The following is a 57,671-nucleotide window of genomic DNA, read 5'->3' as shown; positions in this document are numbered from 1 at the left end:
ATATGTGAGACTATGTATGGTAAAGTCGGTTTTTATCTGGATAGCGAAGATAGATGCTATGTATATGTAGGCGATTTTGAAGACAGCATAAGGAGCGGATTTGGCTGCATTATCGCAAGTGATGTAAGTGATTTTATCCACGGAACGATAGAATGTTATGCAGCATATGGTCAATGGAAGGATGATATGCCCAATGGACAGATGGAAGTTATCAGAGATAGCGCTACAGATGATCATACATATATCAAAGGCACAGTCAAAAATGGCGTATGGACAGGTGATGTCGAATTCATAGGAATTGGATATAGCGGAGAGAATACCTTTGACCTTTGGTGTGAGTTCGAGGACGGAATTGCGGTGATACAGGAAGAAGTCAAGAATCAGGAAGGAAGATTTTATCGTATAAGTAAGGATGGCGATGATACAGGTACGTATATTGTTCAACCGATTGATGCCAGCGATATGACATATGGAATATATGCATACGCAGACATTATGTGATAATAAGTGGTTTTTGGTTAGGGGAGATTATTATTGATTGAATGATTAATAATAAACAAAAAGGATAAAAAAAGTCTATCTTTTTTGTGCATAATGTGATACATTATGTAGTAGTTAAGGCTATGTGATTTATGACTAGCCATAAAAGAGGGGATGCTTCCACTTAAGAGAAGCAGAGGGTGAGAAAAAAGTGAAAAGTTATATAGAATTGATTACTGCCAGTTCAGGATCAGTTATTGTTGATAATGGATTTGTACTTGCTGCATATTCAGATGGGAACGGAGCTGTACAGATCGGTATAGAAAGTGTGGGAGTAAAGAGTCGTAGTGGTGTCAGAAAGAAAAGAAATCTTGAGGCCATTCTCGATGCGCTTTCATACATGATGGAACATCCCGGGGAGGATAATAATCAGTCTTCTGTTGCAGATAACCTTCGTATTGTTCTTCATCATGCAGATGGTGGAGTTACAACAACAGGTAATGCAGTCTTATATAACGCTCGCCAGAATAATTATTATTTTGTAGGACTTGGATGCGATTCTCCTTATATAGAGCTTTTTTATCGTTTTGTAGAGGAGCATTGTGCCAGAATGCTTGATGAAGTACCTGGAAGGGCAGGAGCTTCGTTTCTTCCTGATAAACCACTTCCCAGCGGATTTGATGAAGCATATGATGAGAGATTTTTCAAAGCGGTTCCGCATCATAAACCTCGTAAGGATCTCAGACTTAGAAGCGCATTCGATTATGTGAGCTCAGGTATTTTTGTATTTGCTTATACCAAGGAAGAGGAGAGATATATTCATCGTTTTGCTCAGATCACAGGCATTTCAGATGCAAAGATCAAAGAAGGAATGTATGAATTCTATCCTTATGTTACTATTCAGGATAGAGCAATGGTTCCTGTAAGAAAAACAAATTGGGACAATATAATATCCTGCAGAGCATTACTCTGCAGGATGGGAGATTCAAAACTATTTGATTAAAATAAATAGAGGAAACTGGGCTAGCAGGATTCGAACCTGCGAAGTGACGGAGTCAGAGTCCGTTGCCTTACCGCTTGGCGATAGCCCATTGAATATATAATGAAAATCGAGATATAACAATTATATCAGATTGACATTAGCAGATGATGAATATGTTTTCTTTTTAGATTCTGCATTAAATGTATAACGCTTGGATTTAGGGATCATCCGATAACCGTTCTCGGTATCTTTGAGCTCATATTCTTGATGGTAAATCTTATTAAGAACATCAATTGAATGTATCTGTTTGTTGCTCTTTGAAATACTCATTGCTAAATACCTTATTACCCTGTGAAAAAACCCGTGTATCAATCCACTTATGCTATTATACATAAAGGGTTGGAAAAGTCAAGCATAAAAAATTAAAAAATACAAAATCGAAAATATACTGAATAATATCCCATGTATTATCTTAAGAAAATCCCTTTTTCAGTCGATGTAATCTATACAAAAGTTGTTACTGATATTAAATATTCGGAAGGGATGATTCGCATGGAAGTGATTTTTGCCGGTATTTTTCTGGTTATTGTCGGAATCTTTGTATGTTGTCTTAACTATAGTATAGAGAACAAAATAGTAGAGAAAGAAACTGAGAAAAATAAGAAGATCGTCAGTTTCAGAGCTCATAGGTTCAAACTGCGCTTCATGAAAAAAAAGAGCAAAGTCAGAAAATCAAGGAAAGCAAGTCAATACAATAGGAGAGCTAATTCCTATTAATTTATAGATTAAGTATATATGGCAAAAACTTGTATTCGGTCTGAATTCGTGGTATCGTAAAATGGGTTCAGACCGAATTTTGTTGTCTGATTTAATACCAAAATATATCTTTTTAGTTACAATAAATTATAATTACATCTTCGCTTTTGTGCGCAATAACCAAAAAAACAGAGTTTCATAACTGTAAGTTATGACATTTTACATTGATTGTAAAGCTTTATTGGTATATTATTATTAAGGACTCGTGCGAATTTTGTGGATAATTACAAGAGGTTTTCAGATATGGATACAACAGTATATGCTAGTAGGACAGCGGTTAAGAAGAGAACTCGTACTTCTTCCAAGGCTGTTCATAAGATAAATAAGCTTACAATAGTCAAGTGGATCGTAGCAGTAGCTCTTATAGTAGGTTTTACTGTACTTACTGAAGTTGTTGCAAAGCCGGATATATTTATGTTCTTTGCGCTTGGCGCAGGACTCATAATTCTGTTTCACAAAGGCTTTTCCATTAAAAAGTATGGAAGAAATTTTATAAGCGGATGGCAGTTCTGGGTATGGACAGCTGTTTCTGTGGCTCTTTTGATTGGAGCTGATCAGCTCAAGAAATACATGCTCTGGACCATGTTTGTAGGACAGAACTCAGGCATTATACAGATCTGGCAGAAGGAGAACTATATAGGAGTAGTCTTTTATGCTATTACTATGATCATTATACTGCCGCTTGCTGAGAACCTTTTTATATGTAAGGGACTTTTATCAGGCAAGAATAAGATTGCGCTATTTGTTCTGGCTATAGCAGGTCTTTTTGTAAGAGGTTTGTTTTATGCTCATGGATTCTACGGAATCCTTTCGTATGCAGTAGTTGCTATTCCGATAGTACTTGTATATCTTAAAACCAAAAATATGTATATAACATTAACAGCTCAGATTATAGTATCTGCATATCTTTTTATTCCTGATATAGCATATGATGTTGCCAGATTAATGCTCAGATAAGAGGGCTATGTCTTATTGAGGGGGAAGCGTGAAGAAAAAAAATCTGATTCTTATTATAGCTGCTACGACTGTGGCAGCTATTTATTTAGGGGCAGCTACATTTTTCTCATTTCATTTCTGTCCCGGATCCAAACTTAATGGTCAGGATATTTCCTGGATGACTATCAGCCAGGTTAGAGATCTTGTCGATTCAAAGGCATCGAGCTATGTTCTTGATATTGTTGGAAGAAGTGGTCTTGATGAGAAGATTACAGCAAGTGATATCTCCTGGAAGCCTGATTTTAATGAAAGTCTTAATGACAATCTGGGATTTGTGAATGGTCTTAAATGGCCGGTTTATGTCCTTTCCCACCGATCATTTACCAATGAAGATATGGCTTCTTTTGATGAAGAGCTGCTTAAATCCAAAATAAACAGTATGTCTTTTTTCAAAGAAGAGAACATGATATCACCGGTAGATGCTCAGCTTGTATTCGATGAAAATCTGGCTGAATATACTATAGTTCCGGAAGATTATGGCAGCAAGGCAGATAGAGATGCCTTTTATGAGGCTGTTGTAGAAGCGCTGTCTACTATGCAGATGACATTGTCGCTTGACAAGGCCGGAGTCTATGAAGAACCCAAGATCTTGTCTGACAATAAAGCTCTTACAGACGAATGTCAGAGTCTTAATAAGTATGCTTCAGCCAAGATCACATATACATTTGGTGATGATGTGATCACAGTTGATGGCAATTATATCAAAGACTGGATCAGCTATGATGGTACAACAACAACGCTTGATACAGATAAGGTCAATGAGTTTGTTAATACGCTGGGAAGGACATATGATACCTTCGGGCGTGACAGGACATTTACAACATCTCTCGGCCAGACTATTACTGTATCCGGCGGTGATTACGGCTGGTGGATGGATAGGGATACGACTTTGAGCGAACTTGTGACTGCAATCGAGTCTACAAGTATATGCGATATGACACCGGTTTATTTCGGAACGGCAGCTCAGTACGGCCCTCAGGATTATGGTACTAGTTATGTTGAAGTGGATCTTGATCATCAGCATGTTTATGTATATGAGAATGGATCCCTGGTAATAGATACTGACTGCGTATCCGGTAAGGCTACCAATGACAGAGTGACGCCAACAGGTACTTTTGGAATCACTTATAAAGAAAGAGATGCAACTCTTACAGGACAGAACTATTCATCTGATGTAAAATATTGGATGCCTTTTTATGGTAATGTTGGACTCCATGATGCAAGTTGGAGATCATCTTTTGGCTCTGATATTTATGTTACTAACGGATCACATGGATGTATTAATCTTCCACCTGATGCTGCTGCAGTCATATTCGAGCATGTAGAAAAGGGTGAAGCGGTTATAGTCTATGGCGGCATACAACCAAGTCAGGCCAAAGACTATTTGAAAAATAAGGATAAATCAGAAGAAGGAAATACTGATAATACTGACGATGGAGATTCTGCGGCAGGTGATGGAAATTCGCAGCCTCCGGTCGCTCCTGAAAACACAGGCACACCGGATGCTACAGATGCATCTTCAAATGTTCCGACACCGGATACTTCCACAGATGAATCTTTGGCGGTACCGGAGTCAACTGACCCGAGCGAGCAGATATCCGGAAGTGGTGAATAAGGTATTTGATATTAAGAAAGCGTCGACTCATGTATTAGTGAGCCGACGCTTTCCTTGTGCCGAGTACTATAAAACAGAATAACTGTAATTTTAGGGAGGAGGGACGGACTGATGGGGATCAATCCGTCCGGTATGAAAAAAGTTTTGTTGGGGAGTCAGAAACAATTGACTGTTTCTGATGATTATTATATTACAACGAATTTGTGTCCTAAATTTGGATAGTTTCTAAAGGCTTTATAAAGTAAAAATAAAAGTAAAAGTATTAATACAAATCTTCCTACTAGTGGGAAATTCGAGTCGCTTTGCTTTATTACCGGATTATTAAGGCATTAGATACTTATAATACTTCAATTAATGGGTGGGAAACATTCTGATATATGGTAGAATAAAACTACATGTAAGTAAGTTTTGTTTTGGAGGATTATAAAAATGGCAACTCAGGAATATGAATGCCCTGCGTGTGGAGGAGTTATGGAGTTTGATGCTCCTTCGCAGAAGCTTAAATGCTTATACTGTGATACTACAATATCTGTAGATGAGTATCATAAGATGGTTTCTAAAGGTAAAGCAGAGAAAGCAGCTGATTCAGAAGAGAAGTCTGACAGATTGTCTGATGAAGAGGCTGAAAACTATGGATTTGGCAAAGACAAAAATGTATATATCTGTAAGTCTTGTGGCGGCGAGATCATAGCAGACAAGACTCAGGGTGCTACCCAGTGTCCGTTTTGTGGCAATAATGTAACTTTTAAAGAGGTCTTTACTAATGGTCGAAGACCTGACTATGTAATCCCGTTTCAGCTTACCAAGGAACAGGCCAAGCAGAAATATAAGGATTATATCAAGGGTAGAAAACTTCTTCCCAAAGCTTTTTCCACAGAAAATCATATAGATGAGATCAAAGGGGTATACATTCCATACTGGCTTTTTGATGCCAATATGCATGTGTCTCTTAACTGCGAAGCAACCAAGGTAAGAACCTGGAGTGACAGGGATTATAGATATACAGAGACAAGCTTTTATGACGTATATCGTGAAGGCGATGTGCCTTTTAGTAAAGTCCCCGTAGATGGATCCAGCAAGATGCCTGATGATCTGACAGAATCAATAGAGCCCTATGATGACAAAGGACTTAAAAAATATGACGATGCGTATTTTGCAGGATATGTTGCCAATCAGTATGATGTTGATGAAGAAAAGTCAAGACCTCGTGCTAAGCAGCGTATGACAAATAGTGCTGTTAATGAGATCAAAAACAGTGTTCAGGGTTATAGCTCTGTAATGGTACGTAACCAAAATGTAGCTACTACATCAGAAGCCTGTAAATATGCTCTTTATCCCGTATGGCTTTTGTCTACGACCTGGAATGGACAAAATTTCTTATTTGCGATGAACGGACAGACCGGTAAATTTGTCGGAAACCTGCCTGTTGATAAGGGCGCAGCTTTTAAATATTTTGCGCTTAGTTCAGTTTTGTTTACTGTGCTTTTTGCAGTACTGGAACTGATATTCCGTATTTGAGACTGGGGGATGGACGATGAAAGGCTTATTTAAAAATAAAAGAATAATTACGCTTTGCGCAGGAATGGCAGCTGCTATTTTTATGTCGGCTCCTTTGTGCAATGAAGTATATGCCCAAAATGCGCAGGTTAGATCCGGCGAATATGGCTTTGTATATGATGATGGTGACCTTCTTACTGACGAAGAGGAAAAAGATCTTCAGGATAAGCTTGAAGAAGTTGGAAGTGCACATGATGTTCAGATTGCTGTAGTTACTACAGATTCATATTCTCAGTATACTATTGAAGAGTATGCGGATGATATGATGGATAGTGGTGAACTTGGCATGGCTAAAGGCAATAATGATGCAGGTATCCTTCTTGCAGTATGCATGGATACAAGAGAGTTTTATGCAAGTACCAGAGGAGAAGCTATTCAGATTTTTACAGATAATAATCTGTATTCTCTTGAAGATAAGTATACTTCTTATCTTTCAAGCGGTGATTATGCCAGAGCATTTGATAAGTTTGCAGATGGAGTTGACAGCTACTGCACAGCATATGAAAACAGAGATAAGATACCTGCTTGGAAATGGTTTGTATGCTTCCTTCTTGGACTCTTGTTTGGAGGTATCACAGTTGGCGTCATGGCAAGTGGCATGAAAAATATCAAACAAAATAACAGCGCTGCAGAGTATGAGCAGAAAAATAATGTCCGAATCACAGGAAGACATGATAGATTTATAAGAAAGAGTGTTAACAGAACTCGCAAGGAGACTGAGAATAGATCCGGAGGCGGTTCTACAACACATCGTTCGTCTTCCGGCAACACACACGGCGGTCATGGCGGACATTTCTAAATGTGTAGCATAAATAATTAAAAAGATAAAATTATTTTATATCATTGTTTTTTATATATAAAATCTTTAAAATTTTGAATCAGAAAGCTTTTTACGGCTTTCTGATTTTTTTAATATAATAAAATCCGGCAATTGGGAGCGTGGGAGGATTTGGCATGAAACAGACATCTTTGGACGAAGTCAGAAAGATTGCAGCATCAGGGGATTATAAACTAATACCTGTCAAAAGAGAGATCTTTTCTGATATAAGAACACCGCTTGAAACACTTAGAGCGCTTCAGAATGTAAGTAATCACTGTTTTCTTCTTGAAAGTTGTGAAGATAACAGACAGTGGGGCAGATATAGTTTTCTAGGCTATGCTCCTGATATGACTATTACAGTTAAGGATCATAAACTTACTGTAGTGACTTCAAATGGAACTAACACAAGCAAATGCGATAATCCCGGAGAGTATATCAAAAAAATAGTCGAAGACAATAAAGCTCCGAGTATTCCGGAGTTTCCGACTTTTACCGGAGGTCTTGTAGGCTATTTTAGTTATGAATATATGCAATACGGGGAACCTTCTCTTCATTTTAAATCCCAAAACGAAAATGATTTTGACGATATGGATCTGATGCTTTTTAGAAAGATCATCTGTTATGATAACTTAAAGCAGAAGATCCTTCTAATAGCTAATGTGGGAACTGATGATATAGAAGCATCATATAAGGAAGCTGTATCCGGAATAGATGAAATGGAGCATCTTATAAAAGGGGGACTCCAGAAACCTGTGATGAAGGGAATATTAAAGACAGAACTCAAACCAAAGTTTAGTAAAGAAGAGTTCTGTGAGAAGATAGAAAAGGTAAAGTATCACATCACAGAGGGCGATATATTCCAGCTCGTTCTATCTAATCCCATGGAAGCAGAATTTGAAGGATCACTTCTCAATACTTACAGAGTCCTTAGAACTACAAATCCAAGTCCATATATGTTCTATTTTTATGGTGATATGGAGATCGCCGGTGCATCACCTGAGACACTTGTAAAAGTTACAGACAGGACCATAAGAACATTTCCTCTTGCAGGTACCAGGCCAAGAGGCGCCACATACGAAGAGGATCAGGCTTTGGAAAAAGAGCTTCTGGCCGATGAAAAAGAAAAAGCTGAGCATAATATGCTGGTTGATCTGGGACGAAACGATCTTGGAAGATTGTGCAAGTTTGGATCTGTAGAAGTAGAAAAATACATGGAAGTAGAAAGATACTCACATGTAATGCATATCGGATCTGAAGTAAAAGGAATACTTAGTGATGAACGATCACAAGTTGAAGCGATAGATTCTGTTCTTCCTGCCGGAACACTATCCGGAGCTCCTAAAATAAGAGCCTGTGAGATCATAGATGAACTTGAAGACAGCCGCAGAGGAATATATGGTGGAGCTATCGGATATGTAGACTTTACAGGCAATCTTGATACCTGCATAGCTATACGACTTGCATACAAAAAAGGTGGCAAAGTATTTGTCAGAAGCGGAGCTGGTATTGTTGCTGATTCTATAGCAGAGAACGAATATCAGGAATGCATCAACAAGGCCAAAGCCGTAGTTCTTGCGATTAAGGAAGCGGAGGAAGAATAAATGATACTACTCATCGACAATTATGACAGTTTTACTTATAACCTGTATCAGTATTTTGGAACTCTCGATCCTGATATCAAAGCAGTAAGAAATGATAAAATTACTATAGAAGAGATTAGAAAGCTATGTCCCAAAGCAATAATCCTCTCTCCAGGTCCCGGAAAGCCCAAAGATGCAGGAATCTGTGAAGAGGTTGTAGGCCAGCTTGGGGATAAGATCCCGATACTTGGAGTATGCCTTGGACACCAGGCTATATGTGAATATTATGGCGGAACTGTAGATCATGCCAAAAAGCTTATGCATGGCAAACAGTCTGATACACAAATAGATACAACATCTCCCCTTTTTAATGAAATGCCTGCTATAATAAAAGTAGCAAGATATCATTCTCTTTCCCTTAAAGAGGATACACTTCCGGATTGCCTTAAAGTAGTTGCAAGGGCGGATGATGGTGAGATTATGGCAGTGCAGCACAAACAGTACAATGTGTTTGGAGTTCAGTTTCACCCGGAATCCATAATGACTCCTCTAGGAATGGATATACTTAAGAATTTTCTTAAGCTCACATGATCTCTTGACTTAGTGCAGGACATGAGGTTAAGTTTGGAAATGTTCCATTTTCAAACCCAAATTGGTGTCGCGAGCTTCACCAATTTGAACCATAAGTCACTTGCTTTGCTCGCGACATGAGGTTATTTATGAGTGCTGAAAACAAAGGAAAAAGAAAAACATTCAGGATCAATCCATGGCTTGCTAAGATTCTAATTGTGATACTGGTGGTTGTTATCGGGTACGAAGGCTATGATATTTACAAAGAAGTCCATGAAAGAGAAGTGGCTGTCAAGGAGTATGACGATATTGCAAGTAGCGCAGTTTCGACCAATCCCGAAAAGGACCCTGAAACAGGAGAGGAAAGTGTTGCAATAGATGAAGAAACCGGAATACCGGAGCTTGTTATTGATTATGACCTTCTATCCTCCCAGAATAGTGATTTTATAGGATGGCTTTACTGGGACTTTGATGTTGAAGATGATAAGTTCGACTTTACTTTGAACTATCCTATAGTCAAAGAGCATTATGCTAATCAGTATCTGCATGTTACGTTTACAGGTGAGAAGAACTCTTCTGGATGCATATTCCTTGACGAATTTTCTAACGAGAATTTTATGGGATACAGTGATTTCCTTTTTGGTCATAATATGCGTAACGGATCTATGTTTGGATCTTTGGACAGCCTTTATAAAATGCCAAATAGAGAAGAACTTAGTGAAGAACCTATGTATTTTTACATCTATACCAAAGATGCAGTTTTTAAATATGTGGTATATGAATTTGAAAGTACCACCAACGGCGATGATACTGTTTATGCGGTCATAGAAGATGATGCCGGATATGACTCATATGTATCAAGACTTAAGAACCTGAACAATTACAATTGCCCTATAGATATATCCTTTGAGGATAGACCAGAGATACTGAATCTATCAACTTGCTCCGGTCCGCATGGATCTTCAAAAAGATTCGTTATACACGCAGTTAAAGTAGGGACAATGGAAAATACATAAAAATAAAAAACAAGAATCTTGGAAACAAGGTTCTTGTTTTTTGTTTTATTACCGATAAATAAAAAAGAGCAGAAGTAAAATAACAATCATAAAAATACACTGATACTTGAAAAATAATCACAAATATGATAGTATAAACATGAGTAATGAGACCATGGAGGAAATCATTATGAGGAAATTTAAGAGTATTAAGAAAACGGTATCGGTTATTATCACTGCGCTGTTCGTGCTAGGAGCTGCAGCGTGTGGTTCAAGAAATGCAGAGATCGGAGATGCTGCATATCGTGCTGCGGGCGAGGGAGCCGGAGAGTTTTATATTGATAACAATGCTATAATCCTTTCTGGTGAGTTTAAATCTACTGAAGAAATCAATGCAGCTCTTTCTGATGCGCTGGCACTTGTAAATGCGCAAAGAGCCGCTGCAGGACTATCTGCACTTGTATGGAGTGAGGGACTTGCTGACGCAGCTGCTGTTCGTGCTCATGAGATTACAACTTTGTTCTCACATACTCGTCCTGATGGATCGAATTGGTGGACTGTAAACAGTACGCTTCAATATGGAGAGAACCTTGCAAAGCTATATCAGAGCTCGTCTTCTGTAGTAGATGCATGGATGAATTCTCCAACACACAGAGCTAATATCATGGATGGTTCCTTTGTTACAGTAGGAATGGCAATATACCAGACGGATAATGGATCCTGGTATTGGGCTCAGGAGTTCGGATACTAAAGATTAAATATATGAATATCAAAAATCTTCCTATCTGTTTTTGGGTAGGAAGATTTTTTTGTGGGCATATAAGATGAAAATGTCATTAAGGAATATCTTTTATTTGTTGGCAATTTGTTTGATGTACAAAATATCCAAAAATAAGATGACTATATCCGGATGATTAGTGCTTATTTTAAAAACATCGTGTACAATTTAATGCTTTTTTTATAATTTCGTGGAAATAACCAAAATGATATTGACTTTCAAAATCTCTAACTGTATTATAATGTTAGCTGCGGGTAACTATTTTGTTATGCGCAAAAATAAATGTTTTCCGGGTTATACATCCCGGAAATACTGAATCGAAGCTTGTTAGGATAATACTGATTCAGGAAATATAGAAAGTAAAGGAGTTTGAATGATGCCACTTACATTATTAGCACCCGGCAATGTAGCAACTGTCCGCAAAGTTGGCGGATTGGAGGATACAAGAAGATTCCTTGAAAACCTCGGTTTTACTGAAGGCGCAGAGGTAACAGCAGTGAGTACTATGGATGGCAATATGATCGTTAAGATCAGAGATGCCAGAGTAGCAATAAATATGGATATGGCCAAAAAAATAATGGTCTAAAGGAGAGGAGACTAATGAAAACATTAAGAGACGTTCAGGTTGGAGAGACAGTAACTGTTAAGAAGCTTGACGGAGCTGATTCTGCACTGAAAAGAAGAGTAATGGACATGGGGATCACAAAGGGTAGTTCTGTATACATCAGAAAGGTTGCTCCTTTAGGGGATCCTGTAGAGATCACAGTTCGTGGTTATGAGCTTTCTCTTAGAAAAGAAGATGCTCAGATAGTTGAAGTAGAATAATTATTTTTTTTTACTTGTTAAATGAAAATGATTATCAGAACAGATATCATTAAACCTGGTTGATTTTTAATTAAAATAACATATAACGTTAGAGGAGAAGATCATGGCACTTAAAATTGCACTGGCAGGTAATCCGAACTGCGGTAAAACAACTCTGTTTAATGCACTTACCGGTTCCAATCAGTATGTAGGTAACTGGCCGGGTGTTACAGTTGAGAAAAAAGAGGGTAAATTAAAGGGACAGAAGGATGTAGTAGTAACTGACCTTCCCGGTATCTATTCTCTTTCACCATATACACTCGAAGAAGTAGTATCTCGTAAGTATCTTCTGGAAGAAACTCCTGATGCTATTATAAATATGGTGGATGCGACCAATATTGAACGTAATCTGTATCTTACAACTCAGGTTGTAGAACTTGGAATCCCTGTTGTTATTGCTCTTAACATGATGGATGTTGTACGTAAGAACGGAGATAAGATTGATTCCAAGAAGCTTTCATCAGAACTTGGAGTAGAAGTAGTTGAGATATCTGCTCTTAAATCTGAAGGCCTTGATAAGCTTATATCCAAAGCTGTTGCAGCTGCTAAGTCAGGTAAGGCTACTACACCTGTTAGATTTGATGATAATACAGAAAAAGCAATTGCTGCAGCAGATACTATTCTTCCTCAGAATGCTTGCAAGTCTGAGCAGCGCAGATGGTTTGATATAAAACTTCTTGAGAAAGATTCAAAGGTTCTTGAAAAGCTCACAATTACTGATCAGAGTATGAAAGAGCTTGATAAAGTAAGAGCAGAGCTTGAAACTGCAAATGATGATGATACAGAAAGCGTTATCACAAATGCAAGATATGAAGTGATCACAGATGTTGTAAAGAAGTCTGTATCAAAGGCAAATTCAGGACTTTCAGTTTCTGATAAGATTGACAGGATCGTAACTAACAGAATTCTTGCACTTCCTATTTTTGCACTTGTTATGTTCATTGTATATTATGTATCCGTTACAACAATAGGTACAATTGTTACAGACTGGACCAATGATGTGCTTTTTGGAGATATAATTCCTCCACTTGTAGAGTCCGGACTTGATGCAATTGGTGTTGCCGGTTGGCTTAAGAGCCTTATCCTTGATGGTATTGTTGCGGGTGTTGGTGCTGTACTTGGTTTCGTACCTCAGATGCTTATCCTGTTTATATTCCTTGCATTCCTTGAGTACTGCGGATATATGGCTCGTGTAGCATTCATCATGGACAGAATCTTCCGTAAATTCGGTCTTTCAGGTAAATCCTTCATTCCTATGCTTATCGCATCAGGATGCGGAGTTCCCGGCGTAATGGCTTCTCGTACAATTGATACTGAGAAAGACCGCCGTATGACTATCATGACAACAACTTTCATCCCTTGCGGAGCTAAGCTTCCTATCATCGCTCTTATTGCAGGTGCTTTCTTTGGAAATAGCGGATGGGTAGCATGGAGTTCATACTTTATCGGAATAGCAGCTGTCATCTTTACAGGTATCGTACTTAAGAAGACTAAGGTATTTGCAGGTGATCCTGCACCATTCGTTATGGAGCTTCCTGCTTATCATATGCCTACTGTTGGAAGTATCCTTCGCAGCATGTGGGAGCGTGGTTGGTCATTCATCAAGAAGGCCGGTACAGTTATCCTACTTTCAACAATCGTTCTCTGGTTCCTTATGAACTTCGGATTCACAGAAAACGGATTTGGAATGCTTGACTTTGGCGATCTTGAAGGTGAAGCTCTGATCGTAGCACAGGAAGAATCAATTCTTGCCAAGATTGGTGGTTTCCTTGCTCCTATCTTTGCTCCTCTTGGATTTGGAACATGGCAGATGACAGTCGCTGCTGTATCTGGCCTTATCGCTAAGGAAAACGTTGTAGCAACAATCGGTATGCTCTTCGGATTTGCAGAAGTTGCAGAAGATGGTGCGGAGTACTGGGATATCATTCAGGCTCACATCGTTCCTATAGCAGCATATGCTTATCTTGTATTCAACCTTCTGTGTGCTCCTTGCTTTGCAGCTATGGGTGCTATCAAGAGAGAGATGAACAATGGTAAGTGGACAATGTTCGCAATCGGATATCAGTGCGTACTTGCTTATGTAGTAGGCCTCATCATCTATCAGATCGGCGGACTTATCATTGGACAGGTAAGCTTTGGAATTGGTACAATAGTAGCAGCAGCCCTTGTAATCGGAATGGTATATCTTCTTGTTCGTCCTAACCCATACAAGGATGCTCAGATTGAGAGCCGTAGAGCTGTTTCTGAGAACTAAGAAAGAAGTAGTTTTGATATACCCCTAAGCTTTATAGCTGTAGGAAGGAGGCACTTTGGTAGCAACAATTATAATTGCCGCTTTGATATTCGGATATTGCGCGTATCTTCTATATAATATGATCAAAGGATTTAAAAGCGGAAAGGGTAATCCGTATTCCTGCACGGGGGATTGTACATCCTGCCACGGCGGATGTCACAGTCATAAATAAGTTTATACAATAAGTATTCAAAACTTTTTCATTTGAGAGTATTTATGCATCGAATGGAAAGTTAGTATAAAAAGATTTCCGTTATCTTGTATATAAGAATCGGAAATCTTTTTTGTGCAATAAAGAAAAGCCGCGAAACCATTATGCTTGGTTTCGCGGCTTATGTATATTATAAGCAATGACCTGCGTCAAAGTCTGCGTCGTTCTCTGTGTATTTCTCATCACAGTATTTGCAGCGATATATCTCATTGGCTTCATCCGCAAGGTAGAAGATATGAGGGAGTCCCTGCTCGATAGAAGTGATGCAGCGAGGATTGTGGCATCTAAGAACCTGCTTGATCTCTTTTGGAAGAACGAGAGCTCTTTTTTCAATGATCTCTCCATCCTTTATAACATTAACAGTGATGTTATGATCGATGAAAGCAAGGATGTTAAGATCCATAGAATCGATATCGCATTCAACTTTCAGGATATCCTTACGGCCCATCTTGCCTGAGCGGGCATTCTTGATAATGGCAACTGTGCAATCAAGGCGGTTAAGACCCAGGTGATGATAGATTGACATTGCCTTACCGGCCTGAATATGATCTAGAACGAAGCCTTCGTCTATTTTACCAACATTAAGCATTGTGTATTCCTCCGTATGTATAAATCTTGATATGTGAATCAGGAACTATTTCTATACCAATTGAATTGAATCGCATTCTGTATGGATAGATAAAAGCGGTTCAATCCAATAAATCCTTGGTATCAGGATCAGAATTTTCTTAGAAGCCCATCATTGATATGAGCATCTGTCATGTTAAGAAGAGTGAGTATTAGAGCCATTCTGACATAAAGTCCATACTGAACCTGTTTGAAGTAGGCGGCTCTTGGATCATCATCAACTTCTACAGATATCTCGTTGACACGTGGAAGCGGATGGAGTACCTGCATGGTGGACTTTGCCATATCGAGCTTTTTCTTATCAAGGATATAGAAATCTTTAAGTCTTATATAGTCTTCCTCGTTGAAGAAACGCTCCTTCTGAACTCTTGTCATGTAGAGGAAGTCAAGATCAGCGATGACATCTTCAAGTTTGATCACTTCGCGGTAGGGGATATTCTTGGAATTCAGCATCTCTGTGATATAATCAGGGACTCTCAGTTCCTGAGGTGAGATGAAGATGAAGTTGATACCTTCGTATCTGGTAAGAGCATTGATAAGAGAGTGGACAGTACGACCGAACTTAAGATCGCCGCAAAGACCGATGGTGAAGTTGTTAAGACTGCCATGAAGTGATCTTATAGTAAGAAGATCTGTAAGAGTCTGAGTCGGATGCTGATGACCACCGTCACCTGCATTGATAACAGGAATAAGAGATTTGGAAGCAGCTACCATAGGAGCACCTTCTTTGGGATGACGCATAGCGCATATATCAGCGAAGCAGCTTATAACACGGATTGTATCAGCTACGCTCTCTCCCTTGGAAGCAGAAGAGTTAGAAGCATCTGCAAAACCCAATGTCTTGCCGCCGAGTCGAAGCATTGCAGTTTCAAAAGAAAGACGGGTTCTTGTACTAGGCTCATAGAAACAGGTTGCAAGAATCTTGCCATCACATTTATGTGAGTACTTGTCCATATTGCGTTCGATGTCATTGGCAACATCAAACAGGTCTTCTAATTCCTGAACAGTAAAGTCCATAGGGCTCATTAAATGACGCATTGAATTCATAATATTCCTCCATTGTATGCATAATAAAAGAGATATTTATTTTAAAAAATAAATATCCCTTCATAATTGATGTTTATTAAAATAATGATTAGAAATAACAATAAAAAATGAAAAATACAAAGCAGAAAAGAGCGGCTGCAGACACATGGGTATTGTACCGGTTGTAGACTTAGTGATGCGCATACTCTCTCCTTATTTGTAATAGTTTTATTATCTAGGGTATAATAACATGCCGGACTGATAAGTTCAACAGTTTTTTATAAGGTAGATAACGCAGATAACGTAAGGAGTGTCGTATGTTTAGCAAGTGCGAAGTTTTAGATGCTGAAAAATTACAGTTTGACTTATTCGATCATTCAATAGGATTAAAAAGGCTCGGAGCCTCAGATCCGTCTATAGGCATATGATATATGCGCATGTCATCATTGAAGGCCGTGAAGTACACATATTTGGAAGTAAGACTTATGTGAAAATATAGTCCCTGCAGAACCGGCACATCACTTGAGCCGTCAAGAGTCATGACATGAAGGGCAGGTATCAGCGCTTCCGAAACAGAATAGAAGATGTAGTTGTCATTAAGATTAAAGCAGTCCACACGATTAGAGGTAAGTTCCTCTACTCTATTGGTTGAAAGTTCCATGCGCTTTAAATGATAATTGTCCACAGCATCCATGTAATATATATACCCGTCGTGGTAGATCGGATAGAAGATATATCCGTCTGCAATCTTGGTTATCTTATCATTGTTTTGAGTATCCATCATATATAGATTATGATCATTAGTAACACCGGTAAAATAGATCTTTCCATCATAGAATCCGCAAGGATCAATGTACTCTTCGGATACTATGGACAGATTGGTCTTATCGGTTTTGATCTTGGCAAGCTGTCCGCCATCGGCTTCTTTGATCTGAAAGTATATATAATTGCCGCAAAGCTGCTGAGCAGCAGTCCTGCCGCGATACAGGCACTTCTGCTTGGTTCCGTCCGTTCTTGACTGATATACACCGTAGTACTTGACTGTAGTTCCGATACCGCTTGTAGAGTTGGACAAGTGCTGGGAATCCATATAATAATACAGATAATTGCCTGCTCCGCTTACAAAATATACGTTCATAGTAGTCAGAGGCTTAATGTCCTGTTCATCAACAGTCATACTGTAAAGACATCCGTTGTCATAATTGTTACGAAAGTAAACATGGTCGTCCAGTTCGCAGAAATACCCACCATTATAGAGATTTCCGACAGTGTTACCTGCATAGGTAGGATCGTTGTCAGGGATCATATTGATATAAAAGTAGAAAACAACTGCAGCTCCAATTATTACTGTAACAAGGATGGCAATTATAATATTTCTTATTCTACTCATAATTGCTTAATTTTCCTTTCTTGCGCCATCTATCAATACGCGGTATTATTTTTTTAACGCAAAGATAAGACTATGAAACTTATAGAATCAGTTAAAAAATCAAACTATTATACGCAGCATTAACGATATCTCTTAATAGTTATCGGCATAAAAGTGCAAGCTTATAATGTTTTAACTAAAACTTTCCACTTGTATGATGCAGTATCACCAAAGTGGAAAGTATAGATCTACGACCATATTAAAAGTAATATAAATGCATTCTGGAGGTATTAATGGATTTAAAAGATCTTAGAGCAAAGCTCGATGAAATTGACCCTAAAATTGTCGAATTGTATGAGCAGCGAATGGACATCTGCTCACAGGTTGCGGACTACAAAATAGGTACAGGCAAGAAAGTATTTGATCCTGCCAGGGAAAAAGAAAAGATAGACACAGTAAAAAGTCTTACACACAACGATTTCAACCGCACAGGAGTAGAGGAACTCTTCGAGCAGATAATGGCCATGAGCAGAAAGCTTCAGTATCAGAAGCTTACACAGGCCGGATCGCTTGGAAGACTTCCTTTTATATCCATAGATTCTATTGACAAAAAATCCTGCCGAGTAGTATTTCAGGGAGCAGAAGGCGCATATTCTCAGGCTGCCATGTTCAAGTTTTTTGGCAAAAAAGTCAACAACTTCCATGTAGATACCTTTAGAGATGCAATGATCGCTATAGAAGAAGGTGCTGCTGACTATGCAGTACTTCCAATCGAGAATTCTACAGCAGGAATAGTATCAGAGATCTATGACCTTCTGACAGAGTACGAGAACTACATAATAGGGGAGCAGATCATCAAGATAGAGCACTGCCTTATAGGTCTTCCCGGAGCTAAGATAAGTGATATAAAGACAGTGTATTCTCATGCGCAGTCCCTAATGCAAAGCAGCAAATTTCTGTCAGACCACCCTGCCTGGCAACAGATCAGCATGAAAAACAACGCCTTCGGAGTTCAGAAGATAGCAAGTGACGGTGATATCTCACAGGCTGCTATCGCAAGTGAGTATGCAGCTGAGTACTATGGTATGAATATACTAAAAAAAGGCATTAATAAATCTGATACCAATTCTACAAGATTTATAATTGTTACCAATCAGAAAGTTTTCCTCAAAAAGGCAAATAAGATCAGTATCATGCTTGAAATAGGAAATGAGGTAGGAGCTTTATATCACATCCTGTCTCATTTTCATTACAACCATGTTAACCTTTCAAGAATAGAATCCCGCCCTATTGGCGATAGAAATTGGGAATACAGGTTCTTCATCGACTTTGAAGGTAATCTTGCAGACAGCTCTGTTAAGAACGCTCTAAGAGGCCTTAGAGAAGAAGCCAAAGCCTTAAGAGTACTTGGTAATTACTGATATTTTTATAAAACACAAAGTAGATGTCAGCTTTGCTAACAGGATTACAAGAAGATAAACACACATGAATTACTTATTTTGAATAAATTATGGAGATGGTATAATGATAGAAGAACTGATCTGCTACAGGAATTTTGAAAATGACAAGCTATTGATGATGGTCTCTGAGCTTATGGACCAGACCACTCAGGGAAGTTTTGTGACTGTGAGTAGTCATGACAAAGAGCTTTTTTATAATAGTATGTCAGAACTTATAAGATTTGCCGGAGAAGGCGGATTTTATGGCAATCTGTGGCATGACTATCTTACATCACTTCTTGTTAATAATGAAAATACCTATTCGCTTGCCTGTGAGATGAAAGGCCAAGTAGATGGTACGATCAATGACATTGTCATTCATGACATGGAAGTTTTTGAAAAATTCTTCCATTACGATTTTAAGACGCTTTTGGATAACCTTGGAGACACGCAGTTCTATAAACTTTTAGATTATAAGCCTGTAGGTGAAGGCTCAAAGATATATAACAAAAGGATAAGAGACCGTATATGTATTCTTGCAAGGGATCTTAGTCTGGCAGACGGTGCAGCCGCTATGAAGGACTGCCTTACGTCGTTCTATAAAGAGTATGGAGTAGGTAAACTTGGACTTCATAAGGCATTTCGCGTGAGTCGTCATATGGATGATGAGATAGGTGACTTGTCAGATGACAGAGCATATACAAGGCCTGTACCATCATACAATAACCGTGTCACAATTGAGCCTATCAAGAATATAAGACATGTTAAGTTTGATGACCTTATAGGATATGATAATGCCAAGAATAAGCTGATAGACAACACAGAAGCTTTTCTTGCGGGACGACCTGCCAATAACTGCCTCTTATACGGCGATGCGGGAACCGGCAAATCTACATGTATCAAAGCTCTTGCCAATACCTATTTTGACAAGGGACTTCGTATCATAGAGATATACAAGCATCAGTTCAAAGACTTAAATGATGTGATAGCGATGGTCAAAGGCAGGAACTATCGCTTCATTATATATATGGATGATCTGTCATTTGAAGATTTTGAAACTGAGTACAAATACTTAAAAGCTGTAATTGAGGGCGGTCTTGAGAAAAAGCCTGAGAACGTCCTGATCTATGCTACGTCCAATAGAAGACATCTTATCAAAGAAAGCTTCAAGGATAAAAAGAGCCTGTCTGATGATGGCGATATCCATTCAAGTGACACAGTTCAGGAGAAGATATCCTTGTCGGCTAGATTTGGTGTATCTATCTATTTTGGTAAGCCAGATCCCAAGGAATTTAAGCTTATAGTAAAAGGGCTTGCTGACAGGAATGGAATAGATATGCCGGAGGAAGAGCTTCTAAGAAAGGCCGGCCAGTGGGAACTTAATCATGGAGGCTTGTCCGGAAGATGTGCGCAGCAGTTTGTGGATTATCTTCTTGGACAGAACCTGTGACCTTGAACCTTGAGCTTCAAAAGAACTTTTTAAACATGCAGTAAATTCTTTTTATAATGAAAGGATTTGTATGAGTGATACTTTTGCAGCAGTTCATGTAGGATCATATGAACTTACAATGAAGATCTTCGAAATCTCAAAAAAAAACGGGCTGAAATGTCTCGATCATATCAGACACCGCATAGATCTTGGATCGGAGACTTATGCAACGGGGACTATTTCAAGCAGACATATGCTGGAGCTTACAAGAGTATTAAAAGAGTTCTCTGAGATCATGAAAAGCTACGGCGTTACAAACGTACAGGCTTATGGAACCAGTGCTCTTAGAGAGACTCACAATATCAACATAGTCTGCGCCCAGCTAGAGCAAAGGACCGGGATCAAGGTTGATATTCTGTCCAATTCAGAACAAAGATTCCTTGATTACAAATCAATAGCGCTTCAGTCCACCAAATTCACAGAACTTATTGAAGAACCTACTGCTATCATAGATATAGGTGGAGGCTCTATTCAGGTATCTCTTTTTGATAAGGATAAACTTGTAACAACTCAGAATATGAAGCTTGGCGTACTTCGCCTTCGCCAGACACTTGAGCACCTTGCGGAAGGTAAGGACAGGTACCCTGAACTTATTGCAGAACTGGTGGATTCACAGCTTCATGTTTTGTCAAAATTCTATCTAAATGACAGAACCTACAAGAATCTGGTTATAATAGACGATTACATGTCTCCTGTTTTTCAGAAGATATCATCACCTGGCTATGACAAGGGTTTTATCACAAGCTCTGACTTTGATAAGATGCTTGAAAGATTTTCAAGGATGTCCAATGACTATATTGCCAAAGAGTTAAGTATATCAACTGAATATGTAACACTTGCTTATATATCAGGAATCCTTGTTAAAAGGATAACTGTAGCCCTTATGTCACAGCTTCTCTGGGCACCCGGCGTCACCCTGTGTGATGGTATAGCATATGAATATGCAGAAAAGAAAAAGTATATAACACCAATTCATGACTTTGAAGCCGATATCATAGCCTGCGGAATGTCTATAGCCAAGCGCTACGGCGGAAGTAAATCAAGGGCAAGGACTCTTGAATCCATCGCACTTCCTATATTTGACAAGACCAAAAAACTTCATGGACTAGGGCATAGAGAAAGACTCCTTTTGGAATTGTCTACTATACTACATGATTGTGGCAAGTATATAAGCCTTATGAACATGGGCTTTTGCTGCTATAACATAATAATGTCAACGGAGATCATAGGCCTCTCCCACAGAGAGCGCTCTATAGTGGCCAATGTAGTAAGATTCAATCATGAAGACTTTTTGTACTTTGATGATTCGCCTGACTGTTACAAGGGACTTACCAGAAAAGACTATCTGACTATAGCCAAGCTCACAGCGATCCTAAGAGTTGCCAATGCCCTCGACAGAACACACAATCATAAGTTCAAGGACGTATCGGTTACTGTCAAAGACGATGAAGTACAGATCCTGCTGGATACGACTTCTGATATTACAATAGAAAAGGGGCTTATCAACAACAGAGCCTCTTTCTTTGAAGAGATATTCGGAGTAAAGCCTGTGATCAGACAGAAGAGACTATTTTAGTATAGTTCCTTAAGTTTGTTTTTTACGAGCTTGTAACTATCAGGTTCCAAAATACATATATATCTATAAGATTACTGATTATTTATTATTTATTTTTTAAATAATACTTCATTATCAAAAAGGAGACCGTCATATGGCATCTTCATCCAAAATAGATTTTGAAGACTCTAAATATTATATAAACAGGGAACTTTCATGGATCCAGTTCAACAAAAGGTGCTTGAATGAAGCAAGAGACAAGAATACACCATTATTCGAAAGATTAAAATTCCTGTCGATCACAGCTTCTAACCTTGATGAATTTTTCATGGTCAGAGTAGCATCTTTAAAGGATATGATCCATGCGGGCTATACCAAGCCTGATATAGCAGGCTTGTCTGCAACCAGACAGCTTGAACTGGTATCAGAAGCGCTTCATGAATTTGTAGATCTTCAGTATGATACTCTTAACAGGATGCTGACACCTTTACTTGAAGAAAACAAACTCTTTATCCTAAGAAGTCACACTGAGATGACAGACAAAGAGTGCGAGTATGCAGACAGGTATTTTAGAGAGTTCGTATATCCTGTTCTGACCCCAATGGCAGTTGACTCCTCAAGACCTTTTCCTCTTATAAGGAACAAGTCTCTTAACATAGGAGCTTTGATTAAAGCCAAGAAGCAGGAATACCGTCACATGGATGAAGGCAAGAACTCTGAAGGCAAAAAAGCTGCCAAGAAAGCATATGACTTTGCCCTTGTTCAGGTTCCGGATGTCCTTCCGCGAATCCTTGAACTTCCTATAGGCGATAAGGATGAGCACAGAGTTATTCTTCTTGAGCAGATCATCCTTAGAAATATGGATATGTTGTTTTTAAATTACAATATAGAATGTGCATATACTTTCAGAGTTGAGAGAAATGCCGACTTGTCCATAGATGAGGATGAGGCAGAAGATCTTCTTAAAGAGATAGAGAAACAGGTCAAGCAGCGCCAGTGGGGCGAAGCAATAAGACTTGAAGTTGACAAGAAGATCGACAAGCGCCTTATGGACCTTATAGTTGCAGAAATGCATGTAACAGAAAATGAGATTTATAATATAGACGGACCGCTCGATCTCACCTTCCTTATGAAGATATACAAGATACAGGGCTTTGATAAGTTCAAGGAACACAGCTACCGTGAACCTCAGCCTGTACCTGAGTTTAGAAGCGATGAGAATATATTTGCCTCCATCAGGAAAAAAGATATACTGATGCATCATCCATATCAAACCTTCGACCCAGTTGTAAGGTTTATATCAGATGCAGCGCAGGATCCTAAAGTTCTTGCCATCAAGCAGACACTTTACCGTGTCAGCGGCAATTCGCCCATTATCGCAGCCCTTGCCAAGGCAGCAGACAATGGCAAACAGGTAACAGTTCTGGTAGAACTTAAGGCTCGTTTTGATGAGGAAAATAACATCGTGTGGGCCAAGATGCTGGAGCAGGCAGGATGTCACGTTATCTACGGACTAGTGGGACTTAAGACTCACTGTAAGATAACACTTGTAGTCAGAAGAGAAGATGACGGCATAAGACGTTATGTTCATCTTGCAACAGGTAACTATAATGATTCGACAGCCCGTCAGTATACTGACGTAGGCATGTTCACCTGTAAGGATTCTTATGGTGAAGATGCAACAGCGGTATTCAATATGCTGTCAGGATATAGTGAGCCTCTTGCCTGGAACCGTCTGTCGATAGCTCCTTTGTGGCTCAAGGACCGTATACTTTACATGATCGAAAGAGAAACTGAAAATGCAAAAAAGGGAGAACCTGCAAGGATCATAGCCAAGATGAATTCCATCTGTCACAAGGATGTAATAGCAGCCCTTTATAAAGCCAGTAGCGCAGGTGTTAGAATAGACCTTATAGTAAGAGGTATATGTTGCCTTCGTACCGGAATCAAAGGCGTATCAGAGAATATTACAGTAAGATCCATAGTTGGCAATTATCTGGAGCATAGCCGCATCTTTTATTTTGAAAACGCCGGAAAGCCTGAATATTATTGCTCAAGTGCCGACTGGATGCCAAGAAACCTTGAAAGAAGAGTAGAGATACTCTTCCCGGTAGAAGATCCTGATCTTCAAAAGAAGATATGGCATATCCTTGATGTGGAGCTTCGTGATACACTAAAAGCCAGCATAATGAATGAAGACGGTGAATATGTTAAGATAGACAAGAGAGGCAAGGAAGCCCTTAATTCACAGCTTGTATTTGGTAAGGAAGCATATGAGTATGCAAGTCAGGCAATGGGGGATGTTCGGGATTCAAGAGTTTTTACACCCGAGAGAAGCCCTAAGCTTAGCTGACATAAAAATAGAAAGAGATAGTAGATTTAATGGCAACAAAAATAGTTTTAGCATCAGGAAGCCCCAGAAGAAGGGAACTAATGCAGCAGGCAGGCCTTTCGTTTGAGGTAAAACCTGCTACAGGTGAAGAAATAATAACAAGTAATATACCCCAGGAGGTAGTCAAAGAACTTTCTTTTCAGAAGGCAGCAGAAATCTTTGCACAAGAGACCGGCAGCAAGGTGAAGCGAGATGAAATCATATTTTTAAGTGATAAAATACTGCAAGAGCTTTCTGTAAATGGCAATTTTGACAAAAAATCATCCGATAAGTTTGGGAATTTTTCGGAAGGAGATATTCAAAGTCCTGTTGTAATAGGCGCTGATACCGTTGTATCATATAAGCAGAAGATACTTGGTAAACCCAAAGATAAAGATGATGCACGTAATATGATATCCGGTATTCAAGGCGATAAGCATGAAGTATATACCGGAGTCACAGTTTTGTGGAAGCAGGATGACAAAGTTCATTCTCTTGTCTTTGCAGAAGAAACGCTAGTTTTTGTATATCCTATGACGGATGAACAGATTGAAGGCTATATCTCAACAGATGAGCCTTATGATAAGGCCGGCGCTTATGGAATACAAGGTATGTTCGGAGTGTATGTAAAAGGTATACACGGAGATTACAATAATGTAGTCGGACTTCCGATCGCCAGACTTTATCAGGCACTTATGAATTACAATTTAGTGTAATGTTGTGCATAATCAGGGGCGATCTGATGCCCGAAAGGAGTAGACTATGCATGATTTTGATGATGACGTACTGGATTATTTTATTGAGAATCAGGGACAGCTTTTTCCTGAAGATGTAGCATCTTCTCGTGAAGAAGCAGAAGCTTTCCTTGAGGACTGCTGCGCTGTAGTAGTCGAGTCCGTTGATGAAGTTATCGAATACTTCGAAGACGCGGGTGTAGACTTTGATGCAGACAGTATCATGGAAGCTTCTGAGGTTTTCGATATAGGAGACGGTCGTTTTCTCATCGTAGAAGGATAAGCTTTCTTTTGAGGGAGATTATCCTATACCCGGATATGGTAAGATCTATAACCTGTCCGGCAGATTATGAAACAGATAAACCGCAGCGTGCTGATTGCCCCGCTGCGGTTTTTGCTTTAAGACTTATAACAATCAGATAGCCTTTTCGATAAAAGGAACAAGGCCGTCATGATCATTGTCTGATTCTGTGATAACATCAGCATTATCCTTGACCATATCAGTAGCATTGAGCATGGCGATGCCTGTGCCTGCAGCTTTGATCATACTGATATCATTCTGTTCATCTCCTGCAGCAAAAGAGTTTTCAATAGGTATATCAAGATAGTCGCACAGACGAACTACTGCAGAACCCTTACCGGCTTCACTAGGGAAGATCTCAAGATAGTAGGGATTTGAATACATGACAGAAAGCTTATCTGGTGCTATCTTTAAGACTTCTTCTCTGAATCTCTCCATCTTTTCATGATCATGAAGCTCTATGGCAATGCACTTGGACGGACCATATTCGAGCTCTTTAGTAACATCGTCTGTAACGATGTAAGGAGTTTTTATAACTCTTCTATAATAGTCTATGCATTCGCCGTCATCCGGTGTCAGGATGTGATCATCATTGTAGGTATGGATGTGAATATTATGCTCTTTAGCCAGATCAAAACACTTTTTCACAAGATCCAAAGGAATCTGCGCTCTGTAAACCAGCTCTTTATTATCGCAGTCATAGATCTGCCCGCCATTGTAACCTACAAGGAATGTTCCCGGGAAAAAGAGCCCCAGTTCCTTTTGTACATCCATGGCAGAATCTATGGCACGTCCTGTACTTATGGCAAAGTGATTGCCGGCATCTGTAAAACGCTTTAGCGCCTCCATTGTTTTTGATGTGATCTCTTTTTTACTGTTTAATAATGTACCATCAAGGTCAAAGAAAAATATTTTTTTACTCATGGTTAACATAATGAACTTAAATGCGGATTTAGTCAATCTCTTTAAAAGAATCATGTGTTATACTGATAGACGTGTTAATTGGATTTGAACATGAAAAAACGGAAATAACGGAATTTGTTATAGAAAGATGAGGAAAATATAATTATGAGACCTGTAGATTTACATACACATTCAACTGCATCAGACGGAACTTATACTCCCACGCAGCTTATAGATTATGCTCATGAAAAAGGCCTTGCTGCTATAGCCCTTACTGATCATGATACTACTAAGGGTCTTGCAGAGGCTATGGAAGCGGGTAGGAGATATGACGATCTTGAAGTTATCCCCGGAATTGAGTTTAGTACTGATTATGAAGGAAAAGATATCCATATAGTCGGTCTGTACATGCATTATGATGACCCAAAGATCCAGAGAAGACTTCAGGAGTTTGTAGATTCTAGGGTATCCCGTAACAGGAAGATGTGCAGACTTTTGACTGAGCACGGCGTACCTATGGATTTTGATGATCTTCAGGCTGCGTTTCCTGATTCTGTTATTACAAGAGCTCATTATGCAGCATATATGCTTGAAAAGGGCTATATCAAATCAAGACAGGAAGCTTTTGACAGATATATAGGAGATAACTGCGAGTGTTTTGTTCCAAGAGAGAAGATCACTCCCGATATGGCTGTTAAGATGATCCTTGATGCAGGCGGCGTTCCGATCCTCGCTCATCCAATCCTTTACGGAATGTCTGATGCAAGGCTTAGAAAACTTGTTGGAGAGCTGAAGGAAGCTGGACTTAAAGGTATAGAAGCGATCTATACTACTTATACAGCTTCTGATGAGCGCCAGATAATGGAGATTGCGAAGGATTATGACCTTCTTATAAGCGGAGGATCTGATTTTCATGGCGCCAACAAGCAGGATATAGACCTTGCAGTGGGATATGGCAAGCTCTTTGTACCTGAGACAGCACTTGAGAAGATCAAGGAATCTTTAAACTGACAAAACAGGCAAGTTGTTTACTATGCTTTACACAGTGCCCTTTTTTGTGTACAATACGAAATGGTGCAATTTTTTAATATTATTTTTATAGAACTATCAATACGCATTATTGCTTCTTATAGTTCGTATATCATATCTATTAGATATCTATGAGGTAAATTATGATTCAGGCAAATGGAGTAACACTTAGAGTCGGCAAGAAGGCTCTTTTCGAAGATGTTAACATCAAGTTCACAGAGGGTAACTGTTACGGTATCATCGGAGCTAATGGTGCAGGTAAGTCAACCTTCCTTAAGATCCTTTCAGGCAAGATCGAGACCACTAACGGTGAGGTTTCTATGACACCCGGTCAGCGTCTTTCATTCCTTGAACAGGATCAGTTCAAGTATGATGACAATCAGGTTCTTAACACTGTAATTGGCGGTAATGCTCGTCTCCTTGAGGTAATGGAGGAGAAAGATGCCATCTACGCCAAGGAAGATTTCACAGATGAAGATGGTATCAAGGCTTCCGAGCTTGAAGCTGAGTTCGCAGAAATGGATGGATGGGAAGCAGAAGCTAATGCAGAATCCCTTCTTAATGGTCTTGGAATCGAGACTGAGCTTCATACTAAGCTTATGAAGGAACTTAATGGTGCACAGAAGGTTAAGGTTCTCCTTGCAAGAGCTCTTTTTGGTAATCCTGATATCCTTCTTCTGGATGAGCCTACCAACCACCTTGATCTGGATGCTATCGCTTGGCTTGAAGAGTTCCTTATCAACTTTGAGAACACAGTCATCGTTGTATCCCATGACCGTTACTTCCTTAATAAGGTCTGCACATATATCGCAGATATCGACTATGGCAAGATCCAGCTCTATGCAGGTAACTATGACTTCTGGTATGAGTCTTCACAGCTCATGATCCGCCAGATGAAGGAAGCTAACAAGAAGAAGGAAGAGCAGATCAAAGAGCTCAAGGAATTCATAGCAAGATTCTCTGCTAATGCATCTAAGTCCAAGCAGGCTACATCAAGAAAGAGAGCTCTTGAGAAGATCGAGCTTGACGATATCAGACCTTCAAGCCGTAAGTATCCTTATATTGACTTTAGACCTAATCGTGAGATCGGTAACGAAGTTCTGACAGTTGAGCACCTTTCCAAGACTATCAACGGAGTTAAGGTTATCGACGATGTATCATTCGTAATACATCACGATGATAAGGTTGCATTTGTAGGCGGAACAGAGCTTGCCAAGACAACTCTCTTCCAGATCCTTATGGGCGAGATCGAACCTGATGAAGGTACATATAAGTGGGGCGTAACAACATCCCAGGCTTATTTCCCTAAGGACAATACCAAGGAATTCGACAACGATTATACAATAGCTGACTGGCTTACACAGTATTCTGAGATCAAGGATGCTACATATGTAAGAGGATATCTTGGACGTATGCTCTTTGCAGGTGAAGACGGTGTCAAGAAGGTTAAGGTTCTCTCCGGTGGTGAAAAGGTTAGATGCCTTCTTTCCAAGATGATGATCTCCGGTGCTAATGTCCTTCTTTTTGATGAGCCTACTAACCACCTTGATATGGAGTCCATCACAGCACTTAACGAAGGTATGATCAAGTTCAAGGGCGTTGAGCTCTTCGCTTGCCGTGACCACCAGGTTGTACAGACTACAGCCAACAGAATCATGGAATTCCTTCCTGATGGATCACTTATCGATAAGGTTACAACTTACGATGAATATCTTGAAAGCGATGAGATGGCTCGTAAGAGAACTGTATATCAGACAACTGAAGAAGACGAGCAGGACGACTGATATCTACAAGACCGGTGCTACTTGGCACTGGTCTTTTTGTAAAAAAGGAGAGTTTAAAATGTACTATGTACCGGATGGAACTAAAGTTGCAGGCTTTTATGAATGTAGTGAGTGTGCCAGCAGATTTTTATCAGTTAAGGTAGGACCTAGTCTTGTATGCCCATATTGTGGTAAGGAACCTGATATGGAGATAGGCCCTGATGAGAAGATGCCGGAAGCAGTTGAGACAGCAAAGCTCTTAGAGGTCATTTCTGGAGAAGAGGAAGTTGAGCGCATGGATACACTTTTGTCTCTGGCTGTTACAGGCGGAGATTATAGCTGGATCTGATACACATATTATTAGAATTGATATAAGCTGACATTTTATGTATTTATAACATTGGTATAGATATACGCCGTCCCTATTGTATTTGGTTATAGGGGCGGCGTATTTTACGTGAATATTGACGCGTCAGATTAGTAATATTAGTCATGCCCAACAGTTTAGTTTTATGTGATATTATATAAATAGGTTTATAGCTTCATTTCATATTTTCATTTTCTAAATTATAGAAATATCTAATAATCTAACAGGGGGAGTCTTTTATGAAACTCAAGCTAAACTATGGGAGAACTATACTTATTGGATTTGCCTTCATGTCTATCTGCATCTTCTGGCAGTTCTATGACAACGAAATTCCCAGGATCTTAAAATATACATTTGGCCTTGGAGAGGGTATTACGGGCTTTATCATGGCTCTTGATAATGTATTTGCACTTTTCCTTCTTCCGCTTTTTGGAACACTTTCAGACCGCACTAATACCAAGATTGGTAAAAGGATGCCTTTTATCCTTATAGGAACAGTTGCATCAACCATTCTTTTCCAGATCCTTATTAACTTTGCAAATGTTCCGGGAAGAATTGCTATATTTATAATAATACTTTTGCTTCTATTAGTATCAATGGGAATCTACAGATCACCGGCTGTAGCTATGATGCCTGATCTTACACCGCCTCCGCTTCGCTCACGCGCCAATGCCATAATCAATCTCATGGGTACAGTGGGAGCTGTATATACACTTGCCATGATATCACTTCTGCTTAAAGATGCTGATGATCAGTCAAGGACTAACTATACACCCCTTGCACTTGCAATAAGCATAGCCATGGTAGTGTGCGTTGTTATACTATTTATAACAATCCGTGAAAATAGTATACGAGATAAGATTACAAAAGAAGTTGAAGCAGCAGGTCTTTCCATGGATGATGCTGATGATGAAGCTTCCAAAAAGGCTGCAGATGCCGGTAAAGAGCCTGCGGGCGGTGCTGCAATGCCTGCAGCAGTAAAAAGAAGTCTTATATTCCTTCTTATATCTGTTTTATTGTGGTTTACTGCTTATAATGCTGTTACGACAGCTTTTTCCAGATATGTTGAAGAGGTATGGGGGCTCAAGAACGGGGCATATGCCAACTGCCTTATGATAGCGACAATAGCAGCAGTTATATCATATCTTCCTATAGGATGGATATCATCCAAAATAGGCCGTAAGAAGACCATCCTTATGGGCGTTGCGCTTATGAGTATATGTTATCTTGCAGGAGCTTTTGCTGCAGGGTATTCAAATGCTATAGTCTTTATGTTCGTAGTTATAGGCTTTGGATGGGCTTCTATAAACGTCAATTCATATCCTATGGTAGTTCAGATGTCCAGTGCATCTGACATTGGCAAGTATACAGGATATTACTATACTTTTAGTATGGCAGCGCAGGTGTTTACTCCTATTGCATCCGGAATCCTTCTGGAACAGGTATCTTACAGAACACTTTTTCCATATGCCTTCGTTTTTTCGACACTTGCTTTTGTGACGATGCTTATGGTAAGACATGGCGATTCTGAAAGACAGGCCTAAGTTATCAAGGCATTATAAGTTATGATCATGAAGGCTTATCTGGCGATGCCTGTATGATAGAAATAGACAAGAAATAGACAAGAAATAGGGCGTTTTTGATCTAAAGGTTTGGGTTTGGACAAGACTTTTTTCAAACCCAAACCTTTTTATGATGAAAATTCACAAAAACTTAGCAAAAATTGAGTATTGTTTTTGAAACAAACTCTTGCTATAAAAACAGCTATGTATTAAAATATCATGGTGGTGTTTGTGAGTTTTTTCACAAATTCTGAAGAGGTTGGTAAATTGTAATATGGGTTCTAAGAAAATACTGCTGACATTAGCATCTATACCGGCTGCCTTGGGGGGACTTTATCTGGCTGCTGTTATGCCGAGAATAATCAAAAAACCTTCAAAAAAGCCTTTCGTTGGTAAGTTATATGCTCATCGAGGACTTCATGATAACAATTCCAATGCACCGGAGAACTCAATGGCCGCTTTTAAAAAGGCTGTAGAAGCCGGATATGGCATTGAGTGTGATGTTCAGCTCACAAGAGATGGAATACCGGTGATCTTTCATGATTTTACACTGGCCAGAGTAGCAAGATATGATAAGGGATTTGAATCACATTATCCTGTTCACAATATCGATGGCAGTCTTGGTGTCAGAGGTAAAGTTGGTGATTACTCTTATGAAGAATTGCAGCATTTCCACCTGCTGGATTCTGATGAGAAGATTCCCAGATTTGAGGATTTTCTTAAAATGGTCGATGGTAAGGTTCCGCTTATCATTGAACTCAAGATAGAAGCCTTTGATACAGGCGTATGTCCTGTAGCGGACGGTCTTCTTAGAAGTTATAAGGGAGATTACTGTATAGAATCCTTCAACCCGCTTGGTCTTATCTGGTACAGAAAGCATCATCCGGAGGTTATGAGAGGACAGCTTGCAGAAGAGTTCCTTAAGGATGAGAAGGATGAGTTTCACTCTAAGATATGGAAGGTTCCTTCAAATCTTTTGCTCAACTTCATAACAAGACCTGATTTTGTGGCTTATAATTACAAGCACGAAAGAAACATGTCAAGGCGTATTGTTCATAAACTGTATCGCAACACCGCAGCAGCCTGGACCATTAAGGATCAGGATGCTTTGGACAATGCCAGAGACAAGTTTGAGATATTTATATTTGACAGCTTTATTCCCGATATGAAAGAGAAGGCGGAGAATATGAAAGAAAAAGCTGATCAATTCATTGAAGAAGGCACGCGTGAATACACGCAGCTTTAATTATTCTTGATAATATCTGTATGATTAAGGTTCTGTTCAGGAACTAAATGAGATAAAAGAGAATTTAAGTTCGTATTTTGTTTCGTCCATTCGTTTCTGGACAGGGTCTTAAATTGTACAGATGATTATAAAAAATGTATAGGGAAATTGCAGTTTTACAAAAAGCTGCAAAGAAAGGGAAGAAAATGGCTAATAAGTGGGTTTATACCTTCAAAGAAGGTAACATGTCCATGCGCAATCTCCTTGGTGGAAAGGGCGCTAACCTTGCTGAAATGACTGAGATCGGACTTCCGGTTCCACAGGGTTTCACAATCACAACTGAGGCTTGTACTCAGTACTATGAGGATGGTCGTAAGATCAACGACGAAATCATGGCACAGGCAATGGAAGGTGTTGCTTGGATGGAAAAAGAGAACGGAAAGAAGTTCGGAGACCTTGAGAATCCTCTTCTTGTTTCTGTTCGTTCAGGTGCTCGTGCATCTATGCCTGGTATGATGGATACAATCCTCAACCTTGGTCTTAATGACGAAGTTGTTGCAGCAATGATCAAGGGCAATCCTGATCCTGCATTCGAGCGTTTCGTATATGACTCTTACAGACGTTTCATCCAGATGTTCTCTGACGTAGTTATGGAAGTTGGTAAGAAGTATTTTGAGCAGCTCATCGACAAGATGAAAGAAGAGAGGGGCGTTAAGTATGACGTAGACCTTACAGCTGCTGATCTTAAAGAACTTGCTGAGCAGTTCAAGGCAGAGTACAAGAATCAGCTCGGTAAAGATTTCCCTTCAGATCCTGTTGAGCAGTTAAAGCTTGCTATCGAGGCTGTATTCCGTTCATGGGATAACCCTCGTGCTAACGTATATCGTCGTGACAACGACATCCCTTATTCATGGGGAACAGCTGTTAACGTAATGCCTATGGTATTCGGTAACCTTAACAACCAGTCCGGTACAGGTGTTGCATTCACACGTGATCCTGCTACAGGTGAGAACAAGCTTATGGGTGAGTTCCTCATCAATGCACAGGGTGAAGACGTTGTTGCAGGTGTTCGTACTCCTATGCCAATCGCACAGATGGAGAAAGAGTTCCCTGAAGCATACGCTGACTTCCTTAAGGTTTGTGAGACTCTTGAGAATCACTACCACGACATGCAGGACATGGAGTTCACAGTAGAGAACAAGAAGCTCTACATGCTTCAGTGCCGTAATGGTAAGAGAACAGCTCAGGCTGCTCTTAAGATCGCTTGTGACCTCGTTGATGAGGGACATAAGACAGAGGCAGAGGCTGTTGCTATGATCGATCCTCGTAACCTTGATACACTTCTTCACCCTCAGTTTGATGCTGCTGCTCTTAAGGCTGCAACACCACTTGGAAAGGGTCTTGGCGCTTCACCTGGAGCTGCTGCTGGTAAGGTTGTATTCACAGCTGACGATGCAGAAGCTTGGGCTGCAAGAGGCGAGAAGGTAGTTCTTGTACGTCTTGAGACATCTCCTGAAGATATCACAGGTATGAAGGCTGCTCAGGGTATCCTCACAGTTCGTGGTGGTATGACATCTCACGCAGCAGTTGTTGCTCGTGGTATGGGTGAGTGCTGCGTATCCGGTTGCGGCGACATCAACATGGACGAAGAGAACAAGAAGTTCACACTTGGTGGCGTAGAGTTCCACGAAGGTGATACAATCTCTATCGATGGTACAACAGGTAACATCTACCAGGGTATTATCCCTACAGTTGATGCTACTATCGCTGGTGAGTTCGGCCGTATCATGGCTTGGGCTGACAAGTATAGAAAGCTTAAGGTTAGAACAAACGCTGATACACCTGCTGACGCTAAGAAGGCTAGAGAGCTTGGCGCAGAAGGTATCGGTCTTTGCCGTACAGAGCACATGTTCTTCGAAGCTGACAGAATCGCAGCTTTCCGTGAGATGATCTGCTCAGATACAGTAGAAGAGAGAGAAGCTGCTCTTGAGAAGATCCTTCCTTACCAGCAGAACGACTTCGAAGGACTCTTCGAGGCACTTGAAGGTAACCCGGTTACTATCAGATTCCTTGATCCTCCGCTTCACGAGTTCGTTCCTACAGAAGAAGCTGATATCAAGAAGCTTGCTGAGGCTAAGAACAAGAGCGTAGAAGAGATCAAAGCTATGATCAATTCTCTTCACGAGTTCAACCCTATGATGGGTCACAGAGGATGCCGTCTTGCAGTTACATATCCTGAAATTGCTAAGATGCAGACAAAGGCTGTTATCCGTGCAGCTCTCAACGTACAGAAGAAGCATGCTGACTGGAAAGTTGTTCCTGAAATCATGATTCCTCTTGTATGTGATGTTAAAGAGCTTAAGTTCGTTAAGCAGGTAGTTGTTGAGACAGCTGATGCTGAGATCAAGGCTGCTGGTGCTGACCTTAAGTACGAAGTTGGTACTATGATCGAGATCCCAAGAGCTGCTCTTACAGCTGATGAGATCGCTAAGGAAGCTGACTTCTTCTGCTTCGGTACTAACGATCTTACACAGATGACATATGGTTTCTCTCGTGATGATGCTGGTAAGTTCCTTAACGCTTACTATGATACTAAGATCTTCGAGAACGATCCATTTGCTAAGCTTGACCAGACAGGTGTAGGTAAGCTCATGGAGACAGCTATCAAGCTTGGTAAGCCTGTTAATCCTAACCTTCACGTTGGTATCTGCGGCGAGCACGGTGGAGATCCTTCATCTGTTGAGTTCTGCCACAAGATCGGTCTTAACTATGTATCTTGCTCACCTTTCCGTGTGCCGATCGCAAGACTTGCAGCAGCACAGGCAGCTATCGCTGAGCAGAACTAATCTAAAAAATTGTTGTTTTATCTGCGCTTATGGTGGAGATAAAACAGTTGGTAGGGAGCCCGAAAGGGCTCCCTATTGTATTGGTTGAGAGAGTTGGTGGTGACTTCTATGTTTTCGCACCAAAAGACAATAAAACAAACAGACGCCCATTGCTACCGAGTAGTGGGATTCACGTCATTCTTTTATCGTTAGGTCTTAGCAGGTAGAGGAATGGCGTATTTTAATATTTGGAGGTTTTTATATGAAGTGGATTTATCTATTAATTGCCGGAGCGTTGGAAATCACATGGGCTGTGGCAATGAAAATGTCTAACGGATTTACGGTACTAGTTCCATCGATTGTTACCGGAGTGGGCTACATAGCCAGTGCAGTGTTTTTAGCAATTGCACTTAGACAATTGCCTTTGGGTACTGCTTATGCTATGTGGACTGGAATGGGAATACTTGGAACGACGCTGCTTGGTGTATTTCTTTTTCATGAAAAGCTGTCGGTTCCGCAGGTCATTTGTGTTATTCTTATTGTAGTTGGAATTGCAGGACTTAAGATTTTAGCAAAAGAATGAGAATAAAAGGGAATAATATGGCAGAAGAGATTTTTGACATCGTAGATGAAAATGGACAGCCTACAGGCGAGACAGTGACCAGGTCACAGGCACACGCTGAAGGCATCAGGCATGCCAGCCACCGAGGGATGAGAAATTCTGCGTTCCTATGGGCGGACTGGAGATAGTTCGTAAATACGTTAAAGCAGATGAAAGAGAAATGCAGACTACAGTTTGAAATGTTGCCACATTTCAGGTGATAGCAACTGGAATGTGGCGCTTTTGGCGTGGTGAGAATAATACTACGAATTGTGAACTATAGTGTTATAATTACAATAGTACTTAATCCTTATAACCCATATTGTATCTGGCTTACCCCATATATATTATTACGATACAAATAATATATATGATTATATACTGATTTATTTGTTATCTATATATTTTCCGGGAAGGATATGAAGTGGATTTATGAACAATCTCTTTCTTACCAATTACACAGATCAGACCTTTTTGGACAGAATCAAAGACAATCTCAGAAGATGCACCAGCTTCATGTTTTCGGTCAGCTTTATCAAGAAAGCTGGCCTTGTTTTGCTTATAAAGGATATAGATGCCGCACTTGCAAGAGGCGCTTCCGGTAAGCTCATAACATCTACATATCAGAACTTTACTGATGTTGAATCACTGAAGTCATTTTACATACTGATGGAGAAATATGACAACTTTGAATGCCATCTTGACTTCAACTCCTTCCATGATGATGGATATATGACAATAGGCTATCATTCCAAAGGCTATTATTTTGAATTCGCTGACAGGGCAGAGCTTATAGTAGGATCTTCCAATATCACAAGATATGCCCTTCTTAAGAACATTGAGTGGGATCTTGTAGTATCTGATGACAAGGATGCAGATATCTTTGGGCAGATGCTAGGAGAGTTCAGGCACAAGTGGGACAATACCTTTACACTTGATAATGATCTAATTACTAAATATGTCAATAAGCTCAATTTTGCTATAGAACGCTGGGATATGGACTATGACAGATCATCAGAGAATGTTAATCCCAACTATATGCAGCGCAAAGCTATGAAGGAGCTCAACAGATACAGGGCTATGGGTATTCATAAAGCTCTCATCATAGCGGCAGCAGGAAGTGGTAAGACATATCTTGCAGCATTTGATGCAAGGAACTTTAATCCTGACAGATTGTTGTATATAGTCCATGAGGGCTCCATACTTCAGAAATCTTTGGAGACCTTTCAGGAAGTGTTTGGAAGTTCCAAAACCTACGGAGTATATAATGCTGAGCATACTGACCTGGAGGCAGATTTTCTATTTGCAGGTAATATTAAGCTCAGTCAGTCGCTGGAGCTCTTTTCCCAGGATGAATTCGATTACATAATCCTTGATGAGTGTCACCATGCAACAAGGGATACCTACAGGAAGATTATTGATTATTTCAAGCCTGAGTTTCTGATAGGGCTTACAGCTACCCCGGAACGAATGGACAACGAAGATGTCTTTGAGCTTTTTGAAAAAAATGTTCCCTTTGAACTACGACTAAGAGATGCCATTATCAACGATCTCGTCGTGCCCTTCCACTATTATGGAATAAGGGATAGCCTTGTCAACTATGGATTGTCTGCCAAAGAAGAAAGAAAGATGATCGCGCAGCTTGCGTCAGAGGAGCATTGCGAATTTATCAAAGAACAGATCGAGGCTCACAGAGGAAGTGGCAAGCTCAAGGCACTAGTCTTTTGCAAGAATATCACACATGCCAGGATGATGTCAGAAGAACTGGGAGAGTACTATCATACAGCGTATCTTACAGGTAAGAATTCTATAGGCGAGAGAATAAGGGCTTACAATGATCTTCAAAGCGATACTGCGAATCTGGAGATACTCTGCACTGTAGATATCCTCAATGAAGGCGTTGATATACCCGGCTGCAATATGGTTATATTCCTAAGGCCTACGGAAAGCTCAACTGTATTCATACAGCAGCTTGGACGTGGCCTACGTAAGTATGAGGGCAAATCTTATGTAACAGTTCTGGATTTTATCGGCAACAGTTATAAGAGAAGCGTTCAGATAGCTTTTGCCATGGGGAGCCTATCTGAGAATTTCGTATTGGAAAAAAAGCTCATGCAAAGCCTTGTCCGTGACAACTTCTCAGCTCTTGGGCTCGGACAGTATGGTGTTGATATACATTTCGACAAGGAGAGTCAGAAGGAGATTATCGAGTATATCGATAGGGAGAATTTCAACAGTCTGACATACCTCAAGCAGGATTATTATAATTTTAAGAAATACATAGGTGCCGAGTATGCGCCCAGACATATGGACTATCTGAACAATGACTGCGCTCCTGATATTATGAGGTTCCTTCAAGCCAGAATTGGCGGTACTAAGACCGGATGCTATTATGCATTTTTGCAGGGAGTTGATGAAGAGGGGCTTCCAAGCTTTAGTGAAGATCAGATATCTATTATCAAATATTTATCTTCCTTACTGCCGCTGGTAAGACCACACGAGTATATCATCTGTAAACTCCTTTTGGAAAAAGAGACCTCGTCTGATTCTGAGGTCAGAGCCTGTCTGTATGGTGCAGTACCCGGATGCACGGAGGATCAGATAGCTCATACCCTTCGCTTTATGCTCAAAAAGGGAGGTCTTGCATTAAAGGATGACGTATACTCATTGAATGCAAGCATGGATGATCAGCTCCGTGAATATATAAGCGATCTGGTATCCTATGGACTGACGCAATATGAGATCACTTATAAGAATTCGGAGAAGTTCTTGCTATGGCATAGCTATCGTATGGATCAGGTTCAGCTCAAGATGCTCAAGGATCCTGACCACAATCAGAAGGGCACATATTTCTACGGAGATGAGGCTATTGTGTTTGCTTCTCTTAAGAAAGAAGCTTCAATAGAAGAGCGACTTGCATACAAGGATAAGTTCCTGGCACCGGATATGTTTCAATGGGAATGTGAGAACAACATATCTAATAGGGATCTGCAGGCACTTAGGCTATGTAAGTATGTGCACCTGTTTATACGTAAGACCAAGGATGAGCATGGGATTACGCAGCCCTTTATATACGTTGGTGAGGGGCAGTTCTCCAATGAGAGGAAGCAGGAGAAGCTTGACTCTAAGACCGGGAAAAATAATGTGACGTATCTGTATGATATACCGATGAAGACTGAGCTGCCGGATTATTTGAGGTATGATTTTGGGATCGCGCAGTAGTCTAACAGGAGCTATTGGAACCTCACAAAACAGCATTGTATGAATTGAATTGTCGCTTGCTTGAAGCATGTTAAATCGAGGAATTGGAGGGGAAACCATGTTAGAAATATTAAAAGCGAGGTTTCAGGATAATAAGAATCTTCATATGGAACTGAGTTGGCTTGACGTGGAGAAACGTTTGCTTGAGCATCCGGGCTCCATGGACGTTTTGAGAAGGATGGAGGAGAGCGGCGGAGAACCGGATACCATCGGCTATGACGAAAAGACGGGAAAGCTAATTTTCTGCGACTGCGCAAAAGAGTCCCCTTCTGGGCGCAGAAGCCTGTGCTATGACGAAAAGGCATTACAGGGGCGTGCTAAAAACCCGCCGTCAGGCAGCGCCGAATGGAAAGCAAAAGAAATCGGCGTTTTGATCATGACGGAGGAACTCTATCGCCGACTGCAAAGTCTCGGGGAATTTGATTTGAAAACGTCAAGTTGGATCACTACGCCGGATGATATTCGCGACAAGGGCGGTGCATTGTTCTGCGAACGACGTTACGGAAGGGTTTTCACATTCCATAACGGGGCGGATTCGTACTATTCCGTGCGCGGGTTCAGAGGTTATACGCTTATATAATTAGACATAGGCCAGTACACTGGGGGCACCTAGATTGTAATGGTCTATTTTTAAATATAATAGTTGACAATAGCAACAATTGAAATTATCATTTATATTCATAAGGAGGTTAGTCCATGGATAAAGTAAAAGTGTTTCGAGAATATACCAGAGAACTGGAGCGTAATCTTGATAATATGAATACTACGGATTGTTGTAAGTGCCTTGTTACCACTTCTCAGTGCTTTCTTGTAGTTGAGATTGGACGTAGTCCCGGCATCTGTGTAAAAGAATTGGCAAAAGTACTAAAACTTGATAAAAGTGCAGTAAGTAGAGCTGTAGAAGAACTTGTGCAAAAAGGTTTTGTCATTAGAGAACCTTCTAAAACAGATCGTAGATGTGTTGTTCTTACTCTGACCAAAGAGGGAGAAGCTCGTTTCAATAAGATTGAGAATGATATGTATGATAAGTTCAAAGAAGTGTTCTCAAGAATTCCAAAAGATAAGCAAGACCAGGTTCTTGAAGCATTAAGAATATATAACGAAGCATGCGATAAAGTGGAGGACAAATGTTGTGATTAGACCAATGATTGATAATGACTGGGAAAGAGTATCAGAGATTTACAAGCAGGGGATGGAAGGCGGTACAGCAACTTTTAATACAGAGTGTCCTAGTTTCGAGGAATGGGATAAGGGACATATTAAGGATTGCAGATTTGTATATGAAGAAGATGGTAAGGTGATCGGCTGGGTTGCAATCAGTCCCACATCAAGCAGATGCGTTTATAAGGGCTGCGTTGAAATGAGCATCTACGTTGATCAAGAATACCGAGGACATGGCGTTGGAACTGCACTTGTAAATGAGTTAATTAAAAAGTCAGAAAAGGCAGGATTTTGGAGTATATATTCAGCAATAATCTCTATTAACAAGGCAAGTATCGCATTACATAAGAAGTGTGGTTTTAGAGAAATCGGATATAGAGAAAGAATTGCGAAGGACAGATTTGGAGAATGGCAGAATACAACCTTGATGGAGTATAGAGCTTCATAAGGTGAAGAAAGTGGTAGGTGTTGAAAGTGATAGGCGATTTTTTTATGAAACAGATACTTGGAATGAAGTGGCTAAATGAACTGATAGGTGATTTCCTTTCGTTAATAGGAGCTGATTTAGAATCAAGACTGGGAGGCGGAATACAGTTCTTTTTATATGATGTAATAAAGATAACAATTCTCTTGTGTGTTCTTATCTACTTGATTTCTTATATTCAAAGCTATTTCCCACCGGAAAGAAGTAAGAAGATTCTAGGACATTTTCATGGTATTGGGGCGAACTGTATTGCAGCACTTTTGGGAACCGTGACACCTTTTTGTTCTTGCTCCTCAATTCCGCTGTTCATTGGATTTACCAGTGCTGGACTCCCTCTTGGTGTGACTTTTTCGTTTCTGATATCTTCGCCTATGGTAGATGTTGGAAGTCTGATTCTTCTTATGAGCATCTTTGGTACAAAGGTGGCGATTATCTATGTTATGCTGGGACTTGTGGTCGCAGTAATTGGAGGGACTTTAATAGAGAAGCTTCACATGGAAGATCAGGTAGAAGAGTTTATTCGAAAGGCATCTGCTGTAGACATTGATTCACCATCCCTTACACAGAAGGAACGCCTTATCTATGCAAAGGATCAGGTGCTTGAGACTTTAAGAAAAGTTTTTCCATATATTGTCATAGGTGTAGGAATTGGAGCTGTAATACATAACTGGATACCACAAAGCTTTGTCGAAGGAATACTTGGTAGAAAGAATTCATTTGGTGTGATGCTGGCTACCATAGTTGGTATTCCGCTGTATGCTGATACTTTCGGAACTATATCTATTGCTGAGGCATTACTATATAAGGGGGCTCAGCTTGGAACTGTGCTTGCATTTATGTTAGGTGTGACTACGCTTTCTCTTCCGTCACTAATCATGCTAAAGAAAGCGATCAAAACAAAGCTTCTGGTTGTTTTCATTACCATATGTGTAGTGGGAATTGTAATAGTAGGATATCTGTTTAATCTAATGCAAGGAATGATTTTGTAGGAGGAAAAGAAAATGGCTTTATTTAGTTTTGGTAAGAAAAAAGAAGAGGAGAAAAAGACTTCATGTTGCTGCGCATGCAATTGTACTACGGAAAACATGCAGGCTGCGGAAGAAGAAAAAAGTCTAAAAGGAGTAAAGATCCTTGGCGGAGGCTGTGCAAAGTGTAATGAGCTAGAAGCAGCAGTTATTGAGGCACTAACGGAACTTGGTATGGATACGATCATCGAACATGTAAAAGAGTATGAAAAAATAGCCGTCTATGGAGTTATGACAACACCTGCATTGGTTGTAGATGGTAAGGTTGTATCTTATGGTAAAGTACTTAAGAAACACGAAGTCGTAAAGATTTTGAAAGACGTTAGAGGATTGTGGAGAGTTTGAAATTTTTTCTGTAAATATGGGTATTCTATGATAATTTAGATTTATGAGGGAGCAATCAGACTGGTTGCTTCCTTTTTCTGACTATACATTTATTAAAGATATAAATCAATATCAGTTTGTGATTGTACCAAGGATTGTAGTATGATTATTTGCATATGTAATCGATGAATCGGAGTTTGAAGTTTTAATGAAAGATAAGAAGTCAAATAAATGGATTCTACATAAGGGGAAGAAAGTTACAGATATTTTTGAAGTGCTCAGAAAAATGCCTGAAGTAAAGATTAAATATGCACTTTGTTCACCTGTAGTATTTGTATGTGGTTTAGTTCCAATGTTTATGGGTAATCAAAATAACACCCTTTATTGGAAGTTTTTGTTAGGGGCTTTTGCAATAGTTTCTATAATGAGTCTGATTTTTATGTTTATTGCTTCTCTAGAGAATGATGCTGAATATCGACACATTAAAATGTTATTTGTTTTTAAGGAAGAAACGTTATTTTCTTTTGTCATTCCTACGGTTATAAGCGCATATTATGTACTTAATAGTGTTGCTGTTTGTGTAACTATTTTAGTGACATGCATTATTCTAAGAGGAATTAAAATTTGGTCTCTTGAAAGAAAAATTAAAAATGGCACGTATGGATATTATATGGATGCTATAGTGAATACGACACTTATAGGAATTGCTTCAATGGCTGGAGTTTTTGGATTTAGGATATTTGTTAACTTAGAAACATTTGGAGCATTCAGTATAGCTTTTAATCTTATTATTATTTGGCTTGTATTTATTGTTTTATTGATAGTATTTATGATTGAACCTATAGTTGCAATTAGAAGGTTTCATAGAGACAAGTGCAAGATAAAAAAATAAATCATATTTATCGAATTGTTTAGTTCAATATTATTATGAGGTTCTAAACTACGAGGAGACCAGCTATGAAAACGGTTGTTCAAAAAAAGTATATATGGTTCGGTCCTCTTATTGCGACTGTAATAACAGGCTGTTTTTTGGCGGCCGAAATGCCATTCAGTAATTGGGATTATCCATATCAGACATATGCAGATGGATGTTTGCGGTTGGTAATAGGATTTCTGGCGTTAGTGGTTTTACGCTTCATATACAAAGACGAATTTAAGCGTTTATTTTGCAATAGAATACCTTCAAAAACATGGATTTATCTCATCCCATTCTGGGCATCATTAGTAATTTATATAGTTATGTTTATTTGTGCTGAAGAGGTATCTTTTGCTCTTTTGCCAAATTTCTTTGTAAACTGGATTATTCAGATTACGACGGGTTTTTGGGAGGAAGCTGTTTGCCGAGGCATATTTATGGTCGGGATGCTTTGCTTTTGGAAAACTTCAGTCAGAGGACGCCTGTTTACGATAGGAACAGCGGGACTGTTTTTCGGATTGATTCATTTTTCTTCTTTCTTTTTTGGGGCTTCTATTGATAATGCTTTGTATTCGATGCTGTTTTCAGGGCTATGGGGGGCGTTTATTGCTGCAATTTATATGCAGTCTGAGAATTTGTTATTGGTGATGTTATTACATGTAATTTGGGACATTATAGTACGCATTCCAGAGTTTTTTGTTACAGTATATCCAGAGGATAGTATTATCTACTATCTTGATGAAATCTTAAGATTAGTTGTTTTGCCTTTTGTTGCAATAGGCGTAGCCTTATTTGCGTTCGAAAAAAAGAAAGGTCAGAATACCATATAAATGCAATATTTTACAGAGGAAATGCAACGGCTTCGTTGTAAAGCTTCTGCAATACATTAATAAAAGCATTAAGGCTCTCACGTCCATCTGCTTTATGTGTACACAAGACACAAGAGAAGGTATCGTTGCAGTCATAAGGAATCCAGGCAAACTGTCCGCTGTGGTCGTTAAGAAAACCAGGAGCCAGGCAGATTCCTTTACCGGAAGCAATGTTAGTAAGTGTGGTGTCATGATCTGGGCTATTAAAATATTCAATCTTACCTGATGAAATAAGCTTTTGCTGAACTGAGCGGAGAAGTGCCGGTGAGCCACCACCTACCATAAGAGTGCGTCCATAAATGTCTTCATCAGTTATGAGATTTTTTTCTGCAAGAGGATCATTCTTATCACAAATTAAATAAATATGACTTTGAAACAGCTTGTGGACAGTGGTGCCTGCAAGCTGTTTTGTCTGTTCTTCTAAGGCAAATACAACATCTGATTCATTTTTGAGAAAGCTATCCATACTGCCAGCGTATTGGAAACGAGGTGTAATCTGAGTGCCTGGCGCTTCCTTTTCAAATTCCCTGATTGCCTCTGGCAGGAAGTAAAGAGCCTGTCGCACTGACATACCTATAGTGATGTTTTCTTTGTATTTGGCGCTGAAATTCTGACCCTGCTCAATGGCTCTTTTCAGTCCCTCACGCATATTGGTTAGGTAGCTTACAAACTGCTGGCCGGCCGGAGTAAGAGTCGCACCTTTCCCATTTCTTACAAAAATCTCAAAACCCACTTCCTCTTCAAGTAGTTTTATCTGATATGAAAATGTAGGCTGGCTTACAAACATATTCTCAGCGCCCCTGGAAAAGCTCTCGGTGTGGGCCAGTTCTATACAATAATCTATCTGCTTTGTTGTCATAGCATACCTCAGATATTTAAAAATTAAATCAACTATCTAATGTTTCTATTGGATATTATAAAGCTGGCGTGAGATAATGTAAACAACAAAGGACAAAACCAATTGGTATAAGCAGTTATCTATAGAAAAATTAGATGGAGGAAATTCAAATGGCAAAAACATTAATAGCATTCTTTTCAAGAGCAGATGAAAATTATTTTGGCGGAGCGATGAGATATGTGAAAGTCGGAAACACAGAAATCGTTGTTAACCAGATGAAAGAACTGATAGATGCAGATACATTCAAGATTGAGATGTTAAATCCTTATTCTCCGGTGTACATGACCTGCATCGATGAAGCCAAAAAAGATTTAAGAGAAAATGCTCGTCCAGAGCTTACAAAGTATTTAGATAGTATTGATGAGTATGACACCATCGTGCTTGCTTATCCAAATTACTGGGGAACATTCCCAATGGCAGTAGCAACCTTCCTTGAAAGATACGATTTCACAGGAAAGAAAATTCTTCCTCTTTGCACAAATGAGGGAAGTGGCATGGGTTCTAGCGAGCGTGATGTTAAAAAATATGCTAAAGGCGCAGATGTGAAAAATGGACTTGCAATCACCGGCAGCCAGGCTGCAAATGCGAAAACAACTGTAGAGAAGTGGTTTTCCGCTAACGGGTTGATGTAAAGGAATTGGAATTTGAGGATGGTGTAATGGCTGGATCCAGCAGAGCAGAAGGAATAAGGATATGGATGAAGAAGCAAAAATATCAGAACTATATAAATACTACTGGGACTATATGATAGAGAAAAATATAGAAGGTCTCAGAAGTCTTATGTCTTCAGACTATTGCCTTTACCATATGACGGGTGTGAAGCAGTCTGCTGATGAGTTTTTGAATGGGCTTAAAAATGGTACCTTCAATTACTATTCGGCTGATCATGATGATATTGTAGTAAGTGTTCAAGGTGATGAGGCAACCATGATTGGTAAAAGCAGAGTAGTTGCTGCTGTCTACGGTGGAGGAAAAAGAAGCTGGAGATTGCAGGGCGATTTTACACTTAGAAAAGAAAATGAAAACTGGAAGTTTACAAGTTCCAGAGCATCAACATATTAAGGAGGATTTACATATGGAAAACATCGTATTAAACAACAAATTAGAATGCCCAGTAGTGGGAATTGGAACATTTATGTTATCACCTGTTGATGCAGAAGTAAGCGTACGAGAAGCACTTAAGATGGGATATAGGCTTGTAGATACAGCGAATGCTTATGTCAATGAGCGTGCTGTAGGGCGCGGTATCAAGGAAAGCGGAGTGGATAGAAAAGATGTATTTTTATCTACAAAGCTTTGGCCTTCAGAATATGAAAATGACAATGCTGTAGATGAGACATTGGAGCGCCTTGGAGTGGATTATGTAGATTTACTTTACATTCATCAGCCTGCTGGAAATTGGCTTGCAGGATACAGACAGCTTGAGAAATCTTATAAAGAAGGCAAGGCTAAAGCCATTGGTATTTCGAATTTTGAAGGGAAGTATATTGAGGAACTACAGACTAAATGGGAAATTGTTCCTCAGTTTATTCAGGTAGAAGCCCATCCATATTTTACACAGACAGAGCTTCGTAAGACTTTGGACAAATATGATATTAAGCTTATGAGCTGGTATCCACTTGGTCATGGCGATAAATCTCTTATCAACGAGCCTGTATTTGCAGAGCTTGGTAAGAAATATGGCAAGTCCTCAGCACAGATTATACTTCGTTGGCATACACAGATGGGATTTGTAGTGATTCCAGGAAGCAAAAATGTGGATCATATCAAGGATAACTTAGATATTCTCGATTTTAAGCTTACAGATGAAGAGATGGCAGAAATCGCCAAGCTTGATAAGAACGAGAGATATTATCATAGAACAGATGAACAGCTTATTCAGTTTGCAGGGTGGAAACCGGATTTTGAAAAATAATATAGTAAAGGCTTTTTAATAAAGGTTTATTTAGTGTAGAGGATCTTAGGATCCTCTGTTTTTTTAGAACAGTTATTTTGAAAGAGATAGCTGTTTTTTTATTACAACTTTTGAAGTAATAACATTAAACATAATGGCAAAGAAAAACACAGGAGTTAATGTTTTAGGGCGCAAGACATCCGGGGGATGTCTGCTTTGCGCCGACCGGAGTGGAACGTAGATGTGAGAGTTTCGTAGAAACGGAACAATCCGTTAGTCATAAGGTGTCAAAAGGAACTTTTGACCCCTACCTCATCTTATAAAAAAGGCGGCACAAACGTTTAAGTAGTAAGATACATAGAATTTAGCATATAATCAAGTACTTTTCAGAAAAATACTGAAAAAATAAAAAATGTAACATAAATAGATATGTTGCATTTACGTCGTGTTATAATACGGAACAAGCAGAGGCGTTAAATAGTCTAAAAAAGAGGAGTCCTGAAGATGCTAAAACCAACCAGATTAACCCCCGGAGACAAGGTCGCGATTGTCAGCTTATCATGGGGCGGCTTAGGCGATGAAAAGCTGATACATAAATATCACATTGCCAAGGAGCGCCTTGAGAAGATCTTTGGCCTGGAAGTAGTTACTATGCCTCATGCCCTCAAAGGCAGTGACTTTGTATATAATAACCCCGAGCTGCGAGCCAAAGATTTAATGGATGCCTTTAGAGATCCAACTATCAAGGGCATTATCACTGCAATTGGCGGCGATGATTCAATACGAATCCTGCCTTATATTGACTATGATGTTATTCATAACAATCCCAAGATTTTCATGGGATATTCAGATACAACAGTTAATCATTTTGTTATGAACAAAGCTGGTGTTGTATCGTATTACGGCCCTTGCATCATGAAAGAGTTCGCAGAATATGGCCAGATGTTTGATTATACCAGAGATGCCGTAGAACGCATTCTTTTTTCTGATACAAAAGGATATGAAGTTCCATCTTGCGATTATTGGTCTGATGATCATATTGAGTGGGATGAAAAAAACATTAATGCTCAGTACAAGACACGGCCGGAAACACATCATTACGAGGTGTTATCAGGATCTGGTAAGATTAAGGGGCAGCTACTTGGTGGATGTCTGGATGTATTTCCAATGATCGTTGGAACTGATATCTGGCCTAAAGTAGGTGACTGGAAGGGAAAGATTCTACTTCTTGAAACCAGCGAGGAAAAACCAAGCCCTGATTATGTGACATATTATCTGCGAAATCTGGGTGCACAGGGAATACTTAATGCGATCAATGGAATCATAGTTGGAAAGCCTCAGGATGAGCAGTTCTATGAGGAATATAAGACGGTCTATCTGTCTGTTTTAAAAGAATTCAATTGTGAGAACCTGCCAATTATATATAACGTAAATATTGGACACGCAATGCCTATTGGGATTCTTCCACTTGGAATAGAATACGAAATAGACCTTGATAAAAAAATAATAAGATTTGCGGAATCTGCAGTACAGTAGTAGGTATAAACAAGACAAAACAAAGCAATCAAAAACAGGACAATTAATACAGGATATGTGGGAGCGGATATATAAAGAATGGCTTCCAGTGTCTGATTATGAGCTGATCCCCGATGTAGATATAGAGAATTATCTTCCCGGAGATCCCTCGTCAAGCGACTATGTGAGCGAAATCTGCATCCCTGTTCGTAAAAAGCAGTAAGCTGGAAAGGATATTTACGCTATGGACAAAGATTGGTCTGAAAAGAATAAAGAAGTACAGAGTCTTTTATCTAAAGAAAAAACTTATACTGAGGCAATAGAGAAGTTGATAGCTTTCAGAGAAGAAATGTTCCAGCAGATCACATGGATCGTTGAGGGATATCCTGAAGAAGCTTTTTATCAGATGCCATTTGCAAATGCAAAAGGATATCACAGTAAGACGCTGGCATATTCCATATGGCACATATTCAGAATTGAGGATATCGTAGCACATGAGATGATTGCTGAAGATGAGCAGATACTATTCAAAGATGGCTATACTAAAAAAATAGGTTCGCCTATCATCACAACCGGTAATGAACTTGCAGGAGAAGAGATTGCTGAGTTTTCAAAGAAACTGAATATACAAGAACTATACCTGTATGCAAAGACTGTAAAGGATACAAGCGATCAGATCCTTAAGAATTTGCAGTTTAAAGATTTAAAGAAAAAATTCACTGACGAAACAAAGGCAAAGCTTATAAAGAGCGGATGCGTCAGCGAAGACGAAAATGCATTCTGGCTGATAGATTACTGGTGTGGTAAGGACATAAAAGGCCTAATCCAGATGCCCTTTTCTCGTCATTGGATCATGCACATAGAGGCTATGAGACGTATAAAAGACAAACTCTGCCTAATAGCCAGAAAAGGTGTTGATCCAACTGCTATCTGTGGACTATCATGTAATCACTGTTTTCTTTCTGAGTGGTGCGGAGGCTGCAGAACCAATTACAACGTATGTTCTTTTGCAACTTGCTCGGAAGGCAGGATTTGCCCGAATGTAAAGTGCTGCAATGAAAAGAATATAGATGGCTGCTATGAATGCAGTGAACTTGAAAACTGCCCAAAAGGCTTTTATGTTCCTACAAACGATGGAGCCAATGCAGCCAAGGCCCAGGCTTTGTACATACGAAAGTATGGCAAGAAGGAATTCCTTAAAGTTCAAGACAGGCTACATGAAAAATTTGAATTTCAAAAGACACAGGAAATTCTTGGACAGGATTATAAAAAAGGATTGAAAATACTGGAAGATACCTGATGTAGGAAATGATTCTGCAAGGAGTAGAATAATAAGATTATGTTTACGGTTACAATACAGAATATCAATGACATCTTACGCGACTATAGAATCACTGGAATATGTATAAAAATAGTAGAGTTACAACGATATTATTACGAAAAGGACAATCTGGAATCTAAAGAGGTACGTCTCATAGTTAAGGCTGTTCTTGATAATGGAAAAGAACTAGTCATTAGATTCAAGAATGAACAAGATGTTACTTTTGATTTGATTGAATCTCAAAGCCATTTTGCAAAACTTTTAATTGAAAACTGCATTAGTACACCTGCTATCTATACGTCAGAAGGACACTTTGCCCGCAAATATGATTTTTCAGGATATGAAGTGATCGTTACAGTTGAGGACTTTGTCAATGGCGAGCTCAAGGAAATTGATACTGGCATTGCCCGAAAGGCTGGTGAACTGCTTGCTAGAATGCATAACATTTCAGAACAGGCAGATTATCATATTAGTAATGAAATTTTATTCGATCCATTAATACAGAACGAATTGTTCAGTTTTGAAACTTTCATAGAAAATGAGTGTTATTTGAGAACAATTGATGAAGATCTTTATGAAAAGATTCTTCGAGAACTTAACAGTTGTCTACAAGCAGTCAAACTCTTTGAAAATGCTCCTCGTTATGCTGTGCAAGGAGATATGAGTGACTGCAACCTATTTAAGACCCAAGACGGATCTATAGGAGTGTTCGATTTTAACAGAAGCGGAGATAATGTTCTTTATTATGACGCTATTATGCAGGCTGTTTTTGTTGCAAGGTTAATGAATTACCCTGAAGAGCTTAAAGGAAAACAGGAACAAGTCATTCTTTCAGCTTTCCTGGATGGGTACAATCGAGAACGCCCGTTTTCAGAAAAGCAAAAAGAGGTGTACCCAAGTTTCTATGCTCTTATAACAGCGTTTGACTCAGGACACATTATTTGGGATGAAAAAAGTCTTTCAAATATGATCAAAGCAAATGATGTGTTGGCAGTACATAAACATATGAAAGATATATATCAAAAGATACATACATTACCTGTATAGATTTCTTTGCGATAAATACTATGCATAGTTGGGTTACGTTGTTGTTGTGCTAAGATAGAGGCATGTGTTTTCTGGGATGGAGAACATATGCTCTTTTTGATTTGATATATTATAGCGAGGAAAAATATGGAAAAGATAATAAACGAATTTGTCAAAAGATCTCAGGAGATTTTACAGGATAATCTGACTGGCATATATTTACATGGTTCAGCTGTTATGGGATGTTATAATCCACAAAAGAGTGATTTAGATATGATTGTCGTAGTGAACGAGCCTATGCAAGATGATGTTAAGCGCAGATTCATGGATATGGTTGTAGAAGTTAATGAGGCTGGACCGGCAAAGGGCATTGAGATGAGCATTGTAACTAAAAAGGTGTGCAAGCCTTTTGTTTATCCTACACCTTTTGAACTTCACTTTTCAGTAGCGCATACAGGATGGTATAAGGATAATCCAGAAGATTATATTGATAAGATGAAGGGAACTGACAAGGATCTGGCAGCTCATTTTACAATTATTGGTAAAAGAGGAAAGTGCCTGTGTGGTCTTCCTATAGAAGAAGTTTTTGCCCCTGTTCCTAAAGCTGATTATAGGGATTCAATATGGGAAGATATTGCTGAAGCCAAGGAAGACATTGTTGATAATACAATGTATATAACTCTGAACCTTGCAAGAGTCCTTGCTTACAAGAAAGAAGAATTAGTCCTCTCTAAAAAAGAAGGCGGTGAATGGGCTTTAAATAATATCTCGGAAGAGTATCATGATTTGATCAAAGAAGCTATGGCTGAATATGCTGATGCCAGGGAAGTTTCTTATGACTATGAAATTGCTAAACAATACGCTGAATATATGTTGCAGGCAATACAGAATTGAAAAATCATATTGAGTAATTATATAAAAATTAAAGGAATAGTAAATGATGAAAAATGTATTCGAACAAGTAGAAGAAAATATAGATAATCTGGTAGTCAATCAGGCAGATTGGACAGCCTGCGCAACTGCTGAAGAACTCGAATCAGCAAGAAATGGCAGACCAATTCTGCGTTTCTATGACAAGGAAGTTCCTGAGAGCTGGTTGAAGGACATAAAAGGTAAAAGTGTTCTTTGTCTTGCCGGTGCAGGCGGCCTGCAAGCACCAATCTTAGCTTGTGCAGGAGCTAAAGTAACTGTTATTGATATCTCTAACAAGATGCTTGATAAAGACAGAGAGATTGCGGATAGAGAAAATCTTGATATCGAAATAGTAAAAGGCAATATGTGTGATCTGTCCATGTTTGCGGACGAATCATTTGACCTTATCATCAATCCTCCGTCACTAATGTATATACCAGATCTGTCATTGGTATACAAAGAGTGCTACAGAGTTCTTAAGAATGGCGGACAGTTCATTATTATGGCACCCAGCCCAGTTAACTATCTTTGCGACTTCGTTGAAGATGAAAATGGCGGTTACTATAAGGCTGTTCATAAGATGCCTTGGTGTTCAAAAGACTATGATGATTCAGAATGGATCGAATACGGTCACTCAATGGAAGAATATCTCGGGGGTCTGATACAATGCGGATTTGTGCTTGATGGATATATGGAATGCCAGAGAGAAGATATCACTGAACTTATGTTTATGGTGAGAGCTATAAAAATTTGATTCTTGCAATTCTGAATATATAATTCAAAAAATCTAGTAAGAAGAAGTTAATAAAAAATCAAAGCCATTTGAATATGTATTCCGTGATGGAGGCGGATTCGATATAATGATAGGCAGTGACATAAATTCGCAGTTTGTAAGGGAGAAGCCAAGATGGGTGACATAATTATTAAAGAAGCACAGCCAGGAGATGCGGAAAAGATTTTGAATTATATGAAAAGAATTGGTGGGGAGACTGATAATTTGACATATGGCGCTGAAGGAGTAAGTATTCCGATTGAGAAAGAGGCTGAATTTCTTGGGATAGTAGCAAATGATCCACACAGTGTTTTTTACTGTGCATGGAAAGATACTGAGTTAGTTGGAACTGCTAATTTAAGTGGGCTGCCCAGAAGAATGTCACATAGAGCAGAGATGGGAATTTCTGTTCTTAAGGATGAATGGAATAATGGAGTAGGCGCAATGTTAATGAGCCACCTTGTTGAATATGCGAATGATAATGGAATAGAGATTATCAATTTGGAAGTTCGTAGTGATAATGCAGCTGCTATTCATTTATATGAGAAATATGGATTCAATAAGACTGGTACGATACCAGCGTTCTTTAAAATTGATAGCGAGTATGTCGATTTTGATGTTATGAGTTTGGATTTGAGATAAACAACTTCAAGTTTATAGAATAGTGAACAGGAGAGAATATGAAGATAGAGCATATTGCAATGTATGTAAAAGATATAGAGGCTGCCAGAGAGTTCTTTGTAAAATATCTTGGCGGTACGTCTAATGATGGATATCATAATAATACTACTGATTTTCAATCGTATTTTATAAGCTTTGATGACGGAGCAAGACTTGAACTTATGACCAGACCGGAATTGGCGGACTTGGAGAAACCGCTAAATCGTACGGGTTATAACCATATAGCTTTTTCTGTTGGAAGTAAAGAGGCTGTTGATACTCTTACTGATAGATTAAAAGAGGACGGCTTTGAAGTGGTAAGTGGCCCAAGGACAACAGGTGATGGCTATTATGAAAGCTGCATTGCCATAATCGAAGGCAATCAGATTGAGATTACTGAATAATTCAACCTTCCCACTTGGACGGCTGAATAAACGAAAAAGGACAATATAATAATGAACTATGATAATAAAAAAATATATACAGCATTCCTGATACCGTCACTTGTACAGGCTCTGATAGTTGCGATCATTGCTGTAATTCTTAATGCTGTAAATGACGTTTTGATCGGCTATACATCTCCAATAGGACTACTTCTCATAGCAGTAGGAGGCCTTTCAACAGCCTTTTTTGGCGCCCGATTCCAATACAAATACAATAATAAAACTATTAAAGATATAGTAACGGATTTTTTTAAAATCAAACAGCCGGTAAAGTTTTATATACTTATAGTAATATTTCTTATAATTGATTTTGCCGCAGTGATAACAGGAGAGGGCTTTGTGATCGAAAGTCCTGCCATGCCTTTACTTATATTCCTTAAGGCAATACTTTTTGGCGGGATAGAAGAAATCGGATGGAGATATACTTTCCAGCCTGAGATGGAAAAAAGGTTTCCATATGCAGCTTCTACCATCATAACCTTTATTGCCTGGAGCCTATGGCATATCTTATATTTTTGCATTGATGGAAGCATATATTTTTATTCTGCTTCAGATATAGTATTTTTCCTGATAGGGCTTCTTACTAATTGTTTTATATTATCAGTTATATATAAAAAGTCCGGCAGCCTGTGGCTATGCGTGATGACTCATGCTCTTATAAATACAGGAGCACAGATGTCGCATTATGTTCTGCCTATCTGTAGTATTCTAAGCAGCATGTATTGTATCATTCTTGCCTGTGTGATCATTATAGAATCTGATTTTAAGGTTGATACCAAGAAATTGAATGCAAATGAAACAGCGGACTTTTTTATAAAATATTGGAACAGGTTAAAGATAAAGTATTTTCTTACATTAGCTTTTGCTATAATTGAATTTATGGTGCTGATACTACTTAGCTTTGTAGGATTATTTCTTTATATTCCGGAAATCATACTACTTGGAAATGATCAGAATTCTCACTTTATGCTTATATGCGTTTATTATATTATTTTTCAAGCTGTGGTTTTATATATCTACAGGGCAATAAAGTTCTTTCTGAATATATCAAGGGTTCTCTCAGAAGATTGTGATCCTTACAGATATTGCGAAATGTATGAACAGCTGGAAGATAATCGAAGATTCCTTCGAGGAAAGACCGGAAAGCATTTCTTTCTGTCAAATTATTATGTAGCTTCCTGCATATATATTACAGAGTATAGCAAAGCACTTGATAAGCTTGAAGTATTGCGAGATAAGAATAAGAGAAAAAAAATCAGGTTAGCAGCATTTGAGTATTATGAAGGCGCGATAGCAATTGGCGAAAATGATATAGACAAGGCAAAGAAGTGTCTTGAGAAGATAAATGATCTGGTTAAAGATATAAATAAGGGCAAAGGAAATAAGAATTCACGTGATATAGTTATAGGGCTTACCGGTCTTATTGCATTAAAAGAAGAAGATTATGAAAAGGCCGAAGCACTTTTTAGTCAAAGGCTTATAGGTCGCAAAGACAGAATCTCTAAGATGAGCCTATGCTATGATCTGGGCTTGGCCAAAAAAGGCCTTGGTAAAGAAGACGAGGCAAGAAAGTGTTTTAAAGAAGCTGCAATGTATGCAGGTGATGCCAGGTTCGAACTGGCTGATAAGGTACGAGAAGCGTACAAGGCATATGATCATTTAGAATAAATTGCAGTGTTTTGTTATACCATCCGAGACAGATCCTTGAATTCATTATATAGCTCAAGTCCCATTCTGGATAAAGCTTTATCTTTCAAACTCACAAGATAGACCGTCCTTTTGGGAATAGGCTTTGTATTTACGATTCTAATAGTTCCTTTTTTGATATCATCTTTGGCATAGGCGTAAGGCAAAACACCTATGCCAAATTTTCTTTTGGTGAAATTAAGAACCTGAGTCATATTTTCAAGGATATAAGTTGGCTGAAACAGTAGCCCGTTCTCTTGGAAAAAAGTATCAATGTTTTCCCTGAAATTACTGATCTGTGATACAGATATTGTCGGGTAGCTTAGCAGATCTTTGAGGTCATATTCTCTATCAAAATCAATATCCATCTTACTGGAAGCTATAAATATATCCTGTATCCGGAAGCATCTTCGCATCTTGAGATCCTGAAATCTAGCTGCCAGAGAATCAGAGATTATCATAAGTGCAAAGTCGATTTTGCCATCTCTTAAAAATGAGACCATTTCAGGAGTTGTGTTACCTGATATGGACAGATGTACGTCAGGATGGCGGTTCTTGAACTTCTCAAGGCAGTCAAAAAAGCCGTAGCGAAGGCTTGTCTCTGTAATGCCTACGGAGATATTATTTTGCGCTATAGATTCAAAGTTTTGGATCTCAATCTCGGCTTTTTGAAATTCGTTAAAAGCAGTCTTAACCCTGGCAAAAAGAAGCTCGCCTGATGGAGTCAGAACGATCCGCTGGCCATTCCTTACAAATAGGGTTGTGCTTAACTCCTCCTCCAACTTCCTTATAGTCTGGCTCACTGCAGATTGTGATATATACAAAGCCCTAGCCGCATCAGAAAAAGACGAATAAGTCGCAACATAAAAAAACGCCTTATAATAATCCAAATTCGAAATCATATGCACTCCTTGAAGGTGTAGTATGGGAAGTCTGAGTTATTGTGTTGTTGACATTAATAATATTAGTATAACTTATACAATTATAATTATAAGTAATTTCACTAATATAGCAACGGTATGTAAAATAGAATATATGCAGACGGTTTGTATGCGCTTTGAAGCAGAGCTGAATGCTAGAATACATATCATATATAAACTTTCCACTTTTCTATATCTTTCACTCAGCCGGATTTGATGGCACTGGCAGTTTATAAGTGTTATTAGCAGCTTTGAGAGTTTTAGTTAATTCAAGAGCTTGATAGATGAATCTTTATATTCCGCATAGGGTCCACCTGTTTGAGCGAAGCGAGTTTGGACCCTGGAATATAAAGATTCAGATATCATGCCTTGAATTACTAAAACTATCAAGATGCGAATAACACTTATAAACTGCCAGTGCCATCAAATCCGGCTGGGCGTCAGCTTAACAAGTGGAAAGTTTGGAAAACCGGGAGGGTGTACAATGAAAGCAGAAGAAGTTATAAGTGATTTTTTTCAAAATGAGAAGAGGAATAAGGTTGTTAGGTATCGGCATCTTAACAGGTTGGTTAAGAAGGGGCAGATCCTGTTTACAGGTTCATCTCTTATGGAGCAGTTTCCTATAAATGAGATCCTGCAAAATCATGGCATGAACACAGTTATCTATAACCGCGGAATAGGTGGATATACAATTCCTGAGATGCTAGAATCTATGGAAGAGCAGATATTTGAATTAGAACCATCCAAGATTTTCATCAACATAGGAACCAATGATATCAGTAGGCCTGAAGAGACTACAGAACAGCTTATATCAGATTATCGCAAGGTGCTGACTCAGATAAAAGACAGACTGCCCCAAGCTAAGGTCTATATGATGGCCTACTATCCTGTAAATGTACAGGTTGCTGCAAGGCAGCCCTGGCCCGATGCTGACAAGGCTGCAAAGCTGCGGCTTGAAAGGCTTGATGAGAGTAACAAAGCAGTAAGTGAGCTTGCACAGGAATTTGGGTATAGCTTTATAGATGTTAATAAGGGTCTTACAGATGATAATGGACAGACCAAAGAAGAATATTCTATAGACGGAATCCATATGTGGTCAGATGCATATGAAGTAGTATTTGAGAATATGAAAGAGTACATTACTGAATAACATACTCAAACTTCGCACTTGCCAAACACGCGCTTCGGCAGAGCTGATACGAAAATGTATTATAAACGGGTCGTATCGGCTCTGCCCCAGAGGGCAGCGTATGTTTGGCAAGTGCGAAGTTTGAAAAAAATCTTTAACAGGAAGTAGTTATGAAACAGATTGATTTTGAAAAAGGAAGAACTTTAAATAACATACTTGCGACAGCGCTGCCTATGCTGGTTGCGCAGATCTTGAACCTTCTTTACAACATAGTAGACAGGATATATATTGCAAGAATACCGATTATAGGAACGAAAGCTCTTGGAGCAGTAGGACTTTGTTTTCCTATAGTCATCCTGATCACCGGTTTTACCAACATGTATGGAAGCGGCGGCGCACCACTTTTTTCTATAGCAAGGGGCAAAAAAGATGATAAGGAAGCAGCTGCTCTTCAGAATACGTCATTCTTTCTTTTGGTTGTGACAGGAGCTGTGCTTATCGCAGTCGGAGAGCTGTTTGGACGGCCGATATTAAGCGTCTTCGGAACGTCAGAGTCGAACATGGTATATGCACTTCCATACCTTCGTATATATCTTCTTGGAACCATCTTCTCAATGGTGGCAACAGGGATGAACCCCTTCATCACAGCCCAGGGCTTCTCTGTGATAGGCATGACGACAGTCGTTGTCGGAGCTGTTACCAATATCATCCT

Annotated in this window: 58 protein-coding genes and 1 tRNA gene (2 of these 59 cut by a window edge); 51 read left to right on the top strand and 8 right to left on the bottom strand. The window is 39.3% G+C overall.

Annotated elements, in window-relative coordinates; genetic code table 11:
- On the top strand, window positions 1–501 hold the final stretch of the coding sequence (locus BMX21_RS09820; RefSeq protein ID WP_092043847.1) for a zinc ribbon domain-containing protein. Its footprint begins 510 nt before the window's first position; 501 of the gene's 1,011 nt are visible here — the last part of the coding sequence; the start codon falls outside the window, past its left edge; its stop codon occupies window positions 499–501.
- Between the two features lie 190 nt (window positions 502–691).
- On the top strand, window positions 692–1,483 hold the full coding sequence (locus BMX21_RS09815; RefSeq protein ID WP_022753931.1) for a hypothetical protein: 792 nt from the start codon (window positions 692–694) through the stop codon (window positions 1,481–1,483).
- 15 nt (window positions 1,484–1,498) lie between these two features.
- Here the strand turns inward: BMX21_RS09815 and BMX21_RS09810 are convergent.
- Window positions 1,499–1,571, bottom strand: a tRNA-Gln gene (locus BMX21_RS09810).
- A gap of 32 nt (window positions 1,572–1,603) precedes the next feature.
- Window positions 1,604–1,792 carry a hypothetical protein gene (locus BMX21_RS09805; RefSeq protein WP_027204837.1) on the bottom strand — a complete coding sequence of 63 codons (189 nt, stop codon included), beginning with the start codon at window positions 1,790–1,792 and terminating at the stop codon, window positions 1,604–1,606.
- A gap of 222 nt (window positions 1,793–2,014) precedes the next feature.
- On the opposite strand from BMX21_RS09805, the gene BMX21_RS09800 reads away from it, so the two are divergent.
- The 13 genes from BMX21_RS09800 to BMX21_RS20055 all read left to right on the top strand — a co-directional run bounded on the left by BMX21_RS09800 (window position 2,015) and on the right by BMX21_RS20055 (window position 14,518).
- On the top strand, window positions 2,015–2,239 hold the full coding sequence (locus tag BMX21_RS09800; protein ID WP_027206973.1) for a hypothetical protein: 225 nt from the start codon (window positions 2,015–2,017) through the stop codon (window positions 2,237–2,239).
- Between the two features lie 282 nt (window positions 2,240–2,521).
- Window positions 2,522–3,235 (top strand): hypothetical protein, encoded by a 714-nt coding sequence (locus BMX21_RS09795; RefSeq protein WP_027206972.1) that lies wholly within the window; start codon window positions 2,522–2,524, stop codon window positions 3,233–3,235.
- Window positions 3,236–3,263: 28 nt separating this feature from the next.
- On the top strand, window positions 3,264–4,889 hold the full coding sequence (locus tag BMX21_RS09790) for a L,D-transpeptidase family protein (protein ID WP_092043844.1): 1,626 nt from the start codon (window positions 3,264–3,266) through the stop codon (window positions 4,887–4,889).
- 429 nt (window positions 4,890–5,318) lie between these two features.
- On the top strand, window positions 5,319–6,407 hold the full coding sequence (locus BMX21_RS09785) for a TFIIB-type zinc ribbon-containing protein (RefSeq protein WP_027206971.1): 1,089 nt from the start codon (window positions 5,319–5,321) through the stop codon (window positions 6,405–6,407).
- A gap of 16 nt (window positions 6,408–6,423) precedes the next feature.
- Complete coding sequence (locus BMX21_RS09780; RefSeq protein WP_092043841.1) at window positions 6,424–7,245, top strand: TPM domain-containing protein; 822 nt, start codon at window positions 6,424–6,426, stop codon at window positions 7,243–7,245.
- A gap of 155 nt (window positions 7,246–7,400) precedes the next feature.
- A complete protein-coding gene (gene trpE, locus BMX21_RS09775) occupies window positions 7,401–8,867 on the top strand; it encodes an anthranilate synthase component I (protein ID WP_092043839.1) in 1,467 nt (488 codons plus the stop codon).
- On the top strand, window positions 8,868–9,437 hold the full coding sequence (locus BMX21_RS09770; protein WP_092043836.1) for an anthranilate synthase component II: 570 nt from the start codon (window positions 8,868–8,870) through the stop codon (window positions 9,435–9,437). It begins immediately after the preceding gene.
- Between the two features lie 128 nt (window positions 9,438–9,565).
- On the top strand, window positions 9,566–10,432 hold the full coding sequence (locus BMX21_RS09765; protein WP_177173995.1) for a class B sortase: 867 nt from the start codon (window positions 9,566–9,568) through the stop codon (window positions 10,430–10,432).
- Between the two features lie 169 nt (window positions 10,433–10,601).
- Window positions 10,602–11,162: a CAP domain-containing protein gene (locus BMX21_RS09760; RefSeq protein WP_022753942.1), complete on the top strand. Its 561-nt coding sequence runs from the start codon at window positions 10,602–10,604 to the stop codon at window positions 11,160–11,162.
- 400 nt (window positions 11,163–11,562) lie between these two features.
- Window positions 11,563–11,775 (top strand): FeoA family protein, encoded by a 213-nt coding sequence (locus BMX21_RS09755; RefSeq protein ID WP_022753943.1) that lies wholly within the window; start codon window positions 11,563–11,565, stop codon window positions 11,773–11,775.
- A 14-nt stretch (window positions 11,776–11,789) separates the two neighbouring features.
- Window positions 11,790–12,014: a FeoA family protein gene (locus BMX21_RS09750; RefSeq protein WP_022753944.1), complete on the top strand. Its 225-nt coding sequence runs from the start codon at window positions 11,790–11,792 to the stop codon at window positions 12,012–12,014.
- Window positions 12,015–12,117: 103 nt separating this feature from the next.
- On the top strand, window positions 12,118–14,307 hold the full coding sequence (feoB, locus tag BMX21_RS09745) for a ferrous iron transport protein B (protein ID WP_092043831.1): 2,190 nt from the start codon (window positions 12,118–12,120) through the stop codon (window positions 14,305–14,307).
- A gap of 55 nt (window positions 14,308–14,362) precedes the next feature.
- Window positions 14,363–14,518 (top strand): FeoB-associated Cys-rich membrane protein, encoded by a 156-nt coding sequence (locus BMX21_RS20055; protein ID WP_080651681.1) that lies wholly within the window; start codon window positions 14,363–14,365, stop codon window positions 14,516–14,518.
- Between the two features lie 169 nt (window positions 14,519–14,687).
- On the opposite strand, the gene BMX21_RS09735 is transcribed toward BMX21_RS20055, so the two are convergent.
- The 3 genes from BMX21_RS09735 to BMX21_RS09725 all read right to left on the bottom strand — a co-directional run bounded on the left by BMX21_RS09735 (window position 14,688) and on the right by BMX21_RS09725 (window position 17,600).
- On the bottom strand, window positions 14,688–15,146 hold the full coding sequence (locus BMX21_RS09735) for an aspartate carbamoyltransferase regulatory subunit (RefSeq protein ID WP_022753946.1): 459 nt from the start codon (window positions 15,144–15,146) through the stop codon (window positions 14,688–14,690).
- A 128-nt stretch (window positions 15,147–15,274) separates the two neighbouring features.
- On the bottom strand, window positions 15,275–16,222 hold the full coding sequence (gene pyrB, locus BMX21_RS09730) for an aspartate carbamoyltransferase (RefSeq protein WP_034453996.1): 948 nt from the start codon (window positions 16,220–16,222) through the stop codon (window positions 15,275–15,277).
- Between the two features lie 361 nt (window positions 16,223–16,583).
- Window positions 16,584–17,600, bottom strand: a complete 1,017-nt coding sequence (locus BMX21_RS09725) for a DUF5050 domain-containing protein (RefSeq protein ID WP_092043829.1) — start codon at window positions 17,598–17,600, stop codon at window positions 16,584–16,586.
- Window positions 17,601–17,872: 272 nt separating this feature from the next.
- Between BMX21_RS09725 and pheA the strand changes: the two genes are divergently transcribed.
- The 6 genes from pheA (at window position 17,873) to BMX21_RS09695 (ending at window position 25,450) form a co-directional block, all read left to right on the top strand.
- A complete protein-coding gene (gene pheA / locus BMX21_RS09720; protein ID WP_092043826.1) occupies window positions 17,873–19,000 on the top strand; it encodes a prephenate dehydratase in 1,128 nt (375 codons plus the stop codon).
- A 100-nt stretch (window positions 19,001–19,100) separates the two neighbouring features.
- Entirely contained in the window at window positions 19,101–20,468 is a 1,368-nt protein-coding gene (locus BMX21_RS09715; protein ID WP_092043824.1) for an ATP-binding protein, read from the top strand.
- Window positions 20,469–20,538: 70 nt separating this feature from the next.
- On the top strand, window positions 20,539–22,083 hold the full coding sequence (locus BMX21_RS09710; protein ID WP_034485105.1) for a Ppx/GppA phosphatase family protein: 1,545 nt from the start codon (window positions 20,539–20,541) through the stop codon (window positions 22,081–22,083).
- Window positions 22,084–22,216: 133 nt separating this feature from the next.
- Window positions 22,217–24,415, top strand: coding sequence for an RNA degradosome polyphosphate kinase (locus tag BMX21_RS09705; protein ID WP_027204826.1), 2,199 nt, complete (start codon window positions 22,217–22,219; stop codon window positions 24,413–24,415).
- Window positions 24,416–24,444: 29 nt separating this feature from the next.
- Window positions 24,445–25,149, top strand: coding sequence for a Maf family protein (locus tag BMX21_RS09700; protein ID WP_092043822.1), 705 nt, complete (start codon window positions 24,445–24,447; stop codon window positions 25,147–25,149).
- 46 nt (window positions 25,150–25,195) lie between these two features.
- Window positions 25,196–25,450, top strand: coding sequence for a hypothetical protein (locus BMX21_RS09695; RefSeq protein ID WP_022753954.1), 255 nt, complete (start codon window positions 25,196–25,198; stop codon window positions 25,448–25,450).
- Between the two features lie 132 nt (window positions 25,451–25,582).
- Here BMX21_RS09695 and BMX21_RS09690 read toward each other — a convergent pair whose 3' ends face one another.
- Complete coding sequence (locus BMX21_RS09690) at window positions 25,583–26,392, bottom strand: Cof-type HAD-IIB family hydrolase (RefSeq protein ID WP_177173994.1); 810 nt, start codon at window positions 26,390–26,392, stop codon at window positions 25,583–25,585.
- 144 nt (window positions 26,393–26,536) lie between these two features.
- On the opposite strand from BMX21_RS09690, the gene BMX21_RS09685 reads away from it, so the two are divergent.
- The 16 genes from BMX21_RS09685 to BMX21_RS09615 all read left to right on the top strand — a co-directional run bounded on the left by BMX21_RS09685 (window position 26,537) and on the right by BMX21_RS09615 (window position 43,744).
- A complete protein-coding gene (locus tag BMX21_RS09685; protein ID WP_022753956.1) occupies window positions 26,537–27,382 on the top strand; it encodes a PHP domain-containing protein in 846 nt (281 codons plus the stop codon).
- 161 nt (window positions 27,383–27,543) lie between these two features.
- Window positions 27,544–29,184 carry an ABC-F family ATP-binding cassette domain-containing protein gene (locus tag BMX21_RS09680; RefSeq protein WP_022753957.1) on the top strand — a complete coding sequence of 547 codons (1,641 nt, stop codon included), beginning with the start codon at window positions 27,544–27,546 and terminating at the stop codon, window positions 29,182–29,184.
- 58 nt (window positions 29,185–29,242) lie between these two features.
- Window positions 29,243–29,512 carry a hypothetical protein gene (locus BMX21_RS09675; protein ID WP_027204822.1) on the top strand — a complete coding sequence of 90 codons (270 nt, stop codon included), beginning with the start codon at window positions 29,243–29,245 and terminating at the stop codon, window positions 29,510–29,512.
- A 257-nt stretch (window positions 29,513–29,769) separates the two neighbouring features.
- A complete protein-coding gene (locus tag BMX21_RS09670; protein WP_092043816.1) occupies window positions 29,770–31,074 on the top strand; it encodes an MFS transporter in 1,305 nt (434 codons plus the stop codon).
- A 292-nt stretch (window positions 31,075–31,366) separates the two neighbouring features.
- Entirely contained in the window at window positions 31,367–32,338 is a 972-nt protein-coding gene (locus tag BMX21_RS09665; protein WP_022753960.1) for a glycerophosphodiester phosphodiesterase family protein, read from the top strand.
- 185 nt (window positions 32,339–32,523) lie between these two features.
- Entirely contained in the window at window positions 32,524–35,163 is a 2,640-nt protein-coding gene (gene ppdK / locus BMX21_RS09660) for a pyruvate, phosphate dikinase (RefSeq protein ID WP_027206960.1), read from the top strand.
- 241 nt (window positions 35,164–35,404) lie between these two features.
- Window positions 35,405–35,725 carry a DMT family transporter gene (locus tag BMX21_RS09655; RefSeq protein WP_027204819.1) on the top strand — a complete coding sequence of 107 codons (321 nt, stop codon included), beginning with the start codon at window positions 35,405–35,407 and terminating at the stop codon, window positions 35,723–35,725.
- 17 nt (window positions 35,726–35,742) lie between these two features.
- A complete protein-coding gene (locus BMX21_RS20190; RefSeq protein WP_330390191.1) occupies window positions 35,743–35,892 on the top strand; it encodes a hypothetical protein in 150 nt (49 codons plus the stop codon).
- A gap of 283 nt (window positions 35,893–36,175) precedes the next feature.
- A complete protein-coding gene (locus tag BMX21_RS09650) occupies window positions 36,176–38,965 on the top strand; it encodes a DUF3427 domain-containing protein (protein WP_092043814.1) in 2,790 nt (929 codons plus the stop codon).
- A gap of 97 nt (window positions 38,966–39,062) precedes the next feature.
- Window positions 39,063–39,584, top strand: coding sequence for a DUF4256 domain-containing protein (locus BMX21_RS09645; protein WP_026507908.1), 522 nt, complete (start codon window positions 39,063–39,065; stop codon window positions 39,582–39,584).
- Between the two features lie 116 nt (window positions 39,585–39,700).
- Window positions 39,701–40,144, top strand: a complete 444-nt coding sequence (locus tag BMX21_RS09640; RefSeq protein ID WP_027204816.1) for a MarR family winged helix-turn-helix transcriptional regulator — start codon at window positions 39,701–39,703, stop codon at window positions 40,142–40,144.
- Window positions 40,137–40,613: a GNAT family N-acetyltransferase gene (locus tag BMX21_RS09635; protein WP_330390190.1), complete on the top strand. Its 477-nt coding sequence runs from the start codon at window positions 40,137–40,139 to the stop codon at window positions 40,611–40,613. The genes BMX21_RS09640 and BMX21_RS09635 overlap by 8 nt, the downstream gene beginning before the upstream one ends.
- 44 nt (window positions 40,614–40,657) lie before the next feature.
- Window positions 40,658–41,638 (top strand): permease, encoded by a 981-nt coding sequence (locus tag BMX21_RS09630; protein WP_092043867.1) that lies wholly within the window; start codon window positions 40,658–40,660, stop codon window positions 41,636–41,638.
- 12 nt (window positions 41,639–41,650) lie between these two features.
- Window positions 41,651–42,019: a thioredoxin family protein gene (locus tag BMX21_RS09625; RefSeq protein WP_092043810.1), complete on the top strand. Its 369-nt coding sequence runs from the start codon at window positions 41,651–41,653 to the stop codon at window positions 42,017–42,019.
- A 187-nt stretch (window positions 42,020–42,206) separates the two neighbouring features.
- Entirely contained in the window at window positions 42,207–42,890 is a 684-nt protein-coding gene (locus tag BMX21_RS09620) for a hypothetical protein (protein ID WP_092043808.1), read from the top strand.
- A 65-nt stretch (window positions 42,891–42,955) separates the two neighbouring features.
- Entirely contained in the window at window positions 42,956–43,744 is a 789-nt protein-coding gene (locus tag BMX21_RS09615; RefSeq protein ID WP_092043805.1) for a CPBP family intramembrane glutamic endopeptidase, read from the top strand.
- Window positions 43,745–43,754: 10 nt separating this feature from the next.
- Here the strand turns inward: BMX21_RS09615 and BMX21_RS09610 are convergent, their stop codons facing one another.
- Window positions 43,755–44,642 carry a LysR family transcriptional regulator gene (locus BMX21_RS09610; protein ID WP_092043803.1) on the bottom strand — a complete coding sequence of 296 codons (888 nt, stop codon included), beginning with the start codon at window positions 44,640–44,642 and terminating at the stop codon, window positions 43,755–43,757.
- A gap of 149 nt (window positions 44,643–44,791) precedes the next feature.
- Between BMX21_RS09610 and BMX21_RS09605 the strand changes: the two genes are divergently transcribed.
- The 12 genes from BMX21_RS09605 (at window position 44,792) to BMX21_RS09550 (ending at window position 54,892) form a co-directional block, all read left to right on the top strand.
- A complete protein-coding gene (locus tag BMX21_RS09605; protein WP_177173993.1) occupies window positions 44,792–45,313 on the top strand; it encodes a flavodoxin in 522 nt (173 codons plus the stop codon).
- Window positions 45,314–45,374: 61 nt separating this feature from the next.
- The gene (locus BMX21_RS09600) at window positions 45,375–45,743 is read left to right on the top strand and encodes a nuclear transport factor 2 family protein (RefSeq protein WP_092043797.1); all 369 of its coding nucleotides are present in this window, start codon (window positions 45,375–45,377) and stop codon (window positions 45,741–45,743) included.
- Between the two features lie 13 nt (window positions 45,744–45,756).
- A complete protein-coding gene (locus tag BMX21_RS09595; RefSeq protein ID WP_092043795.1) occupies window positions 45,757–46,596 on the top strand; it encodes an aldo/keto reductase in 840 nt (279 codons plus the stop codon).
- A 483-nt stretch (window positions 46,597–47,079) separates the two neighbouring features.
- Window positions 47,080–48,111, top strand: a complete 1,032-nt coding sequence (locus BMX21_RS09590) for a S66 family peptidase (protein WP_092043793.1) — start codon at window positions 47,080–47,082, stop codon at window positions 48,109–48,111.
- The gene (locus tag BMX21_RS19850) at window positions 48,089–48,313 is read left to right on the top strand and encodes a GyrI-like domain-containing protein (protein WP_278246705.1); all 225 of its coding nucleotides are present in this window, start codon (window positions 48,089–48,091) and stop codon (window positions 48,311–48,313) included. The genes BMX21_RS09590 and BMX21_RS19850 overlap by 23 nt, the downstream gene beginning before the upstream one ends.
- Before the next feature lie 21 nt (window positions 48,314–48,334).
- On the top strand, window positions 48,335–49,390 hold the full coding sequence (locus BMX21_RS19935; RefSeq protein ID WP_092043791.1) for a DUF3795 domain-containing protein: 1,056 nt from the start codon (window positions 48,335–48,337) through the stop codon (window positions 49,388–49,390).
- Window positions 49,391–49,429: 39 nt separating this feature from the next.
- Entirely contained in the window at window positions 49,430–50,458 is a 1,029-nt protein-coding gene (locus tag BMX21_RS09575; protein ID WP_092043789.1) for a phosphotransferase enzyme family protein, read from the top strand.
- A 126-nt stretch (window positions 50,459–50,584) separates the two neighbouring features.
- Entirely contained in the window at window positions 50,585–51,331 is a 747-nt protein-coding gene (locus BMX21_RS09570; protein WP_092043787.1) for an aminoglycoside adenylyltransferase domain-containing protein, read from the top strand.
- Window positions 51,332–51,374: 43 nt separating this feature from the next.
- Window positions 51,375–52,103 carry a class I SAM-dependent methyltransferase gene (locus BMX21_RS09565; protein ID WP_092043785.1) on the top strand — a complete coding sequence of 243 codons (729 nt, stop codon included), beginning with the start codon at window positions 51,375–51,377 and terminating at the stop codon, window positions 52,101–52,103.
- A 153-nt stretch (window positions 52,104–52,256) separates the two neighbouring features.
- Window positions 52,257–52,763, top strand: coding sequence for a GNAT family N-acetyltransferase (locus BMX21_RS09560; RefSeq protein WP_092043782.1), 507 nt, complete (start codon window positions 52,257–52,259; stop codon window positions 52,761–52,763).
- A 38-nt stretch (window positions 52,764–52,801) separates the two neighbouring features.
- Window positions 52,802–53,185, top strand: coding sequence for a VOC family protein (locus tag BMX21_RS09555; RefSeq protein WP_092043779.1), 384 nt, complete (start codon window positions 52,802–52,804; stop codon window positions 53,183–53,185).
- 51 nt (window positions 53,186–53,236) lie between these two features.
- Window positions 53,237–54,892, top strand: a complete 1,656-nt coding sequence (locus BMX21_RS09550; protein WP_092043776.1) for a CPBP family glutamic-type intramembrane protease — start codon at window positions 53,237–53,239, stop codon at window positions 54,890–54,892.
- Between the two features lie 14 nt (window positions 54,893–54,906).
- Here the strand turns inward: BMX21_RS09550 and BMX21_RS09545 are convergent, their stop codons facing one another.
- Window positions 54,907–55,812 carry a LysR family transcriptional regulator gene (locus BMX21_RS09545; protein WP_092043774.1) on the bottom strand — a complete coding sequence of 302 codons (906 nt, stop codon included), beginning with the start codon at window positions 55,810–55,812 and terminating at the stop codon, window positions 54,907–54,909.
- Between the two features lie 502 nt (window positions 55,813–56,314).
- Between BMX21_RS09545 and BMX21_RS09540 the strand changes: the two genes are divergently transcribed.
- Together BMX21_RS09540 and BMX21_RS09535 are read left to right on the top strand one after the other, a co-directional pair.
- A complete protein-coding gene (locus BMX21_RS09540; protein ID WP_092043771.1) occupies window positions 56,315–56,980 on the top strand; it encodes a GDSL-type esterase/lipase family protein in 666 nt (221 codons plus the stop codon).
- 149 nt (window positions 56,981–57,129) lie between these two features.
- On the top strand, window positions 57,130–57,671 hold the beginning of the coding sequence (locus BMX21_RS09535; RefSeq protein ID WP_092043768.1) for an MATE family efflux transporter. The gene runs 817 nt beyond the window's last position; only the first 542 of its 1,359 coding nucleotides appear in the window; the start codon lies at window positions 57,130–57,132; its stop codon lies off the right edge, out of view.

Source organism: Butyrivibrio sp. TB (assembly GCF_900110805.1).
In the GTDB taxonomy this organism is placed as follows: Bacteria; Bacillota; Clostridia; order Lachnospirales; family Lachnospiraceae; genus Butyrivibrio; species Butyrivibrio fibrisolvens_C.
Note: the sequence above shows the minus strand (reverse complement) of the source record. Positions and strands in the feature narration are given on the sequence as shown.

Coding starts and splice junctions, on each gene's coding strand:
- pyrB (WP_034453996.1), bottom strand. CDS start 16,222: ATGCGTCATTTAATGAGCCCTATGGACTTTACTGTTCAGGAATTAGAA.
- BMX21_RS09595 (WP_092043795.1), top strand. CDS start 45,757: ATGGAAAACATCGTATTAAACAACAAATTAGAATGCCCAGTAGTGGGA.
- BMX21_RS09620 (WP_092043808.1), top strand. CDS start 42,207: ATGAAAGATAAGAAGTCAAATAAATGGATTCTACATAAGGGGAAGAAA.
- BMX21_RS09665 (WP_022753960.1), top strand. CDS start 31,367: ATGGGTTCTAAGAAAATACTGCTGACATTAGCATCTATACCGGCTGCC.
- BMX21_RS09540 (WP_092043771.1), top strand. CDS start 56,315: ATGAAAGCAGAAGAAGTTATAAGTGATTTTTTTCAAAATGAGAAGAGG.
- BMX21_RS09625 (WP_092043810.1), top strand. CDS start 41,651: ATGGCTTTATTTAGTTTTGGTAAGAAAAAAGAAGAGGAGAAAAAGACT.
- BMX21_RS09640 (WP_027204816.1), top strand. CDS start 39,701: ATGGATAAAGTAAAAGTGTTTCGAGAATATACCAGAGAACTGGAGCGT.
- BMX21_RS09685 (WP_022753956.1), top strand. CDS start 26,537: ATGAGACCTGTAGATTTACATACACATTCAACTGCATCAGACGGAACT.
- ppdK (WP_027206960.1), top strand. CDS start 32,524: ATGGCTAATAAGTGGGTTTATACCTTCAAAGAAGGTAACATGTCCATG.
- BMX21_RS09785 (WP_027206971.1), top strand. CDS start 5,319: ATGGCAACTCAGGAATATGAATGCCCTGCGTGTGGAGGAGTTATGGAG.
- BMX21_RS09565 (WP_092043785.1), top strand. CDS start 51,375: ATGATGAAAAATGTATTCGAACAAGTAGAAGAAAATATAGATAATCTG.
- BMX21_RS09780 (WP_092043841.1), top strand. CDS start 6,424: ATGAAAGGCTTATTTAAAAATAAAAGAATAATTACGCTTTGCGCAGGA.
- BMX21_RS09630 (WP_092043867.1), top strand. CDS start 40,658: ATGAAACAGATACTTGGAATGAAGTGGCTAAATGAACTGATAGGTGAT.
- BMX21_RS09735 (WP_022753946.1), bottom strand. CDS start 15,146: ATGCTTAATGTTGGTAAAATAGACGAAGGCTTCGTTCTAGATCATATT.
- feoB (WP_092043831.1), top strand. CDS start 12,118: ATGGCACTTAAAATTGCACTGGCAGGTAATCCGAACTGCGGTAAAACA.
- BMX21_RS09615 (WP_092043805.1), top strand. CDS start 42,956: ATGAAAACGGTTGTTCAAAAAAAGTATATATGGTTCGGTCCTCTTATT.
- BMX21_RS09765 (WP_177173995.1), top strand. CDS start 9,566: ATGAGTGCTGAAAACAAAGGAAAAAGAAAAACATTCAGGATCAATCCA.
- BMX21_RS09805 (WP_027204837.1), bottom strand. CDS start 1,792: ATGAGTATTTCAAAGAGCAACAAACAGATACATTCAATTGATGTTCTT.
- BMX21_RS09705 (WP_027204826.1), top strand. CDS start 22,217: ATGGCATCTTCATCCAAAATAGATTTTGAAGACTCTAAATATTATATA.
- pheA (WP_092043826.1), top strand. CDS start 17,873: ATGGATTTAAAAGATCTTAGAGCAAAGCTCGATGAAATTGACCCTAAA.
- BMX21_RS09670 (WP_092043816.1), top strand. CDS start 29,770: ATGAAACTCAAGCTAAACTATGGGAGAACTATACTTATTGGATTTGCC.
- BMX21_RS09795 (WP_027206972.1), top strand. CDS start 2,522: ATGGATACAACAGTATATGCTAGTAGGACAGCGGTTAAGAAGAGAACT.
- BMX21_RS09610 (WP_092043803.1), bottom strand. CDS start 44,642: ATGACAACAAAGCAGATAGATTATTGTATAGAACTGGCCCACACCGAG.
- BMX21_RS09560 (WP_092043782.1), top strand. CDS start 52,257: ATGGGTGACATAATTATTAAAGAAGCACAGCCAGGAGATGCGGAAAAG.
- BMX21_RS09710 (WP_034485105.1), top strand. CDS start 20,539: ATGAGTGATACTTTTGCAGCAGTTCATGTAGGATCATATGAACTTACA.
- trpE (WP_092043839.1), top strand. CDS start 7,401: ATGAAACAGACATCTTTGGACGAAGTCAGAAAGATTGCAGCATCAGGG.
- BMX21_RS09800 (WP_027206973.1), top strand. CDS start 2,015: ATGGAAGTGATTTTTGCCGGTATTTTTCTGGTTATTGTCGGAATCTTT.
- BMX21_RS09550 (WP_092043776.1), top strand. CDS start 53,237: ATGAACTATGATAATAAAAAAATATATACAGCATTCCTGATACCGTCA.
- BMX21_RS09575 (WP_092043789.1), top strand. CDS start 49,430: ATGTTTACGGTTACAATACAGAATATCAATGACATCTTACGCGACTAT.
- BMX21_RS09770 (WP_092043836.1), top strand. CDS start 8,868: ATGATACTACTCATCGACAATTATGACAGTTTTACTTATAACCTGTAT.
- BMX21_RS09755 (WP_022753943.1), top strand. CDS start 11,563: ATGATGCCACTTACATTATTAGCACCCGGCAATGTAGCAACTGTCCGC.
- BMX21_RS09600 (WP_092043797.1), top strand. CDS start 45,375: ATGGATGAAGAAGCAAAAATATCAGAACTATATAAATACTACTGGGAC.
- BMX21_RS19935 (WP_092043791.1), top strand. CDS start 48,335: ATGGACAAAGATTGGTCTGAAAAGAATAAAGAAGTACAGAGTCTTTTA.
- BMX21_RS09750 (WP_022753944.1), top strand. CDS start 11,790: ATGAAAACATTAAGAGACGTTCAGGTTGGAGAGACAGTAACTGTTAAG.
- BMX21_RS09700 (WP_092043822.1), top strand. CDS start 24,445: ATGGCAACAAAAATAGTTTTAGCATCAGGAAGCCCCAGAAGAAGGGAA.
- BMX21_RS09645 (WP_026507908.1), top strand. CDS start 39,063: ATGTTAGAAATATTAAAAGCGAGGTTTCAGGATAATAAGAATCTTCAT.
- BMX21_RS09690 (WP_177173994.1), bottom strand. CDS start 26,392: ATGAGTAAAAAAATATTTTTCTTTGACCTTGATGGTACATTATTAAAC.
- BMX21_RS09555 (WP_092043779.1), top strand. CDS start 52,802: ATGAAGATAGAGCATATTGCAATGTATGTAAAAGATATAGAGGCTGCC.
- BMX21_RS09570 (WP_092043787.1), top strand. CDS start 50,585: ATGGAAAAGATAATAAACGAATTTGTCAAAAGATCTCAGGAGATTTTA.
- BMX21_RS09760 (WP_022753942.1), top strand. CDS start 10,602: ATGAGGAAATTTAAGAGTATTAAGAAAACGGTATCGGTTATTATCACT.
- BMX21_RS09695 (WP_022753954.1), top strand. CDS start 25,196: ATGCATGATTTTGATGATGACGTACTGGATTATTTTATTGAGAATCAG.
- BMX21_RS09655 (WP_027204819.1), top strand. CDS start 35,405: ATGAAGTGGATTTATCTATTAATTGCCGGAGCGTTGGAAATCACATGG.
- BMX21_RS09545 (WP_092043774.1), bottom strand. CDS start 55,812: ATGATTTCGAATTTGGATTATTATAAGGCGTTTTTTTATGTTGCGACT.
- BMX21_RS09650 (WP_092043814.1), top strand. CDS start 36,176: ATGAACAATCTCTTTCTTACCAATTACACAGATCAGACCTTTTTGGAC.
- BMX21_RS09725 (WP_092043829.1), bottom strand. CDS start 17,600: ATGAGTAGAATAAGAAATATTATAATTGCCATCCTTGTTACAGTAATA.
- BMX21_RS09680 (WP_022753957.1), top strand. CDS start 27,544: ATGATTCAGGCAAATGGAGTAACACTTAGAGTCGGCAAGAAGGCTCTT.
- BMX21_RS09605 (WP_177173993.1), top strand. CDS start 44,792: ATGGCAAAAACATTAATAGCATTCTTTTCAAGAGCAGATGAAAATTAT.
- BMX21_RS20190 (WP_330390191.1), top strand. CDS start 35,743: ATGGCAGAAGAGATTTTTGACATCGTAGATGAAAATGGACAGCCTACA.
- BMX21_RS09675 (WP_027204822.1), top strand. CDS start 29,243: ATGTACTATGTACCGGATGGAACTAAAGTTGCAGGCTTTTATGAATGT.
- BMX21_RS09590 (WP_092043793.1), top strand. CDS start 47,080: ATGCTAAAACCAACCAGATTAACCCCCGGAGACAAGGTCGCGATTGTC.